Raw genomic sequence first — 42923 nt, 5'->3', positions numbered from 1 at the left:
TTAAGCGTGGGTCTTTAATCCCAAGACGATCAAGTGTACAATTATCCATGAACAAAACTTCTTTCTATTTTCGTCATTTAGACGAATTGGATTTGGGGAGACAAGGTGTAGTGGCCTTGTCTCTTTTTTTATAATAATACAAAAAACAAAAAAACTGGTACAGATAGTAAAATTTCTCTATCAGTACCAGATATTATAGAACCCAAAAACAGGGGTATTCGTTTGATTTTATATTCATTTACATGAATATGGAAAATATTTTTCAAAAATTTATTTTTTCACTTGAATGTTTTTTCATTTCCGTCTAAAATATAAATACATTTGTAAGAATATAAATGCCGTGTTGCTTATAATTTTTTATATTAATATGTAATATATTAGTAAAATTATATAAAACGGCTGAAATACCAGGCATTTTTCAAATGTTAACTAAGAGAAGGTGCAGTTTAAATTGGAAAATACATATGGTTTGTTGAAAGAAGCTTTGAATGTCTCGGCGCAACGCGCACAACTTAATGCTAACAATATTGCCAACGTCAATACACCAAACTACAAGGCCAAACGGATCGAGTTTGAAAGTTTATTGGACAATGCCTTAGACCAACAAACGCATTTAACAACGACGTCTGCTCGCCACATGCAGGCTGGCGGGGGTATTACCCCGCAAGAGACTTCACGTTCTAATACGACAGTCAAAGAAAATGGCAACAACGTCGATTTGGACGTTGAAATGCTCAATCAAGCACAAAACGGCTTATATTACAGCGCGTTAACTTCACAACTCAAGGGCCGTTATCAAATGATGAGTTACGTCATTAATCACTAGTTACTTGGGTCAAGACATAAATATGGGGGCAAATAGCTATGAGTATCTTTAATGGGTTGCAGATCAATGCCAGCGGACTAGCCTTAGAAAGGCTGAAAATGGATACAACTGCAACAAATATTGCAAATGTCAATACCACTAGAACACCTGCAGGCGGACCGTATCGCCGTAAATCAGTTCAATTTGCAGAAAACCTGCGGCAAGTTGAAAGTGCCGGTGATGATTTAATGCAAGCTGGCCAGCGGCGCAGTTCTGGTGTCAGGGTAACGGGGATCGCACAGGATCAGACTGAAAAGTTGAATTATGCACCAAATGATCCGGATGCTGATCAAAATGGCTATGTTCATTTGCCAAACGTGAATTTGGCAGATGAAATGGTCGACTTGATTCAGTCGCAACGGACCTATGAAGCTAACGTAGCTTCCAGCCAGGTCAACAAGCAGATCTTAAGCAAGGCGTTAGAGATTTCGGCAAATTAGGGAGAAGAAAATGGCACAAATTAGTGGGATTACAGGTTTAAATAATTATGCTGACCAGTTGCGTAAGGTAACTGGTTTAACTGACTCAAGCAAAGAAACAAGCAAGGCAGGGGCTTCCTTTAGTACATACCTAGATAAAGCGATGTCGGGTTTAAATTCCAGCATGAAAGTCATGGATCAGTCAACAGCTGACATGATCAGTGGCAAACAAAATGATCTCGGCCAAGTCATGGTCAATATGACCGAGAGCCAAATTACACTTCAAACTGCAGTTCAAGTTCGCAATAAGGCTTTAGAGGCTTATAACGATCTCAAGAACATGCAGTTTTAGTCGTGTATTGGAGGCTGCAGAGTGAATAAGGTAAGAGATTTTTTTGAAAATTTAAAAGATAAGTGGACAAATGCCAGTCGAGTCGTTAAAGTCGCGCTTGTGGCCGGGATCATTAGTCTGGTGGCTGCTGGCGGGATCACATATTACTTAAACACCCGCGTCGACTATGCTGTCTTGTTTTCTAATTTAAGCGATGCTGATGCCGGAACGATCACGCAAGATTTAGAAGAACAAGATATCAAATATAAGCTAAAAGATGACGGGAAAACGATCCTTGTCGATAAGACGAAGGTTGACCAGTACCGGATCGACATGGCGGTCGATAACAAGCTGCCGGACAGTACGCAAGGATACGAATTGTTCGATGATACGAGCATGATGACGACTGATGAAGACCGTAAGATCATGTATCAGCGGGCAACAACCGGTGAACTGGAACGTTCGATCGAATCGTTGAATGCGGTCAAGAAGGCTAAAGTCATGCTGACGATGCCAGACGACGATGTTTTTAGCGACGATTCGAGTGCTAAAAAGGCCAAGGCGTCGGTGGCGCTGACCTTAAACGGGACTTCGATCTCTAATTCAGCGGTCCAAGGGATCGTTGCCCTGACAACGGGTTCGGTTAAAGGGCTGACGACTGACAATGTCAAAGTGGTCGACAGCAACGGCAACGTGTTGGCGGACGGAAAAAATGAGAGCGATGATTTGACCGGCGCCAATAGCAAGTATATGCAGCTGCAAAAGCAGTATGAAAAGCAGCTGGAACAAAAAATCACCAAAGTCTTAAAACCGATTTCCGGTGAAAATGCAGTTAGTGTTGCAGTCAATGCGGATTTGAATTTTGATGCGATCGAACGCAAGACGACGAAGTACACCAACCCGAATATCCGCTCGGAAAACGTGCAGGCTAACGGCAAGCAAGCAGATGTTGAACAAGCTCAGACTGGTGAGACCGATGATAATGTCTCAAACGTGACTGGTTCCAATAATGATGATGGTGCTTCTTACAGTCGGACTGTGAATAATGAATTGGATACTGATGTTGTCAAACAAGTTTCAGCACCAGGGGCAGTGAGACGATTAACGACTTCAGTCGTACTAAAGGGTGATGTAGCTGGTGATCAGCAAGCCCAAATTAAGAGCATTGTGCGTTCTGCAATTGGGTATAACAAGGATCGGGGCGACAAGGTCACAGTTCAGGCTTTGGCGATCGAAAACCCGACACCAAAAGTTAAGCATGTTAAAACTCAAAAAGCCGGGGTCCCTTGGTGGTATATCGCCTTGCCGATCGCTGTGATCGCAATCATTTCCTTAGCTGCTTTCTTGATCATCAGAAAGACGCGTCGTGACCGTGAAGATGAGGAATATTATGACGATGACTATCCAGTTGATGTCACTGACCAAGCTAGTCAGGCAAGCCAAGAACTGCAGCCTGCACCTGAAGAACCGGAAATGCCAGTAGAAAAATTACGGGAAAAGCCAGAGGCTAAAGAACGCCACAATAAGGATCGACAAGCTCAAGACTATGCTAAAGACAATCCAGCAGTTACTGCTGAAATGTTGAAGGCTTGGATGAAAGATCACTAGAAAGGAGAGACCAACGATGGCTCAAATGAGTGGAGTAAAAAAGGCCGCGATTTTAATGATCTCTCTGGGGTCTGAAACATCCTCAAAGGTCATGAAACTATTACCTGAATCAATGATCCAACAGGTCAGTTATGAAATTGCAAATACCGAATATGTGACTCCCGCAGAAAAAGATGCTGTCATTGATGAATTTGTCGATACGGCAACTGCCAGACAGTATGTATTGGACGGTGGGCTAGACTACGCTAAGGATCTGCTGATCCAATCTTTGGGCCAGCAGCGGGCTAAGGAAGTTTTGGATGTTTTGAATACCATCCAGTTGCGCGAACAGCCCTTTAATATCGCTCGACGCGCGGATGAACAGCAGTTAGTTAACCTGCTGAGCGAAGAACATCCGCAAACGGCGGCCTTGATTTTGTGCTATATGCAATCGGATAAAGCGGCCAGTGTTTTATCCCAGTTTTCTAATGAACGGCAAACAGATGTGGCGGAACGGATCGCTACGATCTCGACGACATCCCCGGCAACTATCCACCGGATCGAAAAAGTTATGGAGCAGAAGTTCTCCAACATCGTGGATGGCGAACGCGAAAATATCGGTGGTGTGGGAGCCTTGGTCGATATTCTGAATTCGAGTGGACGCAGCACCGAAAAAACGATCCTGGCAGGCTTGGAGAGCAGACAACCAGAGTTGGCCAGCGAGATCCAAGCCAACCTCTTCACCTTCGAAGACCTGGTCAGCTTGCAGCGCCTGGATGTTCAGAAGGTCTTGCGCGACGTACCAAACGATGTCTTGGAGCTGGCCCTGAAAGGCTCCGACGAGAATATCAAGGACTTCATTTTTGCCAACTTGTCCTCACGGGCGGTCGAAAATATCAAAGAAGACCTGGAATTCATGGGGCCGACAAGATTATCAGCTGTCGAAGAAGCACAGCAAAAAATCGTGGCAGTTATTCGCCAGTTAGACGAGAAGGGCGAGATCTACCTGGGCAGAGGGGAGCAGGATGCAGTTGTCTAGTAATGTGTTAAAGCAGCAGCAAGGACCATTGGTCGCAAAAAAAATCACCTTAAAAACTAGTGATTTTATCAACCGGGCCCCTAAAACTGAAACTGCTCCTGAACTTGTAGCCTTAGACCGTGAATTAGCCCAAAAAACTGTTGCGTACCAGCAAGAACTAAAGAAGATGAAGGCAGCGATGCTCGCCGAGGCAAAAAAAGAAGCGGCCGACTTGAAAAAAAAGGCTTATCGGACTGGGCTTGCTGAAGGAAAAAAGGCTGGCTTCGAACAGGCCTTTAATGAAGGCAACGCCAAGATCGCAGTTTTGGTGGAACAAGCCCAAAAAAACGTTGAGCAGGCGCTTGAAGAAGTTCAAACATACAAAGAACAAAAACAGGCTGATTTTCAGAAATTTGCGGTTGGTTTGGCAGAAGTTTTGCTTAAAACGCAATTGGAATTGGACCCCGCCAAGATCACCCAGCTCTTAAGTCCGCTTTTGTTTGAATTTGAAAAGCCGGATGAGGTCTTGATGATCTGGGCTAATTCCAATTACCATGACCCGCTTGTTTCTAAAATGGAGCGAATCAAGCAAGAAGTCCCTGATCTGCGCTATGTTATCTTCGATGATGATCATTTAGAAGCCTTGCAGCTGAAGATAGAGTCTAACGAAGCGGTCGTTGAGATCGACTTTGAGCAAGAGCTGCATGATTTTCTTGAGCAATTGTGAGGTTATGAAATGACAGAGTTTAAGCTTGCATTTGATGAATATTTACAGCAAGCCGCCCAGCACAAATTTTATCAACACTACGGTAAAGTCAGTGAAGTTGTGGGGCTGGTGATCAAAGTCGAAGGTTTGCAAGCCTTTGTCGGTGAGGTCTGTGAGGTTTATATCAAAGGGACTGAAAAGAAGACGATGACCGAAGTTGTTGGCTTCGTCAAGCAAACAGTTCTCTTGATGCCGCTCGATGAATTGGAGGGGATCGCCCCAGGCTGTCTAGTCAAGGCAACCGGTGAGACTTTGCAAGTCAACGTTAGTGAAGCAATGCTTGGTCATACATTCGACGGACTAGGCCGCTTACTGAGCGGTCAACAACTTGAAACAACTGAGCAAGACTCATATCCAGCGATGCAAGAATCACCTGATCCTTTCAAACGGCAACCGATCGAGCAGGTGCTGGAAACGGGGATCCGGGCCATCGACGGCTTGCTGACAGTTGGTGAAGGTCAGCGGGTCGGGATCTTCGCGGGCAGCGGGGTCGGTAAAAGTACCCTGCTGGGAATGATTGCTAGATACTGTGTGGCAGATGTAATCGTGATCGGTCTGATCGGCGAACGGGGGCGCGAGGTCAAGGAATTCATCGAAAAAGACCTGGGAGATGGTTACGCTAAGTCGATCGTGGTCTGTGCTACTTCGGATATGCCGCCGCTGGTGCGTTTGAAAGGTGCATACACAGCAACTGCCATCGCGGAGTATTTCCGCGACCAAGGTAAAAAAGTGGTCCTCATGATGGATTCTGTCACGCGCTTTGCGATGGCCCAGCGTGAAATTGGGTTGTCAACCGGTGAACCGCCGACAACTCGCGGTTATACGCCGTCAGTTTTCGCTGAGCTGCCAAAATTGCTGGAGCGCAGCGGGATGTCTGATAAGGGTTCGATCACAGCCTTTTACACTGTCCTGGTCGAAGGCGATGACATGAACGAGCCGATTGCGGATGCTGTCCGGGGGATCTTGGACGGACATATCATCCTTTCCAGAAATATTGCCGCGCAAAATCATTATCCGGCAATCGATGTTCAGCCCAGTGTCAGTCGTTTGATGAAATCGCTGGTTTCTGATGAGCATAACCAATATGCCAGTGAGCTGCGGGAAAACTTGAAAACCTACCAGGATTCAAAAGACTTGATCGACATCGGAGCCTATAAAAACGGTACGAATCCAGTGATCGATCATGCGATCCAGCTCCACCAGCCGATCGATGATTTCTTGTGTCAGCCAGTCGAGGAGTTCTCCAGTCTGGCAGACACCAAAGAAAAGCTCGCACAGTTGTTTAGTGTCACTGGTTCTTTAAACGAAGGTTTTACAAATAACGAAGGATAGTTGGTCAAGATGGAAAATTTTACTTTCTCTTTGCAAAAAGTCCTAGAGTACAGAATGCAAGTCGAAGATCAGGTCAAAGCGCAATTTGCACAAATTGTTGCTGCTGAAAATCAGCAGAGCAGTTTATTGGATGAAGTCGTGCAAGAAAAGAATGCCATGATGGAAACACCGCAACGATCACTGGGACGAATGCAGGTCACCCGGCGTTATCTCATGGCTTTAAATGAACAGATCATGTTATGCCGCCAACAGCTGCTAGAATTAGGCAGCCAAAAAGAAGAAGTTCGGGCACAGTTGATTGAAGCCCAAAAGCAGCGCAAAGTTTTGGAACGCTTAAAAGCGAAACAATTAACAGCTTTCAAAAAAGAACTAGCAGTTGATCAGCAAAAACAGCTGGATGATTTTCACCGGCCAAAACAGCTGCTTGGCGTCAACTGATCACTATTGTGAAAGTGTAAGGGGGGATACACATCATGCAAAAAGTAGTTCAGGTCTCGGAACCAGTACAGGCACAGGCACAAACAAAAGCTGCTTTGCCTTCCAGTAAGCAGCAGGATAAGTTTCAGTCGTTGCTGTTACAGGGACAGACACAAACTGCTCAACCGGAGAAACAACAAGGGCAAGCTCCTGGAGATGAAACAACCACATCTGATCAAGCAGTAGACCAAGGCCAACCGGAGCAGGCCCAAGAAGTTGCCGCTGAGCAAAACCCGCAAAACGAGCAGCAAGCTGAGCAAATACAAACACCAACGGCAGGAATAGACTTCGTTGTTGGCCGGACAGACTTACCGCAAGCAGCAGGTGAACCGCAATTGGCACACCAACCTGCACCAGCTCCGACAACTGAAACCCATTCAGTTGCAGCAGTTCCTAGCGGGATGAATGAGCAGACGCTGCCTGTTCAACTTGATCCTTTGGCGCAGGAAACTGCACCAGTTGATTTGCAAGAAGTGACAAGCCAACCGGTGTCAGCTAACGGAGCAACGGTTCCTCAAGCTGAGACAAAAGGGGCAATCACTTCCCCAAAAGCTAGTCAGCTAACTGCAACTGTGGAATCATCTCAGCCAATTGAGCCAGTACATACAAATGAGATGCCGCTAACAGCTGACAAACAAGTTTTGCCGCAGGCAGCAGGCTCAACAACGACTACAGAAGATACTCAAGCGCAGGTACCTGAGGGACAAGCAGCCACAATTCGTCCAGGTCCGCAGTTGCAGCAGGCTTCTCCAAGAGAAACGACTAATACAACCGCAGAGCAGGCGGTTGAACCAACAGCCATACAGGCTAGCGCAACCAAAGTAACGCCCAGCCTGGACGAGATGGCAACTGATAGCATGCCAGCACCAAAACCGCAGCTTGAAGTTGCGACTCAAGTCAAGGTGCAGGCGGTCCCAACCAACACGTTCACGCAAACAGCAGCAGCCGTTGGAACTTTGGATCTGAGTCAAATTCAGCCAGGGACACTCAGCAGCCAGCAGAGCAGCAAAGCTAGCAGTTTTGAGACTTTGATCACAACTGCCAACTCTGCGGCTAGTGAAACTGTGACAACTCAAGCTGCCCAGAAGCTGGAAAGCATCCTTTCACCAGTTGTTAAGCAGGGCATAGCTGCTGGTCAGCCGCAAAATCAGCAATTAGTCTTTAAATTACAGCCGGCTAATCTCGGTGAGATGAAAATCGTGGTCAAAACCAACCAACATTCGGCCCAGTTGCAATTCGAAGTCCAAAATGATGCCGTCAAGGATATGCTGGAAGGTGTGACTCGCAAGCTAGACCAGATCTTGACGCAATTACAGGCGGAGCCTAAAGGCACTGATCAAAGTATGATCCAAGCTGCCGGCAAGATGACTGCCAGTCAATCGTTGGGGACTTTAGGCGAGCAAGGAACTGCTCAGCGCGAGTTGTTCCAGCAAGGACAAGAACAGCGCCGCTATTCGCAAAATCGGCGGCCGACTGCGCGGATCGTCAGCGAGGAACCTATTACAAAAGAAGAGCAAGATAACCACAGTACGATCAGTTTGCTAGTCTAGCGCGGAAGTATATGTAATTTTTGTACAAAATCTCTATCTAAAACGAGTTCCGAGAAACAGCAAGTTGTGCTGATCCAACTCCAACACCACCTTGAAAAAAGCGCAAGACGGTGTTCGGGTCCGATCATGCTCACTTGCTCCCGTTTCTCTCCACTCTCTACAAAAAGGAAGGATCCTATGAATACCGATATCAGTAGTTTGACCGCCAGTACCCTTGGCAGTGCTTCCTCTGCTAGCAGCGCTGCTAATTCTAGTTCTACTAAAAAAACTATGGGTCTGGATATGGACGATTTTTTGAAGATCTTAGCCGCTTCCATGTCTAACCCGTCATTGACAGGCGAAGGCGGCGACAGCAGCAGTAGCGGGACGGACTATGTCTCACAAATGGCCCAATTTGCCACCTTACAGCAGTTAAATGATATGTCCAGCACGCTCAATACTTCATTATTACTCACTCAACAGCAGCAAGCTTTTAATCTGATGGGTAAAGAAGTGACCGTGCTTGACGAAACCAATGCCGAACATCACGGCCTAGTCAATCAAGTCAGTTTTGCCGGCGGCAGCGCCATGATCACTGTTGACGGGACCCAGTATTCACTGGGAGCTATTAAGGATGTCAGCGAACCAGCTGAAAATTAAGAATGTTTTCAAATTTATTGTTATTGCTTTGACTACGCTTGCTGCTAGGGACTGCAGCGAGTCGGATCATCGTTTAGGAGGAAATTAAAATGTTACGTTCATTATATTCTGGTGTTTCTGGTATGAAGAGTCAGCAAACGCGGCTCGATGTTATTTCCAACAATATCGCTAATGCGAATACGATCGGCTTCAAATCCAGTCGCGCGAACTTTTCCGATATTTTGAGTCAAACAACTGGCAATGCAGCTGATCCTCGGGCTGATGTCGGCGGGATCGATGGCAAACAAGTGGGACTTGGCGTGCAAGTCGGTGCGATCGACACGGATACTTCCCAAGGGATCCAGAATACAACTGGCCGTGCCCTTGATTTATACATCAATGGGAACGGCTACTTGATTTTTCAACGGGATGCAAGCAACGCACATGTTTACTCTCGCAATGGTGCTTTGAAACTTGATTCGCAAAACTATTTGACTAACTCTGACGGCTTGCGTTTGATGGGGATCCCAGCTGATGGAACGAACATCGCTCCCCTGCAGGTCCCCGCAACCATGAATGGACAGGCACTTGTCCAAGGTCGAGTTTCGATCGGACCTGATGGAACAGTTAAAGCTCGTTATGGGACAGAAGATCAAGTCGTCGGTCAAGTTCAACTAGCAACCTTCGTCAATGCTGCTGGCTTAAGCAAGATCGGTAACTCCACTTATGAAGCTGCGGCTGATTCCGGGCAAGAAGTTGCAGTTGTCCCAGGAGATGATGGGACCAATACGCTGTTAGCCGGAACACTGGAAGATTCGAACGTTGATTTGGCGCAAGAATTCTCAGATATGATCGTCACGAGCCGGGCATACCAAGCTAATGCGCGAAGCATTTCAACCTCTGACGAAATGCTGCAAGAGTTGGTTAATTTGAAACGTTAAAAATAGAAAATAAGCAGGCGTTGCAAATATTAAGAGCAGCGTTTGAGTGAAAGAGCTCTGAAAATCTGAAAAAATTTGCATGAGGGGGACAAGCTGATGATCGGATTAACTTCATTAAAAGGCAAACAGTTTTATCTAAATCCCGATTTGATTTATCGGATCGACGAGACTCCAGATACAGTGATCACACTAACGGATAGCAAAACTTTAGTCGTTTTGGAAACTGCGACTGCCGTGATTGCTTTGATCATTGCTTACCGGCAGAAAATTTTTTCTGGTCGAGAACTTTTGGAAAGGGACAACGAGAGAAATGAAGAATAAGGCTGAAAGAGAAAACACAGAAAACAAAAAAGGCGGCGTGAAGTGGGGCTTGATCATCGTCTTGGTCGTGGTGTTGGCTTTTGCTGCCAGTGCTGCAGGGACTATGCTGACTGGCAAGTATTTTAGCAAGGATGATAATACGGCTGGGAATGAAACTGAAGCTAAAACAACAGCGATTTCCAGCAAGCAGCGTCTGGTCAGCGTCGATAAATTCGTAGTCAACTTAGCGAATGACGGGAACAGTGATCCGCAGTATCTGCGGATCAAGGTATCCTTGCTGGTACCAGATGGCGATGATGCCAAGGATATCAAGAAGCACATGCCGTTGATCCGCGATAGCATGATTCGCGTTTTAAAGCCCAAAAAAGCAGCTGATCTGCTCAAGGATGATGGAAGTATTGATCAGATCAAGACGCAAGTTAAAGATGCACTTAACAAGGATTATGGTCATTCGGTAGTTCAAGAAGTCTATGTCACAGATTTCGTTATTCAATAAGATTTATCAAATTTAGCACAGGGAATTGGTTGGTCTTTAAGCAAAAGACCAGCCAAAAGAGCAGCAATTGGTTGGCTTTTAAGCAAAAGACCAACCGAAAGATAAGTAATCGGATGGAATTTTAACAAAAGACCAACCAAAAGGAGTAGTTTCATGCAGTTAACGTTATCTTTGGTCAAAATGGCAGTCGGTCTAGTCGTCGTGATCATTTTGATCAACCTATTCTTAAAATTTTTACAAAAGTACACGGTCCCGCAAGATAACAAACTGCAGGTCTTAAAGAAGATCCCGGTTACTAAAACTTCGGCTCTCGGAATCGTCCAGGTCGTTGACCGCTACTATTTAATGAGCCTAGCGGAGGCTGGCAGCAGTATTTTGACTGAGTTATCCGCAACCGAAGCCGAGCAGTTGCTTGAACCTAAGTTAAAGTCAGACATGGACGAAAAAAAGTTTGCGAATGTTCTGATTAGAAGAACTGAGCGCTTGAAGAAGAGGGAGAAAAAGTGATGGGCAAGAAAAAAAGGCGCAAACAGCAGCTGCAAGTTTGGTTGTTCGGACTAGCAGCTACTGCTGGTTGGCTTTTGCCGCTGCAAACAAATGCGGCAGGGATCAACGACATCACTCAGGGCGTGACTGATCTGATCAGTGGCGGTCAGACGGGCAGCTCATCTCAAATCGTGAATGTCTTCGTGATGATGACGATCCTTTCAGTTGTCCCTTTGTTATTAGTGATGATGACTTCTTTTACACGGATCATTATGGTTTTGTCCTTTACCAGGAGTGCTTTGGGGACCCAACAAAATCCACCGAACCAAGTCCTGCTTGGCTTAGCTTTATTTTTGACCCTGTTCACGATGAAACCAGTCTATACGGATATCTATCAGGATGCGATCAAGCCTTATAACCAGCATGAAATTACCGAAAAACAGGCATTTAACCGTTCGGAAGTACGCTTAAAAGAATTTATGGGCAAGGAAACCCGGAAAAAAGATATTAAACTCTTCTTGGATGTTTCTGAGGATAAGCATAGTTATAAAAACGTCAAGGAAGTTCCGCTCACCACGCTTACACCAGCCTTTATCATCTCTGAACTGCGGACGGCATTTAGTATTGGCTTTTTGATCTTCATTCCATTCTTAATTATCGACATGGTGGTTTCCAGTGTGCTAATGGCGATGGGGATGATCATGCTGTCACCGGTCATGATCTCGTTGCCGTTCAAGCTATTACTGTTTGTCATGGTCGACGGCTGGTACTTGTTAGTCGAGTCGTTAGTCCATAGCTTTAGTTAGGAGGAGCTCCATGTCAGTTTCATTAGTTTTGACTGTGATGCGTGAGGCCATCATCAGGATCTTGGTCGTTTCGGGACCAATCGTTGTAGTCGCGATGGTTGTTGGGCTGATCGTCAGTATCTTCCAAGCTACGACTCAGATCCAAGAACAGACCTTAAGTTTTGTGCCTAAACTCGTGGCGATCTTTGCGACCTTGATTTTAGCGGGCAACTTTATGATCAATGTCTTAGGTGAGTTCACGCGCTATATCTTTCGTTTGATCTCGGGGATGTGAATGAGTTGGCAGAAGTAGAATTGATCTGTCTGGTCGGCTGCCGGCTTTTTTCTTTCGTTGCGACTGCACCGGTTTTTTCGCAAAAAGGTTTTCCCAATATGGCTAAGCTGGTAGTCGGCGGCAGTTTAACGGTCGCCGCAGTTCCGCTAGCGGGAAAAGCACATGAGCTGACCATGGCACTCTTTGCCTTGGCTGTGGTCAAAGAGGTTTTATTGGGGTTAGCCATGGGCTATATCAGCCAGCTGGTCTTTCAGGCAGTGATCATGGCTGGTTCGTTGATCGACTTTCAGAACGGCTTTTCAATGGGACAAGCGTTTGACCGGACCATGGAAGTTTCTTCTTCCCAGTATGGCAAGCTTTACTACTGGCTAGCCATTGCAGTGTTCTTCATTTTAAACTTGCACCTGCAATTATTTCGGGCGGTGATGAAGTCTTTTACAATGGTTCCCTTGGGAACTGCTAACTTGACTGCCGCAACGGTCAAAGGAGTCGTCCAGCTGACCGGCCAGACTTTAGAGATGGCCTTTAATATCGCGGCGCCCTTGATCATTGCCGTGATGGTGATCGATATCGTCTTGGGTGTTTTATCCCGCTCGGTCCCGCAGCTCAACGTCTTAATGTTGAGTTTATCGTTAAAAGCAACAGTTGGCTTGGTGATCTTCTTATTGCTGCTGCCAAATGTGATCAGTCTCTTAGGCAAAGTCATGCCGCAGTCTTATGAATTTTTGGTGGAATTTTTACGGTCATTAGGGTGAAAAAAGTTAAAGGATAGGTTCGTTTCATGGATAAAGACGGCAAAACGGAAAAACCGACCGCCAAACGGCGCAAGGATGCGCGTAAAAAGGGAAATGTGGCACGCAGCCCTGATTTGACAGCGGCTTTGGCTCTGTTGGTTTTTGCGCTGATCTTCGTGCCGGCCTGGCAGTTTAGCTTGGGTCATTTTCTGCCATACTTGACGGGTTTTCTTGAGCAGATGGGCAACTACGAGCACATGTACACCGATTTGCCGAAAGTCGGCTTGCAGGCGGTCTTGATGATCGTGATCGCTGCTGCACCGTTTTTGATTGTTGGCTACCTGATCAGTTATTTGGGAAATTTCGTCCAGATCGGCTTTCTTTTTACGACCAAGCCCTTGAAACCGGATTTTAAACGATTAAACCCTTTGAGCGGTCTGAAACGGATGTTTAGTCTGGATGCCGTGATCAACTTAGCCAAAACGACGGCAAAATTTATTCTGATCGCCTTTCTGTGTTACCGCAAATATGTTTCGTCGCTGCGAGATATTTTAAATGCCAGTTCGGTCGGAGCTGCGAAAATTTTGTTTTTTATCCTGAATTTCTGTAAGGAACTCGGAGTTCAGATCGCACTTGTCTTACTGATCTTAGGTTTAGTGGACTTGACTTACCAGAACTTTAGTCGGACTAAGAAGCTCAAGATGAGCAAACAGGAAATTAAAGAAGAAATGAAACAAATGGAAGGCGACCCGCAGGTCAAGGCTAAACGCAAGGCCCAATACCAGGCGATGGTCCGCAATTCGATCGCGCAAGTCAAAGATGCCACCGTTGTTTTGGCCAATCCGACTCATTTGGCTTTGGCTATCAAGTATGACAAAGAAGAAACCCCAGTCCCGCAACTCTTGGCCAAGGGAGCCGATGAAGTTGCACAAAAGATGAAGGCTGAAGCTAAGAAACAAAATGTCCCAATTATCGAAAACAAACCGTTGGCGCGAGCAATTTACCCGAAGCTTGAAGCGGGCGATTTTATTCCAGAGGAATTCTTTGAGCCGGTCGCTAACTTGATCGCTTTGGTCTACCGTTTGGATCAGGAAGCTAAGGGTAAAATTTAAGTTTCGCAAATAAAGAGATTTACATGTGATAGGAGAGAGTAAAAACCGATGCACAACAAGAAAAAAGCCGCAAAGAAAAAGGTCATTCAACCAGCTGATCTGGTGATCTCGATCCTGGTTGTCAGCATTATTGGCCTCATTATTATTCCTTTGCCGCTACCAGTCTTGGACTTTTTGATTGCCTTGAATATCGCGATCGCGATGAATGTCTTGCTGATCACGATGTTTACCCAATCGGTGTTGGAATTTACTACTTTTCCGACTCTGCTCTTGCTGACGACGATGTTTAAGCTGGGACTCAATATGTCTTCAACTCGTGCGATCTTATCGCAAGGTAACGGGGGACATGTGATCGCCGCTTTCGCCGATGTTGTAGCGGGCAAAAATTACATTGTGGGGATCATTTTGTTCGTGATCATTATCATCGTGCAATTGGTTGTTGTGACTAATGGTTCTGGACGTGTGGCTGAAGTTTCCGCGCGTTTCACTTTAGATGCGATGCCTGGCAAACAAATGGCGATCGACTCCGACTTAAATTCTGGTCTGATCGACGAAACGCAGGCGCGGCAACGGCGTGAAGACCTGCAACGCGAGGCCGATTTTTATGGTTCGATGGATGGGGCCAGCAAGTTCGTTAAAGGTGACGCGATCGCAGGGATCGTGATCGTCCTGGTCAATTTGATCGGTGGAACGATCATCTTTTCCGCTAAAGGCGACCTGACCATGATGGAAGCTTTGTCTCAATTCGGTAAGTTGTCTATCGGGGATGGACTAGTAAGTTCGATCCCTTCACTGTTGATCTCGATTGCATCTGGTATTATCGTTACCCGCTCGGATAATCATAGTACTTTTGGGAAGGATATCGCCAACGATGCGGTCCGTAATCCGCAGATCTTCCGCATTGTTGCCGTGATCTTGATGATCTTAGGGCTGGTGCCTGGTTTTCCGATCTTGCCATTTGAGCTGATCGGGTTGGGCTTGCTAGGTGCAAGCTATGCCGTTAAGCAACAAGATATCAAGAAGGCCAAAGCCGAAAAGAAACGTAAGCAAACGCTGGCTTTGCAGAAGAAAAAAGACGAACAAGAAGACGAAGACGTGGCTGATTTTCAAGTGGAAACGTTGGCGATCGAAATTGGCTATTCCTTGATCCCTTTGGTTGACAGTTCAATTGACAACAGCTTGATGAGTCGGATCGTGGCCTTGCGTAAGCAAACGGCCCACGAACTTGGGATCTTAGTCAGTCCAGTCCGGATCCGCGATAACCTCTATTTGGATCCCAACAACTATTCGATCAAGATCAAGGGCAACGAGGTCGCAAACGGCGATGTCTATCCTGATAAATATCTGATCTTCAGTCCGACTGGAGAAGAGCTGCCCTTTGATGGGATCAAAGCTGTGGAACCAGCCTTTCATCTAGACGCACTCTGGATCGATGAACGGGATAAAGAAGCGGCTGATCTGCAAGGGTTCACAGTGATCGAGCCGTTAACCGTGATCGCAACTCATTTGAAAGAAATTATCTACGCGCATGCTCCGGAATTACTCGGACGACAAGAGGTCAAACAACTGTTGGAAGGGATCAAGCAGCAAAGCAACGTCGTGATCGACGAACTGATCCCAGATATCTTGCGTTTAGGCGAAGTTGAAAAAGTTTTACAGAACTTACTGGAAGAAAAGGTGCCGATCAACGACTTGGCAACAATCTTGGAAACGCTGGCCGATTACGGGACAGTGACCAAGGATACAGAGACCTTAACAGAATATGTCCGCCAGGCTTTGAAACGGACGATCGCCCACAAGTATGTCGATGAAGATAATAAAATCTACGTGGTGACCGTGCATCCCAAGGTCGAAGAGATGGTCGCACAAAGCATCAAGAAGACGGCAACAGGTTCATATCCAGTCCTACAGCCGTCTACTGTCAACCAGCTCTTTGACGCAGTGACCGCCTTGCAGCAACAGATGCTGGTCGCAAATCTATCGTTTGTCTTATTGACCAACCCGCAGACCAGGCCAGCTTTCCGGAAGCTTTTAGCCTTTAACTTCCCTGATTTGGCGATCTTGTCCTTAAATGAGATCCCGAATGAAGTGGCGATCGAGGCGCAAGGCCAATTGCAGCTGTAAAAAATTAAATTTTTGGAGAACTAATGCTTGCCAAATAACCGCAACCCAAGAGAGGAGAGTTTTCGATGTATGAGTTAGATATGGAAAAACAAGTTCTGAAGTATTTGCCGCTTGTTGAAAAAGTTGTCGCTCGTATCACCGTGAAAAGCTCCGACTATGAGTATGAAGACCTCTTCAACACAGGTGTGATCGGGCTGATGGATGCTTTAAAGAAATATGATCCGCGCAAAAAGGTCCCATTCGAAAGTTATGCATACGTTCGGATCCGGGGAACAGTCATCGATGAGATCCGCAGTCATGGGCGTTTGTCGCGCTACAAATTCGACAATTTAAATCATTATTACGCCGCCAAGCAGGAATTAGAGCAGCAGCTCAAACGTGAAGCGACAGATGATGAAATTTGTCAGAAACTGGGGATCAACCAGAAGAAATTGAATGATATCTATGACAGTTTGCATTATATGGCAAGTATCTCACTAGAAGACGTTTTATTTTCTTCTGAGCAATCAATGTCAACTCAGGATATCTTGCGGGACAAAAAGACTGGCGGTGACGCTGAGAGTGCTTTACTCAAGCAAGAAACAGTCACCGAACTAACGGCAGCAATCAGCAAGTTGACGGAGCGGGAACAATTGGTTTTGAGTTTGTATTATGAACAAGAATTAACGTTAAAAGAGATCGGTTTAGTTTTAGATGTTTCGATCGCGCGCGTTTCACAGATCCATGGGCGTGTGATCGCTAAACTGCGCGGATATATGGAGGCACAAGATGATTCGAGGAATTGATACTTTAAGACACAGTTTTAATGTTTTGCAGGCACAACAGGAAAACTTAAGCAGCAACATTGCCAACGTTGAAACACCAGGTTACCTGCAAAAAAATTTGTTTGAAGCAACCATGGATGAGGTTCAACTACATAATAATCAGGCTGGCATCAAGAATGAGACACGGCATGAAGTTGGTGGATTTACCTGGGGGAATCAGATCGATGGCAGCGCGATCGACACGACCAAGGGTGCATTGAACCCAACTGGTCTGCCGACCGATTTTGCCTTGCAAGGTGATGGTTACTTTGCAGTGCGCTTAGGCAACGGGCAAACTGCATATACGCGCAACGGGCATTTTTCGGTTGATGGCAACGGCCAACTTGTTACCCAAGAAGGGTTCCAAGTCCTTGGTCAAAACGCCGGGCCTGTCAGACTGGGCCAAGGGACCCCAGCTTTCATGTTAGTCAGTTTTCCAGCCAATACCCAGCTGCAAAACCTCGGCGGAACTTTTTACACCGGACAGGGGACACAAGCAAGTAATGCAATCGTGCGTTCCGGGATGCTGGAGAATTCTAATGTTTCTGCTTCAGATCAGATGGTTGAATTGATGCAAACTAACCGGCAGTTCCAAGCCCAGCAAAAGGTCCTCAATTCGACTAACTCGACCTTAGATAAAGCTGTCAACCAATTGGGACGGATCTAAGCTAAATATTGGCTTAGACATACATATTAAGCAGTCTATTTTTTTAAGAAAGAGGAGCCCTTTAGATGAACTTAAATTCGATCTTATCAATTAACCGCACCGGCCTGAACGGCTTGCAAGATAACCTAGATAATATCTCACATAATATCGCCAACTCATCGACGGTTGGGTACAAAGGAATGGTGAGTTCTTTTAATGAATTGATGAATAATAACTTGACTGAAAATGATCTGAGCCTTGGACAAAACGCCGGCGCACTCGCCAGCAGCTCCGGTATCAACGTGGGCAGCAACATGATCGATGATCGAGTGGGTGAATATGAAAATACTGGACGCTCGTTGGATCTGGCGATCAAAGGGAACGCCTTCTTTGGTTTGCAGGGGCCAAACGGGCAAATCTACCTGACTAAAGCAGGCGATTTTCACCGCGACGAAACGGGTGCACTTGTAGCTAGTAATGGTTATCGGGTCGCTGTCAATGCTCAAGTTCCGCAACAAAATTGGCCAGCAGGCGATTTGAAGATCAGCCCCAATGGTCAGATCTCAGCTGGTCAGCAGGTTTTAGGACAGCTCCAGCTGTACACTCCCAATAATGAACACTCCTTGGTCTCAGTTGGTGCCAACTTATATCAGGCGCGCGGCGGTTTCACCTTAGGGGCAGGCAATAGCACGGTCATGCAAGGAACGTTGGAATCGGCCAATGTCGATCTGGCACAAGAAATGACGAATATGATCTCAACCCAGCGCTCATACCAGTTGAATTCCCGGGCGGTCTCAGCCACGGACGAAATGATGGAAAGCATCAATCATTTCACGGATTAATTTTTAGGAGAAGAAATTGATTGAACTGAAGAATGTCACAAAAAAATACGGGCAGGTCTGGGGCATTAAGGATCTGTCGGTCCAAATTGAAGAAGGTGAATTTGTTTATCTGGTTGGGCCATCAGGAGCAGGCAAGACGACTTTTTTTAAACTTTTGGCGGCTCAAGAACAAGCTGACAGCGGATCGATTCGGGTTGGGAACATTGAAGTTGAACGTCTGCACCGTGAACAGATCTACAAGCTGCGCCGGCAACTGGGGATCGTTTTGCAAAGGGACCTTTTCTTCCCACGGTTAACGGTCAAAGAAAATTTAGAAACATGTTTGTCAGCCTTAGAGGTGCCCCAGGAGAAATGGGGATTACGCATCGAACAGGCCTTAGCCAGTGTCAAGATGGGACAGATGACAGAGCGGTTGCCGGCACAGTTATCTGTGGGCCAGCAGAAAAAAGTTGCCTTAGCCAGAGCCTTGCTTAATCAGCCGCCGGTCGTGATTGCAGATGAGCCGACCGCTAATCTGGACGTAAAATCTGCCAAAGAAATGATGCAGATTTTTTTTAGGATCAATCAGGCTGGAACGACTGTTCTGATGGCAACGCATGATAGCACGATGGTCAATTCATTACGCCATCGCACCTTAGAAATTCAAAATTCTCAATTGGTCCGCGATGATCGTCAAGGCGGCTATAGTCGTTTTGCCGATGAAAAAGATGTCTATGTCTGGTGATTTCACGGACAAGATTTAACGCGAACTCTTGCTTTCTTGATCGTGACCTATTTAACAATTTTAATTTCATCCGATAATATCAGATGAAGTGTCAATTTGTCGGATAAGCATGAGACATCTTCTAATATATCGATAGGGAAGGGAAAATAATGGAACAAGGTAAGAAAAAGAAACCTGCTAATTCTGAAGGTAAATTTTTGCCGGTTTTAGCAACCTTCATTATTTTAATTGTTTTTCGGGTTTTTGTTTTAAGTTCAGCAACATCGGGGAGCCTGCAACGCTTTTGGATCTTAAGCGCCGTTGTAGTCCTGGCACAGATCCTCTACATTGCTTTTGCTGGAGGGCGAGGTTCTGTCGGCGGTGGTAACAACAGTTCGGCTTTAGGTCAACTTTCTGCCGAGGTTGAACGGATGGCGGCCGGTGATTTTAGCCAAATCGCGCAAATAAGCAAGGTGCAAGGAAAAGAGCCGCTTTTTGCTAAAGTTAGAGATCAGCTTCTCGGGCTAGGTAATGCTTTTGCTGGTTTAGTCACTGGGATCAGAGAAGAAAACGAAGAGTCTGAGCAGATGGTTGGAGACCTTAGTCAAAAATCACAATCTGCTAAAGATTCGATCGACGGGGTTCGCCAAGCAATGGGGACGATCGCGGATAATGCTAGTCAGCAAGCCGCAGCATCGCAACAGACGGTGACTGAGATGGATGTGCTAGCTAAAGATATCGAGTTGATCAATGACCAGATCACTAAGATGGATCAATATGCAGATGAATCTAAACAAAATAATAGCCAGAATATGCAGATGATGCGCCAGGTTTCGAGCTCATGGAAGAATGAAACCAACAGCCAAAAACTAATTGTTGAAGAAATGAATGCCATGAACGAAGATATTCAAAACATCGGCAACATTATCTCGCTGATCAACGATATTTCTGAACAGACTAACTTGTTGGCGCTCAATGCTTCGATCGAAGCTGCGCGTGCCGGCGAAGCTGGTAAAGGATTTGCGATCGTGGCTGAAGAAGTCCGTGATTTAGCGGAGCAGTCTGGCAAGTCCACTAGCAGCATTCGTGATCTGATCGAATCAATTCGGACTAAGTCCAAGAAGATGACGGTTGATCTGGATCGATCATACCAAGAAAGTCAATCTCAGCAGCAAAACATTGACCATGTCTTGGGCTATAGCGGCAAGATCACTGAAGACGTGGTTAAAGTCAGCGATGGGCTGGCAGATATTAGTACTCGAGCCAATGAGATCAAGAGTAAAAAGGATCAAGTTAACCAGGCTTTGCGGGAGATCAGCACACAGATCAGTGAGACTTCAGCAAGTACTCAAGAAGTTTCGGCTAACTTGGACGACTTCTATTCTTTGATCGAAGGCTTGGAAAAGAGTGTCGACTTGCTGGAACAATCGGGGGAGATCAGAAAATTACAGGTCGATGCTTTTAAACTGTAACCACTGAACTAAAAGTATTAAAGAGGGGGAGCAAAAATGGGGCAATATGTTGTCTTTAAAAGTCACCAACAACTTTTTGCATTACCAGTCGAGATCGTCAAGCGAGTGATCGAAACAGAGAAATTTATTTCCTTGCCTGAAGTCCCAGATTATATTTTAGGGGTTTACGAATACCAAGAGCAGATGCTTCCAATCGTTGACCTGTGCAAGAAGTTATACAATAATTTCTCACCAGTCACGGTTGATTCCAAGGTGATCTTATCCCAGTGGAAAGGCCGCACGATGGGGATCTTTGTGGAAGAAATTATTGGAATCATCGTCTTGCAGGAAACCGACTATGCTAAAGATCTGGATAAAGCAGCACTCAAACATCCCTACATCAGTAAATTTCTCAAAATGGAAAATGAAGAAGTTGTGATCGATTTAAACTTGAACTACCTATTTAATGATGAACAGGAAGCAGAGATCGTAGAGTCGCTAGAAGCTGCACCCGCTGAGTCAGGAAAAGAAGAGAATACGGAAGATGCTGCAGAACTCTAATGAAACCAGAGTAGGGATCTCTGATTACAAAATTTCGTATGCTCCCAATAAGATCATGACGGTAGGATTAGGATCGTGTATTGGCACGATCATCTATGATCCTGCGACTAAAATCGGCGGTTTAAGCCATATCATGCTGCCTGATAGTACACCATTTGAGCAAAATGGCAGGGAACTCAATCTTGCCAAGTATGCGAATACGGCATTGCCACTGATGGTTGAGCAGTTAAGAAAAAAAGCACCGCGGGCGCATTTTAAAGCGAAGATCTCGGGTGGAGCGAACATGTTTGGGTTTAAGAACAACTTAACGACAGCAAGTATTGGCCAAAGAAATGCGCAAGCGGTATTAGAGCAGCTGGAGAAGTTGAAGATCCCGGTGGTAGGCCAAGATACAGGCGGCAATAGGGGAAGAACGATGGTGGTAGACCTGAGCAATTTCCAAACGTTGATCAAGGCAGTCAGGGAAGAAGATAGGTATATCTAAAACAGGGCGGAGCAGAGCGCATAAAAGATGAGCATTATCGGACTCCAAACTTATGGGGCGTATTTTGCCCCAAAAGCTTGGAGTTGGATAAGCGGAATCTTTTGCTCTGCGAAGCCCGACTAAAAAGCACAGGGCGGAGCAAACCGGGTAGGCACCGAGCATCATCGGACTCACCTATTATGACGCGGGTTTAAGCGTCGTGATGGGTGAGTTAGATAAGCGGAAGTGGCTGGTTTGCGTAGCTCGACTAAGAAACAGGGCGGAGCTCGACTAAAATCCAATGAACAAGCAGTTTCCCTGAGAGAGAGAAATGCTTGTTCCAAAATAATTGTGAAAAATACACGAAAGGATCCAGACAGCTGATGTATAGAATTTTGATGGTTGATGACTCGGCGTTCATGCGTAAAGTTATTTCTGATATTTTGCATAAGATGCCCAGTGTTGAAACGGTCCAGACCGCGCGCAACGGGCAAAACTGCTTGGATACTTTAAAGTCTGATCCTAACTTTGATTTGATTTTGATGGATGTCGAGATGCCGGTCATGGATGGGATCACGGCACTGAAAAAAATTAAACAGAGTTTCGCGGTGCCGGTCGTGATGCTTTCGGCAGTCAGTGCACAAGCGATCACGATCCAAGCACTTGAATTAGGGGCAGCCGATTTTATTGAAAAGCCGGTCAACCTGATGTCCATTGAAAATGAATGGGTAAGAGACCTTTATACCAAGATCAAAAACATTTGTACCCAAGGCAGCCGACCTAGCAAGCCGCAGCCGGTAACCGCGATCAAACGGCCTCAGTCTAAAAGCAGGCCGCAACATCCACAGGCAATTGTGATCGGTTCTTCGACGGGCGGCCCTAAGGCTTTGCTAGAAGTGATCGGGAAGATCCGCCAAACGAAGATCCCGATTTTTATCGTGCAGCATATGCCGGCCGGTTTTACCAAGTCATTTTCGGAGCGCCTGAATGAAGAATCAGGGGCGCGGGTCGTTGAAGCAGAAGATGGGATGCTGATCAAAAATCAGATTTACCTGTGTCCAGGTGATTATCACATGACGCTGTCTGGGAGACGAATCTGTTTGGACCAGCGCGCTAAACGCCATGGGACCCGGCCAGCAGTCGATTATTTATTTGAATCGGCAGCTCCGTTATATACTGACCAACTGGCAGCTTTTATCTTGACTGGCATGGGTCATGATGGAACAGCAGGTTTGCAAAAAATCACACAGTCCGGCGGATACGCGATCGCCGAAGATGAAGCTTCCTGTACGGTCTTTGGCATGCCGCGTGCTGCTATTGCTGCTCAGGTAGTAGATGAAGTTATGAGCCTAAAAGAAATTGGGCAAACATTACAGGCAATCGTTAGGTGATGAAAGTGGAACAAAATTTTAATGAGTTCAATCGCTGGGTCGAGCGCAAATATCACATCCACTTGGATGATTATAAGGATCGACAGATGCAAAGGCGGATCAATAATATCATGGAAAGAAATCAAATCGCGACTTTGAGCGACTATGAACGCTTGTTAGATGAGGACCCAGTCAAAAGGGCTGAATTCATCGAGCATCTCACGATCAATGTGACTGAATTTTATCGCAACCATGAATTGTTTAAAAGCTTTGAAAAATATCTGGTTACTCAACTGGCACCGCAGTTTGATTCCTTGAAACTATGGAGTGCTGCCTGCTCGACTGGGGCTGAACCTTATACACTCGCCATGATTTTGGAGAAAAATCGACTGCTGGGCCAGATCACTGCTACAGATATTGACCATGATATTTTGCAGAAGGCACGTAAGGGTGAATACAGTCAGGCAGAACTGAAAAATGTCAGTCCGGCCGATATCAGGCATTATTTTATGGAACAGACACCTGGACAATTTCAAGTAGGATTACCTCTTAAAAAACGGGTCAGTTTCAAGAAACATGATTTGTTAGCTGATCAATATGAGACAGGCTTTCATGCCGTTATCTGCCGGAATGTCACGATTTACTTTAAGCCGGAAGCACGCGACCGGGTGTACCGCAATATTAGTGAAGCTTTAGTCCCGGGGGGAGTTTTATTTACGGGTGCGACAGAAACGTTGAATTCTATTGATAAATTGGGGTTTGAAAAAGTTGATTCATTTATTTATAGAAAGAAATAAGTACAGACCAATTCGTGTCTAAAATCAATTAATTTGAATGGGGGGACCGATAAATGGCTGACGATAATAGTGTCTACCGTGATATCTTCTTTGAAGAAAGTGAAGATAATTTACAACAATTAAATGATAATATCCTGGAACTTGAAAATGAACCTGAAAACAAGGATCTGATCAATGAAATTTTTCGTGCGGCGCATACTTTGAAAGGTATGTCGGCTACCATGGGTTACAATGTGATGAGCAAATTAACCCATAAAATGGAAGACATCTTTGACTTGTTTAAATCCGATAAATTAAAAGTAACTAGTGACCACATCTCATTGATCTTTCGGTGCCTAGACAAACTCACCGAGTTATTAGACGGCTTAAGAGATGATGAAGAACAAACTGACGCTTTGATCATGGACTTGTGGAATGAATTAGACGAGGTCGAAAAGCAAGTCGCGAGTGGAGCGCCAGTCTCAGCTGAAATTGCCGCAGCAATGAAAGAAGCTGAGATCACCAACCCGACAAAAGACCTCCAGCTGCTATTCTCGGCGCTTGAAGATGCCGACCTTGATGTGATCGAACAGGCTAAGGTTCAGCACGTCAATGCAATTAGTGCCGCTGTCCGGATCGATCCGGAGTCGATGTTAAAGGGACCACGCGCTTTTCTTGTGATCGAGAAGCTGGATAACGAAGGAGACATCATCCACACGGAACCAGCGCCAGATAAGTTGGAAGACGGCGAATTTGAAACCGACTTTAAGCTGGTGATCCTCACGGAGAGCAGTCCGGAGCAGATCAAAGAATTGATCGAGTCAAGCAGTGAGATCGCAGAGGTCATCACGGCACCATTTGACGAAAAGACGCAGGTCTCAAAAATTACTCAGCCAGAAAATCCAGCGGCTGAACAAACAGCAACGAGTCAGGCGCCAGAAGCAACTCAAAAACAGACAGCTAAAACCGTGGCAAAGAAAAATGCCGCTCACGGGAAGAATACTAAAAATCAGTCGATTAGAGTCGATTTATCACGTTTAGACCGCTTCTTGAACGTGGTTTCTGAACTGGTCGTCTACCGTAACCAATTGGAAGACGCTAATAGCCGACAAAATGTTGAAGAAGCACACGAATCTTTAGAACAAGTTTCGCGACTGACTTCCGAGCTGCAAGATCTGGTTTTGAAGATCCGAATGCAGCAGGTTAATGTGGTCTTTAGCCGATTTCCTAGGATGGTCCGAGATCTGTCCAATCAGCTGAATAAGAAAATGGCGCTGGAAATTGAAGGCGAAGACACCGAATTAGACAAGACCGTAGTTTCTGAATTAAATGAGCCCTTGATCCATTTGGTCCGTAATTCTGCCGATCATGGGATCGAAGACGCAGAAACCAGAAAACGCTTGGGTAAACCGGAAGAAGGCAAAATCAAGCTTTCAGCTTACCAAGAGGGTAATAAGGTTTTGATCACGCTGACTGATGACGGGCAAGGCTTGAATCCGCAAGTCATGAAAGAGACTGCTGAAAAACGCGGGATCGATACGACTGGAATGAGTGATAAAGAGCTGCAAATGCTGGTTTTTGATCCAGGTTTCTCAACGGCTAAGAAAATTACCAATATTTCTGGCCGTGGGGTTGGCTTGGATGCCGTTCAGGCCAAAATCGATGAACTGGGCGGGTCGCTTGAAGTTGAAAGCAAAGTTGATGTTGGGACCAAAACAGTGATCAAATTACCGCTGACACTGTCGATCATTCAAGCACTAATGGTCAAATTAGGCGATGAAACATTTGCGATCCCGCTAGACGTAGTTGAGCGGGTCGAGATGATCCAAGCGGACAACATCTTACAAACCGCCAGTCAAGAGGTTTATCCCTTGCAAACAGGCTTGACGCCCGTTATTCGCACCGCACGGGTCTTGGGCTTGCCAGAAAATGAAAGTTCAAAGAAGTATATGATTTTGATCAAGAGTGACGAGAAGAACTTTGGGATCGTGGTCGATCAGTTGATCGGGCAGCAAGAGATCGTGATCAAGAAGATCGATCCAATGTTACAACAGGTCAAACGTTTCCAGGGTGCGACGATCTTGGGAAATGGGTCGATCGCGTTGATCTTAGATGTGAATACGATCTGCAAAGGCGTTTAGGTGAAGGCAAATGGCATATTCAGACATACAATTAGATGCACTGAAGGAAACGATGAATATTGGCGGCGGTAAGGCAGCAACGACTATTTCACAAATGATCGGCAGTGTGATCCGCATGCGGGTCCCGGAAGTCACGATCTTGAGCTATAGCGAGCTGTATGCCCAGGTCATGGCAGACGATCAAGAGGTTTATGCAGTTCTTAGTTCGATCGAAGGTGAGCTCAAGGGTGCGATGCTGTTTGTGATCACCAACGCGGCTGCCAAGGATCTTTCTGGCTTGATGGTCGGAACAACAGAAGAGTTAAGTGAAGAGATCAAGGTTTCGGCAGTTAGTGAGCTGACTAATATCGTTTCCAGCTCTTTTCTGACCTCGATCGGCGGACTATTAGATAAAAAAATTAAACCCGAAGTACCTTGCTGTTCCTATGATGTGTTTGGTGCTGTGATCAGCAGTGCATACATGGAATTCGATCAGTTTGGAGATGAAGTGATGGTGATCAGAAATGAATTTAGCTATGATAGCAAACAGCTGGAAGCATCGTTGTACTTCATTCCTGAAGTTGGAGTCATTGATAAAATAATTAAAGCACTTGGAGTTTGAGAGGAGAATGTTAAGTGGCAAAGAAAGTATTGATCGTGGATGACGCTGTATTTATGCGGATGAAATTAAAGGATATTTTGGAAAAAAACGGGTATGAAGTTGCTGGGGAAGCTAAGAACGGCCAAGAAGCTTTTGACTTGTACCAATCTGAAAAGCCGGACTTGGTGACGATGGATATTACCATGCCTGACGTTGATGGGATCCAAGCGGTGAAGATGATCAAGGAATTTGATGCAGCTGCCAAGGTAGTAATGTGCAGTGCGATGGGACAGCAAGGAATGGTAATGGATGCGATCAGAGCCGGGGCGGTTGATTTTATCGTGAAGCCATTTGACACGGATCGTGTAATCAAGGCGTTGGATAAGGCGCTGAACTAAAACAGGGCGGAGCGAAGCGATTAGAAAGTGAGCATTATCGGACTTCAAGCACATAGTGCGGTTTGTGCACTGTGAGCTTGAAGTTAGATAAGCACAACTTTCTGCTTCGCGGAACCCGACTAAGAAAAACAGGGCGGAGCAAACCGGGTAGACACCGAGCATTATCGGGCTCATTCATTACGACGCGGGTTTAAGCGTCGTGATGGATGAGTTGGATAAGCGGAAGTATCTGGTTTGCGGAGCCCGACTAAAAAAACAAGGCGGAGCATGGCGTTCAGAAGACGAGCACTATCGGGTTTTGACATTATAGCGCGTTTTTTGCGCTGTGATGTTGAAACTTGATAGGCGGAATCTTCTGCCATGCGGAGCCCGACTAAAAACACAGGGCGGAGAGGAACGGTTAGAAAGTGAGCACTAGCAAGTCCTGGCATTATAGCGTGGTTTTAGCGCTATTATGCTGGGACAGGCTAGGCGCAACTTTCTGTTCCTCGGAGCCCGACTAAGAACACAGGGTTCCGTGAGTCTTTCTGCTTCATGGAGCTCTAAAAAGGGCAAAGCCTTTCCAGACTGTAGGTCCTAGAGTTGTCTGATAAATTAAGAAAGGATGTGTTTTGTGTGCAAATGATCTTGTTCAAAATGAACGATAAGCAATACTTAATCTCGGCTGCTGCCGTAGAAGAAGTTGTAGACACTGTTCAAATCACCAAAGTTCCCCTTGCCCCAGTCTGGGTCAAGGGTTTGATCAATTTCCGCGGTACGGTATTGACGGTCATTAGTTTGGCCGAATTGGTTGGGTTGCCACAATCGCAAACTAATCGTAATATTATGATTATGAGAAAAGATGACGAGCAGCGGGGGTTGTTGATCGATGAAGTGATCGAGGTTTTAGATGTTGCTCCAGATGAGATCCAGTTAGGAGAAGAGCAAGCAACACCGTACTTTACCGGGGTAGTGACTTTGGAGGATCAGCAGACGATCGCAGATGTCATAGATGTGACCGACAAAATTTTTAGTTAGGGGAGTTAATAAATGAGCGAGAGGGAGTGTCTTTGTGGATCAAGTGTTATCACAGCAAGAAATCGATTCACTTTTGAGTGCCTATGATTCTGGCGAGCTAGATGAAGAAGTGATCGAAAACGAACAAAAAGAGGAAACTCAGGCGAAGCCGTATGATTTTAGGAGACCAACGCGTCTATCTAAAGAATATATCAATACCTTACACATGATTTTTGAGGACTTTGCCAAGATGAGCGGAAATGTTCTGTCAAATATCTTGCGAACTAACTTTGATATGCAATTGGCCTCGATCGAGCAAATCAGTTATGACGAATTTATCCATTCTATTCCGCGTGTCACGATGGTTGGAATGTTTAATGCGTCTCCCTTAAAGGGTTCACAAATGATTGAGATCAACCCGCAGTTATGTATGACTTTCATTGAACTGCTCTGTGGCGGATTTGACCAGGAAAATAACCGCAAGCAGCAACCTTCTTTGGATAAAAATGGTTTTACAGAAATCGAAATGTCCTTGCTGGAAGGGGTCATGGAAGAGTTCTCCAAAATTTTACAGTCTGTCTGGAAAGAAGTTGTTTCCTTAGATGTTAAGCTTGATGGTCTGGAAACTAACCCACAGTTAATGCAGACTCTGTCTCCGAATGAACCGGTCGTCTTAGCGACTTTTACCGTGCAAATCTTTGGCGTTTCGACCTTTATTAACCTCTGTATTCCTTATGTTTCATTTGAAGGGATCTTGGATAAGTTGAGCTTACATAATTGGTTCGATACTAGCCAACAACTGACTGCAGCCGACCAAAGCGAACTAAAACGCGGCTTGAACAAGATCGAATTGCCGATCAGTGTGCTGCTGGGATCGACGGAAATGGATCTGGCTGATTTTCTGAAATTAGAGCCGGGTGATGTGATCAAGCTAGATTCGAAGATCACTCAGCCGCTGGACGCATTCGTGGAAGAACGACCATTTTATCAAGTTAAACCAGGCAAGCAAAATGGCCAGTTAGCGGTTGAATTATTGAGTAAAATCGAGGGGGAAGAGGAAGAATGACTGAGAGTTTAACACAAGAGCAGATCGATGCGATGATGAGAGGCGAGAGTGACCAGGAAAAAGGAGTGCAGGAACCGGCTGAATTATTAGAGGGTCTTGACCAACAGGGTGTGAAGGATCTGATCGGAGAAGTCGGCAATATTTCGATGTCACAGGCAGCAACGACTCTCTCATCGATTTTAGCCCACCGAGTTGCGATTACAACGCCTAGGGTTTCCAAGATTCATTTTGGGGACCTTTTAGACGGGATCGATGCACCCAAAGTTGCAACGACCGTCGAATTTCGCGAGGGCTTAGCCGGAACAAACTTAATGTTGTTGGAAGTCAGTGATGCAACGATCATTGCAGACTTGATGATGGGTGGTAATGGACAACCGGAATCCACCGAGTTTACCGACGTTGAGTTGAGCGCGGTTGGTGAAGCAATGAACCAAATGATCGGTTCAGCATCTACTTCGATGGCAACGATGATCAACCGTAAAGTTGATATTCTCCCGCCCAATGTTCATCTCTGGGAAAAGCCGGACGATGTGAGTGAAGATTCTTTGGACAGACAAGCCGAGATCTACTGTATTTCATTTAAGTTAGATGTCGAAGGTTTGATCGAAAGTGAAATCATGCAGATTTTCTCTTTACCGATGGTCAAAGATATTGTCAAAGCGATGATGTCGGATAAGGCAACGGTGGTTAGACGCGAAAATCAAGCGGAAACTAAAGCAGAAACTAAAGCAGCTCCGACCCCGACTCAACCTGTAAGACAAGAACAGCCAAGTCAGACTAAAGCAGAGGCAAGTAACGTGCAAATTTCTAAACCAGAATTTGAAGAATTATCCAACCATCAAGAACTTGAGGGGGATAACATGGATTTGATCTTAGATATTCCCTTAAACTTAAGTGTTGTTTTAGGACGAACTAAAAAGAGCGTGCGCGACATTTTAAACTTTAATACCGGTTCAGTCATTGAATTAAATAAATTGACTGATGAACCGTTGGAAATCATGTTAAACGGCAAACTGATCGCAACTGGTGAAGTGGTTGTGATCAACGAAAACTTCGGTGTGCGGATCAATAAAATCGTCTCACAGAAGCAAAGGATCAATAAAATTAATTAATTTAGAAAAAAAGTTGAACTTTGTGTTTAACTTTTTTTTTTTTGTCCGATATAAATAGTTGTAGAACAAAAGATGAAGGAGGAAACCTTATGAAAATTAATTCAGATCTGACTGCGATCAACGCTAACTTAGCTAACCGGCTCTATCAACAGGCTGCTCCAAAGAAAACTGCTGCAGGTTCAAAGCAGCATTCTAATGTTGATCTGTCAGAAACAGCTCAGCGCATTCAAAAAGATGCTAAGTGTGACAACTTGGGCAATGATGTTGATCAAGACAAGGTTGCTCGTATTAAACAGCAAATAGCTGACGGGACTTATCAGGTATCCCCCGCAAAAATTGCTCAGCACATGATCGATGAAATGAGATAGGCAGGCCAAAGGAATGAATGAAAAAACCTTTCAAGTAAAATTACGGCAATTTATCAGGCTTTTGAAACAAGAACAGAAATTTTTAATTGCTGATGATGGGGCTGCTTTAACCGAATTGGTTCCCAAAAAAGCTGATTTTGTTCCGCTTTTCGACCAGTATGCAGGAGACATCGGCCAAACGACCAGGGAATTGATCCAAGAGATCCAGGAATTGCAAGAGACGAACTTATTGTTGACTCAGCAGGCCTTAGCTTACCAGCAAAAAATCATGGAGACGATCCAAAAAAGCTTAGCCAAGCAAGAAGTGCCTTACGGCAAAGCTGCCAAGCAGGTTCAGTCTGCGGAACACGCTGAGATCCCTGCAGCAATCGTCGATCAGTCTTTTTAAAACAGTGCAAGCTTGGACTTTAATTAGGGGTGGTCAATTCTTTGACCGCAAGTATTTTTAGGAGGCAAATGATATGTCAGGTTTATTTGGCACCTTAAACACCGCGCGCAGCGGGTTAGACGCCAACCAAGTTGCTTTACAGACAAGCAGTCACAATATCGCGAACACTAACACAGACGGCTATACCCGGCAACGGGTCGATTTAGGGACGAAGATCCCTTACCATAAAACCGGCGTTGGTCTGATCGGAACAGGGGTTTCGGCTAACGGGGTAGAACGGATCGTGGATGACTTTGTGCGTTCACAAGTTCGTGATTCGAATGCAAATTATAATTTTAACGTCCAGAAATCAGATGTTTTAGGTTTGCTGGAAGATGCTTTGCACGAACCGTCTGACGATGGTGTGATCACTCAGCTCAATAATTACGCGGACAGTTTGCAGAAACTTGCAGACAATCCGGAACTGGACACGGCTAAAACGAATGCCGTGCAAATGGGTGTTTCTTTAGCGACTTACATTCAATCGATTGCTAAACAAGTTGGTAAGGTCAATGGCGATACGCAATCGCAATTATCTAAAACAGTACTTGACTTTAACCAAATGGCTGGTGAGTTGGCTAATTTAAACCAGCAAATCTATGACAGCCACTTGGATGATGAAACACCAAATGACCTCTTAGACCGCCGGGACAGCTTGTTGAAAGACATGTCCGGTCAAGCCGATATTACCGTTGCTTTTGACAACTATGGACGCACCACCGTTTCGATCGGTGACCAAGAGATCGTCAATGGCAAATTAGGGGTGCAGCAGAAACTAAGTGTTGTCGTGGGTGCTGCTGCCGGGACAGCTGAGATTTATCCTGACGGTGATGAAACACAATCTAAGCAAGAGATCACGGGCAACTTTGCAGTTGGGGATGTAGTTTTGTCTGCGGCTGATGGCACGGAAAACTATTCCGTACTAGAAGTTAAATCGGGTTCGATCGGCGGGTTACAGGAATCATTAGCCGAGGTACAAGCACATCAAGATGAATTGAATTCTTTTGTGAACGGCTTGATTGCCTCACAAAATATCGTTTATTCCGAGGGAACGAACGCGACAAATGCCTTCTTTGAATCGGATGATCCGACAAACCCGGCTTTATCTTTACGGGTCAACCAAGATCTAGTTAAAGACCCAGGAAAGATGAAGGTTGGCGCGGGGGCAGATCCTGCGGATGGCGATAACAGTTTAGCTTTGGCGATGGCAAAATCATTGAAAGCTAAACTTGATTATCCTGTTGATCCCGCGGACTTACTGACGAACTTTGACCCGACGAGTTTGACCTTCACGGCTTCTGAACAAGGAATGACTGTCGCCGGTTCCTATAACAGTATCGTGACTAAAAATGGGATCTCCAAGCAAAAGGCTGACAATATGGCTTCGGCTCAATTAACAGCTTTGAATCAGCTGGAATATAAAGATCAAGCAGCTTCAGGGGTTAACTTGAACGAGGAAATGTCTGACGTGATCAGATTCCAGCAGGGTTTCCAGGCAAACGCCAGATTATTAACCGTTGTTTCTGATATGTTGGATACTTTGATCAATAGAACGGGGGTGTAATGGATGAGAGTTTCAAGTAAGATGGAATATTCTGATTTTATTCGCAATTTAGAATTAAGTACCAATAAAGTTCAAAAAACAATGAACCAGTTATCAAGTTTAAAAGAGGTCAACAAGGCTTCAGATAACCCGTTATTGGTGGCTAAGATCTTGGATCTCAACGTTTCAATTGCGCAAAACAAGACATACGGCCAGACGATCTCTGATGCTAATCAATGGTCGCGCACGCAGGATTCAGCTTTGGACAGCGTTTCGAACTTGATGTTGCGGGTCCGTGACCTGATCGAATCTTCTGCCAACGCCGGGACAGTCACTTCAGACAGCTTGGCGGCTAACAAGCGCGAGATCTCAGAGTCGATTTCCGGGATCGTCGATGCTTTGAACACGAACTTCGATGGCCGTTATGTTTTTGGCGGCAGTCAAACTCAAAAAGCACCATTCTCACTGATCAAAGATGCAGACGGCAACGCGGTCAGCATTCAGTATCTGGGGAATACTTCTGACCTGACACGCGAGATCTCTGACGGTGTTGACTTAGACCTAGCAACCAACGGCTCTCACTTGATGAATTCCGATGGTACATCTGGAGTCGCAGCTGATGGCAGTGGCGGATTGACAACTTTCTTTTCAGACTTGATCTCCACCTTGGATAATGGTGATCCGAACGGTGATCTATCCACCCGCTTCATGAAAGAAGTCGATGATTTTGCCGGCAACTTTACTAATTATCGTGCAAAGGTCGGTTCAATAGAGAATAGGCTGCAATCCGCGGCTGACCGAAATGATACAGAAAAAAATTCATTGGCAGAAACTTTGTCAAATAAACAAGACGTGGATGTTGCACAGAAATACATGGAGTATCAGAATCAAATGCTATCGTACCAATCGACTTTAGCGATGGGTACACAGATTATGCAAACAACTATTTTGGATTATTTGAAGTAGGCAAGTACAGTTGCAAGGCTGTTGGGGGTTGTTGTTTTACTGAGAAGTTCTGAAATTAAATTGATTGCTGGGAACAGGTCTGGGGGGACACTGAGACCAGCAGTCTAAGTCAGGGCTAAGCATCATAGGGGGTGCTTAGCCCATTTACAAGTTAAAAATTGAGCATTATCCGGAGCTGTCAAGCTGGTTTTTCTTTTGCCGCTTGTGCTCTGGCGGAAATTTTTAGGAAAGTGCAGGGGACAAATAGTGGCACAAGAAAAGAAAACTCTTAAAAAGAAGAGTATTGGCGGATATATCTTACTGGTATTAATGCTAGTAACGCTGATTCCAGCAATTATTGTGGAGGCAGTCTCGTTTTATACTACACGCTCGCAGCTCATTGAGAAAAATGATCGTTTAAAACAGACGGCGGTCAATGTGATCAAAACACAACGGCAGAACTTGGAAGGCAGCACCTTGGTGCAGATAGATTCTTTAAAGAAGCAGTCTGAAATCAAGTCTGATGCTTCTTTGGATAAAGTACAGCAAGTTTTAAAGATTGCGAATGGCGGCACGCGCAGAAATATTACCAACTTAATGTATGTCAATTCTAACGGAACGTATACTTATTCGAATTTCCCTATGCCTAAAAACATGGAAATTTTATCTCAAGATTGGTATCAAAAAGCCAAGACCAAAGGTTTATACTGGTCGGAGCCATACTTTGATCCCGCCATCAAACAATACAGTGCCAGCGTCTCACAGAAAATTATTGACAGTAAGGGACATGCCCATGTGATCGCAGCAACAGTCTCATATGCTGCGGTCGAAGAGGCTATTGCTGATCTCAAAGTTGGGACTAGTGGTCAGGCAGCCGTCATTACTTCTCAAGGACGAGTTTTGATCAAGCATAATACCGGTAAAGGCAACCATGCTTTTAAATCTGGAGAAATGATCAATAAAACAGCAGTCTATAAGGCAGTCGCAAAGTCTAATAAGCGCAAAGGAACGATTGCTGTGCCAGGGCATAGTGCAGTCGGTAAGGTGACCTTCGATAAGGGCATGCCGGGCAGCACAACTTGGACCATCGCTCAGATGAACGATGATGACCTATCAGGCGGCAAGAGTGCCATGCTGCTGACAATAGCTCTCGTCTTGTTAGCAGTCATTATCTTAGGCTACCTTGTTTCTTCAAAGATGACAGCAGTCGTCAGGAAAGTTCTGGGTGTCTTTGAAAAGGCCTTTAGTGACGCTGGTCAGGGTAAGATCCATTACCTGCCGTCTAATAAAAAAGAGTTGGAACCTGCTAAAGGGTACTTCCAACGCATGGGACAAAAGATGGCTCTGGCTTCATATGATGGACATGAATTTAACCGCGTTGCTGCCAGCTATAACGACATGATTGCGTCTGTTTCGACGCTGATCAGCCAGGTACAAAATGAATCAGACGTTGTTTCAGATAAAGCTGCCTCATTGTTGGATCTTTCCAAGCAGACGACGACAGCTTCAGAAGAAATTGCCCAGACGATCACAGAAATTGCTGAAGTTACCGGTTCACAGGCCAAGGAAACGACAGAAAGCGTTGATCAAGTGCAAAACATTACCGCTAATATCGGCAATGTGAACGCGAATATCCAGGTTTTAGCTCAGTCTGCCAGCGAAGCTTCTGAAATCGGACAAAATAACATGGATATTATGGACAAGGTCAATACCAACTGGAGCGACCAGCTAAATGGTATGAAAGACTTGATGGAAAGCGTTAAGCAGATGGATAGTGATGTCCAAAATATCACGAAGATCGTTAACGTGATCAATGATATCGCGCGCCAGACCAATCTCTTGGCTTTAAATGCCTCGATCGAAGCTGCAAGTGCCGGGGAAGCAGGTAAAGGCTTCTCAGTCGTTGCTGCTGAAATTAGAAAATTGGCCGAGGAAAGTAATAACTCTACCAAGGAAATTGAAGCGATCATCGCTCAGATCAGAAATCAATCAACAGACATGGTGCAAAAGACGACCTCCTCGCTGGAAAACGGTGAAAAACAGACGACGTTGATCGTTGATGCAATCAAGTCCACGATGAATGTCTACCAGCACAATGAATCCATGAGCGAAAATGTGCATGAATTGACGAGTGGGGCGGCAGAAATTGTGGATACGCAAGCTGCCATTTTAGAAAAATTGGAAAGCATTTCTGCTTCGACTCAAGAAAATGCGGCAGGTACCGAAGAAGTATCCGCTAATTCAGAAGAAGTGCAAGCTACGATGGACGAGTTTACTGACCACGTGGCCAACCTGCAAAGCAGTGCTGCACAATTGAAGAAGTATACTGATGAATTTGATTTGGAAAAATAAATTTTAGGTTTCTGCGACTAGCTTGAATGCAAGCTGATCGTTCAGACACACAAAAGCTCTCCTGCAACATGAACCGAAGATGATTCGGCAACGTTGATGGAGAGCTTTTTTGTGGATATTTGAGTTTAATTTTGCCAGCTGATGATGACTGCTTGGGGGCCGGCGTATGCCAAAACTGTTGGCGTGATAATTTTCTCTTTGATCTCGAGCTGGGGCAAACGACTGGTTAAAGCCTGCCGATAAAAACGGACAGTAGCCTTGTCTGCAGCTGCCAGCGTAATTTGTTTTGCCTTTTTGCCAATCATTTCTGTCGTCGCCGCGATGATTTTTTTGGTCCAGGGACTATTCAGAATAATTTCGAGTTCGCCTGACTGTGAAAATTTCAGGATAGATTTTTCGCGGGCCAGCTGACCGCTTAGAGTATGGCGGCGTGCGATCGAACCCATTTTATGCAGATCTTTTAAATCATCCGCCAATAACAAGGTGTGGAGCTGCGCGCGCCGCTGCTCTAGTTGAGGGAGAATTTCCGATAGACTTTTGCCTTTTGCGACAAGTGACGCTGCGTACTCGACCAAAAGACCCTCACTTTCACCTAATGAGCGCGAATCGAAGAGCTGAACATTAAGCGGTAGATCGTTGTGGTCCGCCAAGTGGTGCAGTTTTGACCCTAGACCGCTGATCGAATGAGCAATGTGGATGATCAAAACGTCAGTAAATCCTTGACCATAAAGCTGCATGAGCAAGGCTAAAATTTCAGTGAGCGGGATCTGTTCTTCGGTCAACATATTGCCGCGAGTTCGCGCAAGTTCGGCCAGCTTTGCTGGAGCGGGCAGTTGGCCTTCTGACCAGGCTTGATCGTTTAAGAGCAGCGGGATCTCTAAGATCCTGATATTTGTTTGGGCGTCCGTTTGTTCACTGAGCCAAGCGGCGCTATCTGTCAAGATTGCAATTTTCATCAGTTTATCCATTCCATCAAAAATTAGCAGCATTATCGCTCGATGTTCAGTGGGGCTCAAAGTTTCTTGTTTTGGGCCCGACGGTAAAGGCTGACTATGCATCAAATTATAACACGGATCCTAACTTGATAAAGGTACACCTTTTTCCTATACTTAATGATGCAAGTTAATGGTGGTTCGTAAACATCCCACCTAAAAAAACTAGGAGGTTTTTTTGAAGTGACACAAAGAAATAATAAAATAGCTGATCTGACTAAGATCGCGCTAGTCGCAGCACTCTATGTGGTGCTGACAGTCGTATTGCTCCCTTTCAGCTATGGGCCGCTCCAATTTCGTTTATCGGAAATGCTGAATACCTTGGCGGTTTTTAATAAACGATATATCTGGGGCGTGACCTTGGGCTGCTTGATCGCAAATTTATGGTCCTCAATGGGTGCCGTGGATATGATTTTTGGTACGTTGCAGACTTTAGCTATGACTTGGTTGAGCTGGTATGTGGGGCAGCATCTTCGCTCTTTACCAGCTAAACTGGGGGCAACGGTCATGATCTGTACCTTGATGTCTTGGGCAGTCGCCTTGGAGTTGCATTTGGTCAGTCAGGTACCTTTTTGGCTGACATATTTGACAGTTGGGATCGGTGAATTCGTGGTCGTGGTGATCGGTGCGGTACTGATCTGGCTGATCGCACGCACAGTGGACCTTAGCAAGTAACAAATAAGAGGAGAAAGGCGAATAGATGCTGACCTTAATTTTTCTAATACTTTTGGTTTTGATCTTTTGGGGAATGCTGAAATTTTTCTTAAATGTCGGCTGCGGTTGTTTATTAGGGCTGCTTTTGCTGGCGATTTTAGTGGCAATCCTTTAATCCCAAGGCGATGGAATATTTCAGCAGAAATAATTTTTGCTGAAAATTATTTGCTTATGCTGGACTTACCTCCAGATAAGTAAGATGTGGAGGTACATCGGCGTACCAGCAGTCCAGACTATTTTGAAAATTGCTGTGCCGTCAGTGTCAGACCAATCATGGTTTATAGAATTACAAAAAACTGGTACTAGAAGCTTCACATTGGAAATCTTCTAGTACCAGTCTATTTTTTAGTGTTAATTAATTAGATAGTTTGAGTTCAGGGTCTAAATCGTGTTTACTGTTTTTGTAGTCCGTTGATCGCGGTGTCAATACGAGTGATCGCATTATTGACGTCTTGCTGAGAAGCTGCGTCAGACTTGATGACGCCATTTCCGCGCTGAGCTGCAACTTGCAATGCTTCTAGTGATGCGTCAGTATAAACACCATTAGTTTGGAGATACTTGTTTGCCTCTTGGAGTTTAGCCTCAAGCGGCTGTTTATTGACATTTTGGTCCGACTTCTTCTGCAAACCGTTGATTGCTTGGCTGATCCGCGCGATGGCATTATTGACGTCTTGCTGGGAAGCTGCGTCGGACTTGATGATGCCATTCCCGCGTTGTGCTGCGACTTGCAAGGTTTCTAGTGATGCTTCAGTATAAACACCATTAGTTTGGGGATACTTGTTTGCCTCTTGAAGTTTAGCCTCAAGCGGCTGTTTATTGACATTTTGGTCTGACTTCTTCTGCAAACCGTTGATTGCTTGGCTGATCCGCGCGATGGCATTATTGACGTCTTGCTGGGAAGCAGCGTCAGACTTGATGACGCCGTTACCACGCTGAGCTGCAACTTGCAAAGCTTCTAGCGAGGCGTCAGTATAAACACCATTAGTGTAGAGGTACTTATTAGCTTCCTGTAATTTGGCTTCTAATGGTTGTTTGTTAACTTCTTGGCCCGAAATTCTTTGCAAGCCGTTAATTGCTTGGCTGATCCGCGCGATGGCATTATAAATATCTTGCTGGGAAGCCGCATCGGACTTGATGACGCCATTTCCGCGTTGAACTGCGATCCGTAAGTTTTCTAATGAAGCTTTGGTATAAACACCATTGGTGTAAAGATACTTGTTAGCTTCTTGGATCTTGGCTGAGAGGGCAGTCTTATCAACCTGTCCAGTCGAAGGTTGCGAAGGCTGCGGTTGACTTGGCTGTGCCGGTTGAACTGTGATCTTTCCCCCGGTAAACTTCAAGGTGTTGCCGGCATAAATCAAGTCTATATTAGTAATACTGTTCAACTGTGCGATTTGTTGCGGGGTTAATGTTGTACCCTTGGCCTTCAGAGCTTCAGAGATCCCCCACAAGGTGTCCCCAGATCTGATCGTGTAGACCGTTTGCGGGTCGCTGATTTGACCAGCTATTTGGTCGGGAGAATTAGCCTGCCAATCATCAGCTCGTGCAAGTGTCGGCACAGCAAATAACGCTCCAGCACATAAAGCCGTCAGCGTTCCAGACCTTAATATTTTAGTTAATTTATTTGCGTGTCTTAAATTTGAGTCGTCATCCATGTGGTATAACCTCCATTCAAATTTCAGTGATACCTTCTGTCATTTGACCTAGTGACCTTGGTCTCAAACATTTTTGTGCTTGTTTTGCAAGCCCCCCTTCAAGCAGCTAGGGAATATTTCCCTGCTTCTATTTGCATGCTAGCACTTCTCTCATATAAGTCAAATCTTAAGGTGTTTATAAAAATAAAACGATTTATTTTTTTGGAAAAAGTGCTAGAAATTAGACGGGATCGTCTGATCGAACTAAAATTTGAACAATAATTGAAATTTAGCGCCGTGTCTGTGCGGGTAAATGATAGAATTAAACAGAGTTGTACTACGCGGATATTAGTCAAGCAGGGTTGGGAGAGAGAACGGATGAAGCACATTGTGACAGGGATCGTTGCGCATGTTGATGCTGGAAAGACCACTTTATCGGAAGGGCTGCTGTTTCAAAGCGGCGGTCTGCGTAAAATGGGGCGTGTTGACACGGGTGATGCTTTCTTGGATCCGGAAAAATTGGAGAAGCAGCGGGGGATCACGATTTTTTCCCACCAGGCTGAATTATCTTGGCATGACCTTTCATTGACGCTCTTAGATACACCAGGGCACGTGGATTTTGCCGCCCAGACCGAGCAAGTGCTCAGCGTTTTAGATTACGCGATCTTGGTCATTGAAGCAGCTGCGGGAGTCCAGGCTTATACCTTGACCTTGTGGCGTTTGCTGAAACGGTACCACGTTCCGGTCTTTATCTTTGTTAACAAAATGGATCAAAGTTTGCAGCAGCAAACAGAGATCATGGGGCAGCTGCAAGAGAAGTTAGCAGAGGGCTGTTTGGATTTCACCCAGGTGACCCAAGGAGACCCTGCAAAAGAAGAGTTAGAAGCTTTTTATGAATCGGCGGCCATGCAAAATGACACGGTCTTAGCTGATTTCTTGGAAAACGAGCGCGTCACAGACGCTCAGCTGCAAGCAATGATCCAGGACCGTGAACTGTTTCCTTGTTTTTTCGGGTCGGCCCTTAAAATGCAGGGGATCGAGACCTTGCTGCAAGGTCTGGCAAGATGGACACTGGCCGCGCAAGCACCAGACAACGAAGATTTTGGCGCGCGTGTCTTTAAAATTTCTCATAACGAAAAAGGAGAACGATTAAGCTGGCTGCGCTTGACCAGTGGCCGTTTGCAGCCAAAAGACGTTTTGGCAGACGGGCAAAAGGTCAACCAGCTAAGGCAATACAACGGTCTGAAAGCTGCTCCACTGGACCAGGCTCTTGCCGGTGAGGTCTGTGTGATCCCCGGATTAACAGGGACTTACCCAGGTCAAGGGCTAGGAGCTTGCGCAGATGCTTTAAGTCCAGTTCTTGCTCCGGTCTTAAACTATCGCGTTGAGATCGGCGATTTGGATGTGCAAGTCGTGCTGCAAGCTTTGCAGCAGCTTGAAGATGAGGATCCGCAATTACACGTTGTTTGGTCAGAATTTTTGCAGGAGATCCGGGTCCAATTGATGGGGCAGATCCAGCTAGAAATTTTACAAGCCCTGCTTGAACAACGTTTCGGTTTATCTTTGACCTTTAGTCAAGGCAGTATTTTGTACAAAGAAACGATCAAAGGGCCGGTAGAAGGTGTGGGACATTTTGAACCCCTCAGACATTACGCTGAGGTTCATTTGAAATTAGAACCCGCCCCGGTCGGCAGCGGGCTGTCATTTGCCAGCGAGTGTCCCCTAGAGGTCCTATCCAACAACTGGCAAAACCAAGTCCTGGGCAATCTGCAAGCCAAAGAACATTTGGGTGTACTTATTGGAGCTCCTTTAACAGATGTCAAAATCACCTTGGTTGGCGGGAAAGCCAGCAACGTGCATACGGTTGGCGGAGATTTCCGGCAGGCAACCTGGCGGGCGGTGCGTCAGGGACTCATGGAATTAAAAGTTCAAAAGCAGTGTGAAGTGTTGGAACCGTGGTATCAGTTCACACTGACCGTCGGACAAAAACAGGTTGGACGGGCGTTAACTGATATTGAACGAATGCACGGGGAATTTCAGCTGCCTGAGGAAAAGCAAGCCGCAACTGAGCAAGTAGTTTTAACGGGAACAGCCCCGGTTGCGCAAATGCAGAATTATCAGGCAAAAGTCCGCGCCTATACACACGGGCAAGGACAGCTGGAATGTGTTTTTGCCGGCTATCGCGCCTGCCATGATCAAGCCGCAGTAGTTGCCCAAAAGAATTATTCAGCAGTCGCCGACTTAGACAACACGCCAGATTCTGTTTTTTGTGCACACGGTGCAGGTTATCCGGTAGCCTGGGACCAGGTGCCAAAGATGGCGCATTATCCCTATCAAAACAAAGAGTAGAGAATAATCAAAAAAGCAGCACTCAGGTGAAAATCTGAATGCTGCTTTTTTTCTGGCAGGTATTGAAACGAATGAAAGTGTCTGAATTTTATCTAGTGTCTATTATGTAAGTCTTTCGTGCTGCTGCTACACGGCAACTTTTTCTGTTTTGACGACTATAACGTATTCATTGTTAATGAAATTAACCTTGCAGTCCTTGACTTGGTAGTTGGCTAAGGTATGGGCGCACGCGTTTTCGAAAGTCTGGTCTAAATCCTCACCGTGAAAGATATTGATCATTGAGCTATCCACTTGATTCACTCCAATCTATGAATTTGATAAGAAATATAACACATTTATCCAATTAATACATGTTGTTCACAATATGCTTTATTTTGAAAACTTTATTATAATAAGTTTTCTGTGAGGGATATTAAAAATTCTGAATATAGAGTGAAAAAAATATATGTTAAATGCTTTTGGATAATGGACTCGTTTGATGAAAAGCCGTTTGTGTGTAAAGGATGGGAGAGATACGATGCAAGATACAATTGTCAGGTATCCAATCAAGGTCAGCCAGATCAAGGACCAGGATTACAGCTACCAGGTTTATTTGCCGGATTTTCAGGGATACACGGCCGGGATCGACTATGAAAACGCGATTTTTATGGCACGCGACTACATTGGGACACGCAGTATTTGCAGTGATTTGCCAGCTCCAAGTTCAGACCTCCCGCAGGTTGAAGAACCGGAAACTGCTTTATTTGTTAAGGTTAATATTACAGAATTTCGTTTAACGCACGGACTAAAATCGGATGGATATTTGTAAAAAAAACTCTTTTTGGCCCAAAAGCGCAGGTCAAAAAGAGTTTTATCTGTCGGTGTAAGTGGCGATCTCGATCAGATTAGAATCAAGGTCATGAACATAGATCGAAGTCATTTTACCTTCGGAGCCAAAACGTTCGCTTGGTCCGGCAACAATATCCACGAAGTAGCTTTTCAAATGGTTGACAATGTCATCAACTTTGTCTTTAACCACGATACACAAGTCGGCGGCGCCAGGAACCGGGTGAGCTGGCTGCAGATCAGCTGTGACTTCTGCTTGCTGCAAGTAAATCAACTGGTGGCCGCAGCGGATAGTGATGGTTTGAGCGGTACTCTGTTCTGGTAATTCCTGCATGTCAAAAACTTCATGGTAAAATCTGAAGGCTTGATTGACATTGGCAACGGGTAGGACAAGGTGGTCGATACGACTAACTTTCATAAGACTGACACTCCTGCTTTTTTATTTCTACCCCTATTATAGCAAGCAAGCAGACTAATTAACATAGACCTTCCGGTGAACGTAAGTGGCCGTTTTTAGTTGGTCACTTTCCTTCTCCCGATTTTGGACGAATTCTGACTAAATGATTGTGAATTAAAAAAGTTACTTCTAAACTTCTTGTTTGTATCCTT

46 protein-coding genes and 1 riboswitch are annotated in these 42923 nt (G+C 45.3%); of the genes, 42 read left to right on the top strand and 4 right to left on the bottom strand.

From position 1 onward, the window contains the following. Positions 1 to 451: 451 nt before the first annotated feature. The 39 genes from flgB (at position 452) to LFYK43_RS06800 (ending at position 35800) form a co-directional block, all read left to right on the top strand. Positions 452 to 826, top strand: coding sequence for a flagellar basal body rod protein FlgB (gene flgB / locus LFYK43_RS06990; protein ID WP_124976806.1), 375 nt, complete (start codon positions 452 to 454; stop codon positions 824 to 826). 38 nt (positions 827 to 864) lie between these two features. Then, positions 865 to 1305 (top strand): flagellar basal body rod protein FlgC, encoded by a 441-nt coding sequence (flgC, locus tag LFYK43_RS06985; RefSeq protein WP_124976804.1) that lies wholly within the window; start codon positions 865 to 867, stop codon positions 1303 to 1305. Between the two features lie 10 nt (positions 1306 to 1315). Then, positions 1316 to 1636, top strand: a complete 321-nt coding sequence (gene fliE, locus LFYK43_RS06980; protein WP_124976802.1) for a flagellar hook-basal body complex protein FliE — start codon at positions 1316 to 1318, stop codon at positions 1634 to 1636. Between the two features lie 21 nt (positions 1637 to 1657). After that, on the top strand, positions 1658 to 3223 hold the full coding sequence (gene fliF / locus LFYK43_RS06975) for a flagellar basal-body MS-ring/collar protein FliF (protein WP_124976800.1): 1566 nt from the start codon (positions 1658 to 1660) through the stop codon (positions 3221 to 3223). Between the two features lie 16 nt (positions 3224 to 3239). Further along, positions 3240 to 4241, top strand: a complete 1002-nt coding sequence (gene fliG, locus LFYK43_RS06970) for a flagellar motor switch protein FliG (protein WP_124976799.1) — start codon at positions 3240 to 3242, stop codon at positions 4239 to 4241. Then, positions 4228 to 4947 (top strand): FliH/SctL family protein, encoded by a 720-nt coding sequence (locus LFYK43_RS06965; RefSeq protein WP_124976797.1) that lies wholly within the window; start codon positions 4228 to 4230, stop codon positions 4945 to 4947. Before fliG ends, LFYK43_RS06965 begins: the two co-directional genes overlap by 14 nt. Positions 4948 to 4956: 9 nt before the next feature. Beyond that, positions 4957 to 6318 (top strand): flagellar protein export ATPase FliI, encoded by a 1362-nt coding sequence (gene fliI / locus LFYK43_RS06960; protein ID WP_124976795.1) that lies wholly within the window; start codon positions 4957 to 4959, stop codon positions 6316 to 6318. 9 nt (positions 6319 to 6327) lie between these two features. Next, positions 6328 to 6756 (top strand): flagellar export protein FliJ, encoded by a 429-nt coding sequence (gene fliJ / locus LFYK43_RS06955; RefSeq protein ID WP_124976793.1) that lies wholly within the window; start codon positions 6328 to 6330, stop codon positions 6754 to 6756. A 35-nt stretch (positions 6757 to 6791) separates the two neighbouring features. Next, complete coding sequence (locus LFYK43_RS06950) at positions 6792 to 8345, top strand: flagellar hook-length control protein FliK (protein ID WP_124976791.1); 1554 nt, start codon at positions 6792 to 6794, stop codon at positions 8343 to 8345. Between the two features lie 177 nt (positions 8346 to 8522). Then, the gene (locus LFYK43_RS06945) at positions 8523 to 8984 is read left to right on the top strand and encodes a flagellar hook capping FlgD N-terminal domain-containing protein (protein WP_124976789.1); all 462 of its coding nucleotides are present in this window, start codon (positions 8523 to 8525) and stop codon (positions 8982 to 8984) included. An 89-nt stretch (positions 8985 to 9073) separates the two neighbouring features. Further along, positions 9074 to 9904, top strand: coding sequence for a flagellar hook-basal body complex protein (locus tag LFYK43_RS06940; protein WP_124976787.1), 831 nt, complete (start codon positions 9074 to 9076; stop codon positions 9902 to 9904). A gap of 96 nt (positions 9905 to 10000) precedes the next feature. Next, the gene (locus tag LFYK43_RS06935; protein WP_124976785.1) at positions 10001 to 10225 is read left to right on the top strand and encodes a flagellar FlbD family protein; all 225 of its coding nucleotides are present in this window, start codon (positions 10001 to 10003) and stop codon (positions 10223 to 10225) included. After that, the gene (locus tag LFYK43_RS06930) at positions 10215 to 10721 is read left to right on the top strand and encodes a flagellar basal body-associated FliL family protein (protein WP_124976783.1); all 507 of its coding nucleotides are present in this window, start codon (positions 10215 to 10217) and stop codon (positions 10719 to 10721) included. Before LFYK43_RS06935 ends, LFYK43_RS06930 begins: the two co-directional genes overlap by 11 nt. 153 nt (positions 10722 to 10874) lie before the next feature. Further along, on the top strand, positions 10875 to 11228 hold the full coding sequence (locus LFYK43_RS06925) for a flagellar biosynthetic protein FliO (protein ID WP_124976781.1): 354 nt from the start codon (positions 10875 to 10877) through the stop codon (positions 11226 to 11228). Further along, positions 11228 to 12013, top strand: a complete 786-nt coding sequence (fliP, locus tag LFYK43_RS06920; RefSeq protein WP_174713974.1) for a flagellar type III secretion system pore protein FliP — start codon at positions 11228 to 11230, stop codon at positions 12011 to 12013. Before LFYK43_RS06925 ends, fliP begins: the two co-directional genes overlap by 1 nt. Positions 12014 to 12023: 10 nt before the next feature. After that, positions 12024 to 12287, top strand: coding sequence for a flagellar biosynthesis protein FliQ (fliQ, locus tag LFYK43_RS06915; RefSeq protein ID WP_124976779.1), 264 nt, complete (start codon positions 12024 to 12026; stop codon positions 12285 to 12287). Next, positions 12284 to 13042, top strand: coding sequence for a flagellar biosynthetic protein FliR (gene fliR / locus LFYK43_RS06910; RefSeq protein ID WP_369692904.1), 759 nt, complete (start codon positions 12284 to 12286; stop codon positions 13040 to 13042). The genes fliQ and fliR overlap by 4 nt, the downstream gene beginning before the upstream one ends. A 26-nt stretch (positions 13043 to 13068) precedes the next feature. Next, positions 13069 to 14133, top strand: coding sequence for an EscU/YscU/HrcU family type III secretion system export apparatus switch protein (locus tag LFYK43_RS06905; protein WP_124976775.1), 1065 nt, complete (start codon positions 13069 to 13071; stop codon positions 14131 to 14133). Positions 14134 to 14181: 48 nt separating this feature from the next. Continuing rightward, positions 14182 to 16257 (top strand): flagellar biosynthesis protein FlhA, encoded by a 2076-nt coding sequence (gene flhA / locus LFYK43_RS06900; protein WP_124976773.1) that lies wholly within the window; start codon positions 14182 to 14184, stop codon positions 16255 to 16257. 65 nt (positions 16258 to 16322) lie between these two features. Further along, positions 16323 to 17042, top strand: a complete 720-nt coding sequence (locus tag LFYK43_RS06895; RefSeq protein WP_124976771.1) for a sigma-70 family RNA polymerase sigma factor — start codon at positions 16323 to 16325, stop codon at positions 17040 to 17042. Then, entirely contained in the window at positions 17026 to 17727 is a 702-nt protein-coding gene (locus LFYK43_RS06890; protein ID WP_124976769.1) for a flagellar hook-basal body complex protein, read from the top strand. The genes LFYK43_RS06895 and LFYK43_RS06890 overlap by 17 nt, the downstream gene beginning before the upstream one ends. Before the next feature lie 65 nt (positions 17728 to 17792). Further along, positions 17793 to 18548: a flagellar hook-basal body protein gene (locus LFYK43_RS06885; protein WP_124976767.1), complete on the top strand. Its 756-nt coding sequence runs from the start codon at positions 17793 to 17795 to the stop codon at positions 18546 to 18548. A gap of 16 nt (positions 18549 to 18564) precedes the next feature. Beyond that, a complete protein-coding gene (locus tag LFYK43_RS06880; protein ID WP_124976765.1) occupies positions 18565 to 19272 on the top strand; it encodes a cell division ATP-binding protein FtsE in 708 nt (235 codons plus the stop codon). 149 nt (positions 19273 to 19421) lie between these two features. Next, positions 19422 to 20723 (top strand): methyl-accepting chemotaxis protein, encoded by a 1302-nt coding sequence (locus LFYK43_RS06875; RefSeq protein ID WP_124976763.1) that lies wholly within the window; start codon positions 19422 to 19424, stop codon positions 20721 to 20723. Positions 20724 to 20759: 36 nt separating this feature from the next. Next, entirely contained in the window at positions 20760 to 21263 is a 504-nt protein-coding gene (locus tag LFYK43_RS06870; protein ID WP_124976761.1) for a chemotaxis protein CheW, read from the top strand. Further along, positions 21247 to 21747 (top strand): chemotaxis protein CheD, encoded by a 501-nt coding sequence (locus LFYK43_RS06865; protein WP_124976759.1) that lies wholly within the window; start codon positions 21247 to 21249, stop codon positions 21745 to 21747. The genes LFYK43_RS06870 and LFYK43_RS06865 overlap by 17 nt, the downstream gene beginning before the upstream one ends. 362 nt (positions 21748 to 22109) lie before the next feature. After that, positions 22110 to 23117 (top strand): chemotaxis-specific protein-glutamate methyltransferase CheB, encoded by a 1008-nt coding sequence (gene cheB, locus LFYK43_RS06860; RefSeq protein WP_124976757.1) that lies wholly within the window; start codon positions 22110 to 22112, stop codon positions 23115 to 23117. After that, positions 23117 to 23893, top strand: a complete 777-nt coding sequence (locus LFYK43_RS06855; protein ID WP_124976755.1) for a CheR family methyltransferase — start codon at positions 23117 to 23119, stop codon at positions 23891 to 23893. The genes cheB and LFYK43_RS06855 overlap by 1 nt, the downstream gene beginning before the upstream one ends. Positions 23894 to 23946: 53 nt before the next feature. After that, a complete protein-coding gene (locus LFYK43_RS06850) occupies positions 23947 to 26013 on the top strand; it encodes a chemotaxis protein CheA (RefSeq protein WP_124976753.1) in 2067 nt (688 codons plus the stop codon). 10 nt (positions 26014 to 26023) lie between these two features. Further along, positions 26024 to 26614, top strand: a complete 591-nt coding sequence (locus tag LFYK43_RS06845) for a chemotaxis protein CheC (protein ID WP_124976751.1) — start codon at positions 26024 to 26026, stop codon at positions 26612 to 26614. A 14-nt stretch (positions 26615 to 26628) separates the two neighbouring features. Continuing rightward, positions 26629 to 26991: a response regulator gene (locus LFYK43_RS06840; RefSeq protein WP_124976749.1), complete on the top strand. Its 363-nt coding sequence runs from the start codon at positions 26629 to 26631 to the stop codon at positions 26989 to 26991. A 621-nt stretch (positions 26992 to 27612) separates the two neighbouring features. Continuing rightward, positions 27613 to 28008 carry a chemotaxis protein CheW gene (locus tag LFYK43_RS06835; protein ID WP_439957210.1) on the top strand — a complete coding sequence of 132 codons (396 nt, stop codon included), beginning with the start codon at positions 27613 to 27615 and terminating at the stop codon, positions 28006 to 28008. Positions 28009 to 28042: 34 nt separating this feature from the next. Continuing rightward, on the top strand, positions 28043 to 29053 hold the full coding sequence (gene fliM, locus LFYK43_RS06830; RefSeq protein ID WP_124976745.1) for a flagellar motor switch protein FliM: 1011 nt from the start codon (positions 28043 to 28045) through the stop codon (positions 29051 to 29053). Then, positions 29050 to 30165: a flagellar motor switch phosphatase FliY gene (gene fliY, locus LFYK43_RS06825; protein WP_124976743.1), complete on the top strand. Its 1116-nt coding sequence runs from the start codon at positions 29050 to 29052 to the stop codon at positions 30163 to 30165. The genes fliM and fliY overlap by 4 nt, the downstream gene beginning before the upstream one ends. Positions 30166 to 30254: 89 nt before the next feature. Beyond that, positions 30255 to 30533 carry a flagellar biosynthesis anti-sigma factor FlgM gene (gene flgM, locus LFYK43_RS06820; RefSeq protein WP_124976741.1) on the top strand — a complete coding sequence of 93 codons (279 nt, stop codon included), beginning with the start codon at positions 30255 to 30257 and terminating at the stop codon, positions 30531 to 30533. 13 nt (positions 30534 to 30546) lie between these two features. Next, a complete protein-coding gene (locus tag LFYK43_RS06815) occupies positions 30547 to 30921 on the top strand; it encodes a hypothetical protein (RefSeq protein WP_124976739.1) in 375 nt (124 codons plus the stop codon). Positions 30922 to 30994: 73 nt separating this feature from the next. Next, positions 30995 to 32524: a flagellar hook-associated protein FlgK gene (gene flgK, locus LFYK43_RS06810; protein ID WP_124976737.1), complete on the top strand. Its 1530-nt coding sequence runs from the start codon at positions 30995 to 30997 to the stop codon at positions 32522 to 32524. Positions 32525 to 32527: 3 nt separating this feature from the next. Beyond that, the gene (gene flgL / locus LFYK43_RS06805; protein ID WP_124976735.1) at positions 32528 to 33469 is read left to right on the top strand and encodes a flagellar hook-associated protein FlgL; all 942 of its coding nucleotides are present in this window, start codon (positions 32528 to 32530) and stop codon (positions 33467 to 33469) included. Between the two features lie 246 nt (positions 33470 to 33715). Further along, the gene (locus tag LFYK43_RS06800; protein ID WP_124976733.1) at positions 33716 to 35800 is read left to right on the top strand and encodes a methyl-accepting chemotaxis protein; all 2085 of its coding nucleotides are present in this window, start codon (positions 33716 to 33718) and stop codon (positions 35798 to 35800) included. 125 nt (positions 35801 to 35925) lie between these two features. On the opposite strand, the gene LFYK43_RS06795 is transcribed toward LFYK43_RS06800, so the two are convergent. Then, entirely contained in the window at positions 35926 to 36789 is an 864-nt protein-coding gene (locus LFYK43_RS06795; RefSeq protein ID WP_158609205.1) for a DegV family protein, read from the bottom strand. 133 nt (positions 36790 to 36922) lie between these two features. Next, a riboswitch (PreQ1 riboswitch) is annotated at positions 36923 to 36967 on the top strand. An 8-nt stretch (positions 36968 to 36975) separates the two neighbouring features. On the opposite strand from LFYK43_RS06795, the gene LFYK43_RS06790 reads away from it, so the two are divergent. Further along, complete coding sequence (locus LFYK43_RS06790) at positions 36976 to 37467, top strand: QueT transporter family protein (RefSeq protein WP_124976729.1); 492 nt, start codon at positions 36976 to 36978, stop codon at positions 37465 to 37467. 431 nt (positions 37468 to 37898) lie between these two features. Here LFYK43_RS06790 and LFYK43_RS06785 read toward each other — a convergent pair whose 3' ends face one another. After that, entirely contained in the window at positions 37899 to 39161 is a 1263-nt protein-coding gene (locus LFYK43_RS06785; RefSeq protein ID WP_124976727.1) for a LysM peptidoglycan-binding domain-containing protein, read from the bottom strand. A 357-nt stretch (positions 39162 to 39518) separates the two neighbouring features. Here LFYK43_RS06785 and LFYK43_RS06780 point away from each other — a divergent pair, with 357 nt between their 5' ends. Then, the gene (locus tag LFYK43_RS06780) at positions 39519 to 41489 is read left to right on the top strand and encodes an elongation factor G (RefSeq protein ID WP_124976725.1); all 1971 of its coding nucleotides are present in this window, start codon (positions 39519 to 39521) and stop codon (positions 41487 to 41489) included. Positions 41490 to 41615: 126 nt separating this feature from the next. On the opposite strand, the gene LFYK43_RS12560 is transcribed toward LFYK43_RS06780, so the two are convergent. Then, positions 41616 to 41768, bottom strand: coding sequence for a hypothetical protein (locus LFYK43_RS12560; RefSeq protein ID WP_158609204.1), 153 nt, complete (start codon positions 41766 to 41768; stop codon positions 41616 to 41618). 238 nt (positions 41769 to 42006) lie between these two features. Here LFYK43_RS12560 and LFYK43_RS06775 point away from each other — a divergent pair, with 238 nt between their 5' ends. Then, positions 42007 to 42297 (top strand): type II toxin-antitoxin system HicB family antitoxin, encoded by a 291-nt coding sequence (locus tag LFYK43_RS06775; protein ID WP_124976723.1) that lies wholly within the window; start codon positions 42007 to 42009, stop codon positions 42295 to 42297. 42 nt (positions 42298 to 42339) lie between these two features. Here the strand turns inward: LFYK43_RS06775 and LFYK43_RS06770 are convergent, their stop codons facing one another. After that, positions 42340 to 42732, bottom strand: coding sequence for a VOC family protein (locus LFYK43_RS06770; protein WP_124976721.1), 393 nt, complete (start codon positions 42730 to 42732; stop codon positions 42340 to 42342). Positions 42733 to 42923: the final 191 nt, after the last annotated feature.

The sequence above is a fragment of the Ligilactobacillus salitolerans genome, assembly GCF_003864415.1.
Lineage (GTDB): Bacteria > Bacillota > Bacilli > Lactobacillales > Lactobacillaceae > Ligilactobacillus > Ligilactobacillus salitolerans.
The sequence above is the reverse complement of the archived record's forward strand: the minus strand, read 5'-3'. Positions and strand labels throughout refer to the sequence as shown.

What these genes read in the sequence shown, in the direction of transcription:
- flgC (WP_124976804.1), top strand. Translation starts at nt 865, where the DNA reads ATGAGTATCTTTAATGGGTTGCAGATCAATGCCAGCGGACTAGCCTTA.
- fliE (WP_124976802.1), top strand. Translation starts at nt 1,316, where the DNA reads ATGGCACAAATTAGTGGGATTACAGGTTTAAATAATTATGCTGACCAG.
- fliG (WP_124976799.1), top strand. Translation starts at nt 3,240, where the DNA reads ATGGCTCAAATGAGTGGAGTAAAAAAGGCCGCGATTTTAATGATCTCT.
- LFYK43_RS06965 (WP_124976797.1), top strand. Translation starts at nt 4,228, where the DNA reads ATGCAGTTGTCTAGTAATGTGTTAAAGCAGCAGCAAGGACCATTGGTC.
- fliI (WP_124976795.1), top strand. Translation starts at nt 4,957, where the DNA reads ATGACAGAGTTTAAGCTTGCATTTGATGAATATTTACAGCAAGCCGCC.
- fliJ (WP_124976793.1), top strand. Translation starts at nt 6,328, where the DNA reads ATGGAAAATTTTACTTTCTCTTTGCAAAAAGTCCTAGAGTACAGAATG.
- LFYK43_RS06950 (WP_124976791.1), top strand. Translation starts at nt 6,792, where the DNA reads ATGCAAAAAGTAGTTCAGGTCTCGGAACCAGTACAGGCACAGGCACAA.
- LFYK43_RS06945 (WP_124976789.1), top strand. Translation starts at nt 8,523, where the DNA reads ATGAATACCGATATCAGTAGTTTGACCGCCAGTACCCTTGGCAGTGCT.
- LFYK43_RS06940 (WP_124976787.1), top strand. Translation starts at nt 9,074, where the DNA reads ATGTTACGTTCATTATATTCTGGTGTTTCTGGTATGAAGAGTCAGCAA.
- LFYK43_RS06935 (WP_124976785.1), top strand. Translation starts at nt 10,001, where the DNA reads ATGATCGGATTAACTTCATTAAAAGGCAAACAGTTTTATCTAAATCCC.
- LFYK43_RS06930 (WP_124976783.1), top strand. Translation starts at nt 10,215, where the DNA reads ATGAAGAATAAGGCTGAAAGAGAAAACACAGAAAACAAAAAAGGCGGC.
- LFYK43_RS06925 (WP_124976781.1), top strand. Translation starts at nt 10,875, where the DNA reads ATGCAGTTAACGTTATCTTTGGTCAAAATGGCAGTCGGTCTAGTCGTC.
- fliP (WP_174713974.1), top strand. Translation starts at nt 11,228, where the DNA reads ATGGGCAAGAAAAAAAGGCGCAAACAGCAGCTGCAAGTTTGGTTGTTC.
- fliQ (WP_124976779.1), top strand. Translation starts at nt 12,024, where the DNA reads ATGTCAGTTTCATTAGTTTTGACTGTGATGCGTGAGGCCATCATCAGG.
- LFYK43_RS06905 (WP_124976775.1), top strand. Translation starts at nt 13,069, where the DNA reads ATGGATAAAGACGGCAAAACGGAAAAACCGACCGCCAAACGGCGCAAG.
- flhA (WP_124976773.1), top strand. Translation starts at nt 14,182, where the DNA reads ATGCACAACAAGAAAAAAGCCGCAAAGAAAAAGGTCATTCAACCAGCT.
- LFYK43_RS06895 (WP_124976771.1), top strand. Translation starts at nt 16,323, where the DNA reads ATGTATGAGTTAGATATGGAAAAACAAGTTCTGAAGTATTTGCCGCTT.
- LFYK43_RS06890 (WP_124976769.1), top strand. Translation starts at nt 17,026, where the DNA reads ATGATTCGAGGAATTGATACTTTAAGACACAGTTTTAATGTTTTGCAG.
- LFYK43_RS06885 (WP_124976767.1), top strand. Translation starts at nt 17,793, where the DNA reads ATGAACTTAAATTCGATCTTATCAATTAACCGCACCGGCCTGAACGGC.
- LFYK43_RS06875 (WP_124976763.1), top strand. Translation starts at nt 19,422, where the DNA reads ATGGAACAAGGTAAGAAAAAGAAACCTGCTAATTCTGAAGGTAAATTT.
- LFYK43_RS06870 (WP_124976761.1), top strand. Translation starts at nt 20,760, where the DNA reads ATGGGGCAATATGTTGTCTTTAAAAGTCACCAACAACTTTTTGCATTA.
- LFYK43_RS06865 (WP_124976759.1), top strand. Translation starts at nt 21,247, where the DNA reads ATGCTGCAGAACTCTAATGAAACCAGAGTAGGGATCTCTGATTACAAA.
- cheB (WP_124976757.1), top strand. Translation starts at nt 22,110, where the DNA reads ATGTATAGAATTTTGATGGTTGATGACTCGGCGTTCATGCGTAAAGTT.
- LFYK43_RS06855 (WP_124976755.1), top strand. Translation starts at nt 23,117, where the DNA reads ATGAAAGTGGAACAAAATTTTAATGAGTTCAATCGCTGGGTCGAGCGC.
- LFYK43_RS06850 (WP_124976753.1), top strand. Translation starts at nt 23,947, where the DNA reads ATGGCTGACGATAATAGTGTCTACCGTGATATCTTCTTTGAAGAAAGT.
- LFYK43_RS06845 (WP_124976751.1), top strand. Translation starts at nt 26,024, where the DNA reads ATGGCATATTCAGACATACAATTAGATGCACTGAAGGAAACGATGAAT.
- LFYK43_RS06835 (WP_439957210.1), top strand. Translation starts at nt 27,613, where the DNA reads ATGATCTTGTTCAAAATGAACGATAAGCAATACTTAATCTCGGCTGCT.
- fliY (WP_124976743.1), top strand. Translation starts at nt 29,050, where the DNA reads ATGACTGAGAGTTTAACACAAGAGCAGATCGATGCGATGATGAGAGGC.
- flgM (WP_124976741.1), top strand. Translation starts at nt 30,255, where the DNA reads ATGAAAATTAATTCAGATCTGACTGCGATCAACGCTAACTTAGCTAAC.
- LFYK43_RS06815 (WP_124976739.1), top strand. Translation starts at nt 30,547, where the DNA reads ATGAATGAAAAAACCTTTCAAGTAAAATTACGGCAATTTATCAGGCTT.
- flgK (WP_124976737.1), top strand. Translation starts at nt 30,995, where the DNA reads ATGTCAGGTTTATTTGGCACCTTAAACACCGCGCGCAGCGGGTTAGAC.
- flgL (WP_124976735.1), top strand. Translation starts at nt 32,528, where the DNA reads ATGAGAGTTTCAAGTAAGATGGAATATTCTGATTTTATTCGCAATTTA.
- LFYK43_RS06795 (WP_158609205.1), bottom strand. Translation starts at nt 36,789, where the DNA reads ATGCTGCTAATTTTTGATGGAATGGATAAACTGATGAAAATTGCAATC.
- LFYK43_RS06785 (WP_124976727.1), bottom strand. Translation starts at nt 39,161, where the DNA reads ATGGATGACGACTCAAATTTAAGACACGCAAATAAATTAACTAAAATA.
- LFYK43_RS06780 (WP_124976725.1), top strand. Translation starts at nt 39,519, where the DNA reads ATGAAGCACATTGTGACAGGGATCGTTGCGCATGTTGATGCTGGAAAG.
- LFYK43_RS12560 (WP_158609204.1), bottom strand. Translation starts at nt 41,768, where the DNA reads ATGATCAATATCTTTCACGGTGAGGATTTAGACCAGACTTTCGAAAAC.
- LFYK43_RS06775 (WP_124976723.1), top strand. Translation starts at nt 42,007, where the DNA reads ATGCAAGATACAATTGTCAGGTATCCAATCAAGGTCAGCCAGATCAAG.
- LFYK43_RS06770 (WP_124976721.1), bottom strand. Translation starts at nt 42,732, where the DNA reads ATGAAAGTTAGTCGTATCGACCACCTTGTCCTACCCGTTGCCAATGTC.